The organism is Allobosea sp., assembly GCF_017308075.1.
Taxonomy (GTDB): domain Bacteria; phylum Pseudomonadota; class Alphaproteobacteria; order Rhizobiales; family Beijerinckiaceae; genus Allobosea.
In genome coordinates this window covers 54,510-109,820 of the sequence record NZ_JAFKFX010000040.1, presented here as the reverse complement: position 1 = coordinate 109,820, position 55,311 = coordinate 54,510, and the positions used below count along the sequence as shown (strand labels likewise).

Annotated in this window: 54 protein-coding genes (2 of these 54 running past the window's edge); 18 read left to right on the top strand and 36 right to left on the bottom strand. The window is 67.4% G+C overall.

What is annotated here, in order from left to right; translation table 11 throughout:
* Positions 1 to 679, top strand: partial view of an ATP-binding protein gene (locus tag J0J10_RS21250; RefSeq protein WP_465247234.1) — the 3' portion only. 191 nt of this gene lie to the left of the window's left edge; only the last 679 of its 870 coding nucleotides appear in the window; its start codon lies off the left edge, out of view; its stop codon occupies positions 677 to 679.
* Between the two features lie 239 nt (positions 680 to 918).
* Here the strand turns inward: J0J10_RS21250 and J0J10_RS21245 are convergent, their stop codons facing one another.
* The 12 genes from J0J10_RS21245 to nagZ all read right to left on the bottom strand — a co-directional run bounded on the left by J0J10_RS21245 (position 919) and on the right by nagZ (position 12,070).
* The gene (locus tag J0J10_RS21245) at positions 919 to 2,256 is read right to left on the bottom strand and encodes a LysM peptidoglycan-binding domain-containing M23 family metallopeptidase (protein ID WP_291648948.1); all 1,338 of its coding nucleotides are present in this window, start codon (positions 2,254 to 2,256) and stop codon (positions 919 to 921) included.
* A 305-nt stretch (positions 2,257 to 2,561) separates the two neighbouring features.
* Positions 2,562 to 3,221 (bottom strand): protein-L-isoaspartate O-methyltransferase family protein, encoded by a 660-nt coding sequence (locus J0J10_RS21240; RefSeq protein WP_291638724.1) that lies wholly within the window; start codon positions 3,219 to 3,221, stop codon positions 2,562 to 2,564.
* Positions 3,222 to 3,417: 196 nt separating this feature from the next.
* On the bottom strand, positions 3,418 to 4,179 hold the full coding sequence (surE, locus tag J0J10_RS21235) for a 5'/3'-nucleotidase SurE (RefSeq protein WP_291648947.1): 762 nt from the start codon (positions 4,177 to 4,179) through the stop codon (positions 3,418 to 3,420).
* A gap of 210 nt (positions 4,180 to 4,389) precedes the next feature.
* Complete coding sequence (gene serS / locus J0J10_RS21230; protein ID WP_291648946.1) at positions 4,390 to 5,691, bottom strand: serine--tRNA ligase; 1,302 nt, start codon at positions 5,689 to 5,691, stop codon at positions 4,390 to 4,392.
* A gap of 224 nt (positions 5,692 to 5,915) precedes the next feature.
* Positions 5,916 to 6,203 (bottom strand): GIY-YIG nuclease family protein, encoded by a 288-nt coding sequence (locus J0J10_RS21225; RefSeq protein WP_291638721.1) that lies wholly within the window; start codon positions 6,201 to 6,203, stop codon positions 5,916 to 5,918.
* A gap of 132 nt (positions 6,204 to 6,335) precedes the next feature.
* Positions 6,336 to 7,175: a twin-arginine translocase subunit TatC gene (gene tatC / locus J0J10_RS21220; protein WP_291648944.1), complete on the bottom strand. Its 840-nt coding sequence runs from the start codon at positions 7,173 to 7,175 to the stop codon at positions 6,336 to 6,338.
* Positions 7,172 to 7,717 (bottom strand): Sec-independent protein translocase protein TatB, encoded by a 546-nt coding sequence (gene tatB / locus J0J10_RS21215; protein WP_291648942.1) that lies wholly within the window; start codon positions 7,715 to 7,717, stop codon positions 7,172 to 7,174. Before tatB ends, tatC begins: the two co-directional genes overlap by 4 nt.
* Before the next feature lie 158 nt (positions 7,718 to 7,875).
* Positions 7,876 to 8,115, bottom strand: a complete 240-nt coding sequence (locus J0J10_RS21210) for a twin-arginine translocase TatA/TatE family subunit (RefSeq protein ID WP_291638718.1) — start codon at positions 8,113 to 8,115, stop codon at positions 7,876 to 7,878.
* A gap of 66 nt (positions 8,116 to 8,181) precedes the next feature.
* Complete coding sequence (locus J0J10_RS21205) at positions 8,182 to 9,294, bottom strand: ABC transporter ATP-binding protein (RefSeq protein ID WP_291648940.1); 1,113 nt, start codon at positions 9,292 to 9,294, stop codon at positions 8,182 to 8,184.
* A gap of 178 nt (positions 9,295 to 9,472) precedes the next feature.
* The gene (scpB, locus tag J0J10_RS21200) at positions 9,473 to 10,156 is read right to left on the bottom strand and encodes an SMC-Scp complex subunit ScpB (protein ID WP_291648939.1); all 684 of its coding nucleotides are present in this window, start codon (positions 10,154 to 10,156) and stop codon (positions 9,473 to 9,475) included.
* Between the two features lie 13 nt (positions 10,157 to 10,169).
* A complete protein-coding gene (locus J0J10_RS21195; RefSeq protein ID WP_291648938.1) occupies positions 10,170 to 10,988 on the bottom strand; it encodes a segregation and condensation protein A in 819 nt (272 codons plus the stop codon).
* 68 nt (positions 10,989 to 11,056) lie between these two features.
* Positions 11,057 to 12,070: a beta-N-acetylhexosaminidase gene (gene nagZ, locus J0J10_RS21190; RefSeq protein ID WP_291648937.1), complete on the bottom strand. Its 1,014-nt coding sequence runs from the start codon at positions 12,068 to 12,070 to the stop codon at positions 11,057 to 11,059.
* Between the two features lie 128 nt (positions 12,071 to 12,198).
* Between nagZ and J0J10_RS21185 the strand changes: the two genes are divergently transcribed.
* Complete coding sequence (locus J0J10_RS21185) at positions 12,199 to 12,888, top strand: RraA family protein (protein WP_291648936.1); 690 nt, start codon at positions 12,199 to 12,201, stop codon at positions 12,886 to 12,888.
* 169 nt (positions 12,889 to 13,057) lie between these two features.
* On the opposite strand, the gene J0J10_RS21180 is transcribed toward J0J10_RS21185, so the two are convergent.
* The 5 genes from J0J10_RS21180 to J0J10_RS21160 form a co-directional block, all read right to left on the bottom strand.
* Entirely contained in the window at positions 13,058 to 14,152 is a 1,095-nt protein-coding gene (locus tag J0J10_RS21180; protein ID WP_291648935.1) for a TRAP transporter substrate-binding protein, read from the bottom strand.
* Between the two features lie 355 nt (positions 14,153 to 14,507).
* Complete coding sequence (locus tag J0J10_RS21175; RefSeq protein ID WP_291648933.1) at positions 14,508 to 15,185, bottom strand: arginase family protein; 678 nt, start codon at positions 15,183 to 15,185, stop codon at positions 14,508 to 14,510.
* A gap of 446 nt (positions 15,186 to 15,631) precedes the next feature.
* A complete protein-coding gene (locus J0J10_RS21170) occupies positions 15,632 to 17,236 on the bottom strand; it encodes an SPOR domain-containing protein (protein WP_291648930.1) in 1,605 nt (534 codons plus the stop codon).
* Between the two features lie 187 nt (positions 17,237 to 17,423).
* Positions 17,424 to 19,190, bottom strand: a complete 1,767-nt coding sequence (gene argS / locus J0J10_RS21165) for an arginine--tRNA ligase (RefSeq protein WP_291648928.1) — start codon at positions 19,188 to 19,190, stop codon at positions 17,424 to 17,426.
* 58 nt (positions 19,191 to 19,248) lie between these two features.
* On the bottom strand, positions 19,249 to 20,487 hold the full coding sequence (locus J0J10_RS21160; protein ID WP_291648926.1) for a deoxyguanosinetriphosphate triphosphohydrolase: 1,239 nt from the start codon (positions 20,485 to 20,487) through the stop codon (positions 19,249 to 19,251).
* 115 nt (positions 20,488 to 20,602) lie between these two features.
* Here J0J10_RS21160 and J0J10_RS21155 point away from each other — a divergent pair, with 115 nt between their 5' ends.
* Complete coding sequence (locus tag J0J10_RS21155) at positions 20,603 to 20,953, top strand: HesB/IscA family protein (protein ID WP_291638707.1); 351 nt, start codon at positions 20,603 to 20,605, stop codon at positions 20,951 to 20,953.
* A 7-nt stretch (positions 20,954 to 20,960) separates the two neighbouring features.
* On the opposite strand, the gene J0J10_RS21150 is transcribed toward J0J10_RS21155, so the two are convergent.
* The 3 genes from J0J10_RS21150 to J0J10_RS21140 all read right to left on the bottom strand — a co-directional run bounded on the left by J0J10_RS21150 (position 20,961) and on the right by J0J10_RS21140 (position 23,625).
* Positions 20,961 to 21,998, bottom strand: a complete 1,038-nt coding sequence (locus J0J10_RS21150) for an HD-GYP domain-containing protein (RefSeq protein ID WP_291648924.1) — start codon at positions 21,996 to 21,998, stop codon at positions 20,961 to 20,963.
* Positions 21,999 to 22,116: 118 nt separating this feature from the next.
* The gene (locus tag J0J10_RS21145; RefSeq protein ID WP_291648922.1) at positions 22,117 to 22,794 is read right to left on the bottom strand and encodes an HPP family protein; all 678 of its coding nucleotides are present in this window, start codon (positions 22,792 to 22,794) and stop codon (positions 22,117 to 22,119) included.
* Positions 22,795 to 23,010: 216 nt separating this feature from the next.
* Positions 23,011 to 23,625, bottom strand: a complete 615-nt coding sequence (locus J0J10_RS21140; protein ID WP_291638704.1) for a cold-shock protein — start codon at positions 23,623 to 23,625, stop codon at positions 23,011 to 23,013.
* A 370-nt stretch (positions 23,626 to 23,995) separates the two neighbouring features.
* On the opposite strand from J0J10_RS21140, the gene J0J10_RS21135 reads away from it, so the two are divergent.
* Positions 23,996 to 25,387 (top strand): oxygenase MpaB family protein, encoded by a 1,392-nt coding sequence (locus J0J10_RS21135; RefSeq protein WP_291648920.1) that lies wholly within the window; start codon positions 23,996 to 23,998, stop codon positions 25,385 to 25,387.
* Between the two features lie 40 nt (positions 25,388 to 25,427).
* Here the strand turns inward: J0J10_RS21135 and J0J10_RS21130 are convergent, their stop codons facing one another.
* Entirely contained in the window at positions 25,428 to 26,183 is a 756-nt protein-coding gene (locus J0J10_RS21130; RefSeq protein ID WP_291648918.1) for an SIR2 family NAD-dependent protein deacylase, read from the bottom strand.
* A 118-nt stretch (positions 26,184 to 26,301) separates the two neighbouring features.
* Here J0J10_RS21130 and J0J10_RS21125 point away from each other — a divergent pair, with 118 nt between their 5' ends.
* Positions 26,302 to 27,486, top strand: coding sequence for an aminotransferase (locus J0J10_RS21125; protein ID WP_291648917.1), 1,185 nt, complete (start codon positions 26,302 to 26,304; stop codon positions 27,484 to 27,486).
* Positions 27,487 to 27,503: 17 nt separating this feature from the next.
* Positions 27,504 to 27,923 (top strand): lysozyme inhibitor LprI family protein, encoded by a 420-nt coding sequence (locus J0J10_RS21120; RefSeq protein ID WP_291648915.1) that lies wholly within the window; start codon positions 27,504 to 27,506, stop codon positions 27,921 to 27,923.
* 4 nt (positions 27,924 to 27,927) lie between these two features.
* Here J0J10_RS21120 and J0J10_RS21115 read toward each other — a convergent pair whose 3' ends face one another.
* Both J0J10_RS21115 and J0J10_RS21110 read right to left on the bottom strand, forming a co-directional pair.
* Positions 27,928 to 29,130 carry an ABC transporter substrate-binding protein gene (locus tag J0J10_RS21115; protein ID WP_291648913.1) on the bottom strand — a complete coding sequence of 401 codons (1,203 nt, stop codon included), beginning with the start codon at positions 29,128 to 29,130 and terminating at the stop codon, positions 27,928 to 27,930.
* Between the two features lie 58 nt (positions 29,131 to 29,188).
* On the bottom strand, positions 29,189 to 30,127 hold the full coding sequence (locus J0J10_RS21110) for an alpha/beta fold hydrolase (RefSeq protein WP_291648911.1): 939 nt from the start codon (positions 30,125 to 30,127) through the stop codon (positions 29,189 to 29,191).
* A gap of 87 nt (positions 30,128 to 30,214) precedes the next feature.
* Here J0J10_RS21110 and J0J10_RS21105 point away from each other — a divergent pair, with 87 nt between their 5' ends.
* Positions 30,215 to 30,724 (top strand): MarR family winged helix-turn-helix transcriptional regulator, encoded by a 510-nt coding sequence (locus tag J0J10_RS21105; protein ID WP_291648909.1) that lies wholly within the window; start codon positions 30,215 to 30,217, stop codon positions 30,722 to 30,724.
* Positions 30,725 to 30,749: 25 nt separating this feature from the next.
* Here J0J10_RS21105 and J0J10_RS21100 read toward each other — a convergent pair whose 3' ends face one another.
* The gene (locus J0J10_RS21100) at positions 30,750 to 31,142 is read right to left on the bottom strand and encodes a hypothetical protein (protein WP_291648908.1); all 393 of its coding nucleotides are present in this window, start codon (positions 31,140 to 31,142) and stop codon (positions 30,750 to 30,752) included.
* 168 nt (positions 31,143 to 31,310) lie between these two features.
* Between J0J10_RS21100 and J0J10_RS21095 the strand changes: the two genes are divergently transcribed.
* Positions 31,311 to 32,300 (top strand): VOC family protein, encoded by a 990-nt coding sequence (locus J0J10_RS21095; RefSeq protein WP_291648907.1) that lies wholly within the window; start codon positions 31,311 to 31,313, stop codon positions 32,298 to 32,300.
* Positions 32,301 to 32,429: 129 nt separating this feature from the next.
* Here the strand turns inward: J0J10_RS21095 and J0J10_RS21090 are convergent, their stop codons facing one another.
* Positions 32,430 to 33,959, bottom strand: a complete 1,530-nt coding sequence (locus J0J10_RS21090) for a UxaA family hydrolase (RefSeq protein ID WP_291648905.1) — start codon at positions 33,957 to 33,959, stop codon at positions 32,430 to 32,432.
* A gap of 166 nt (positions 33,960 to 34,125) precedes the next feature.
* Here J0J10_RS21090 and J0J10_RS21085 point away from each other — a divergent pair, with 166 nt between their 5' ends.
* Positions 34,126 to 34,284 carry a hypothetical protein gene (locus tag J0J10_RS21085; protein WP_291638693.1) on the top strand — a complete coding sequence of 53 codons (159 nt, stop codon included), beginning with the start codon at positions 34,126 to 34,128 and terminating at the stop codon, positions 34,282 to 34,284.
* Between the two features lie 19 nt (positions 34,285 to 34,303).
* Here the strand turns inward: J0J10_RS21085 and J0J10_RS21080 are convergent, their stop codons facing one another.
* Together J0J10_RS21080 and gnd are read right to left on the bottom strand one after the other, a co-directional pair.
* On the bottom strand, positions 34,304 to 34,831 hold the full coding sequence (locus tag J0J10_RS21080) for a gluconokinase (protein WP_291638692.1): 528 nt from the start codon (positions 34,829 to 34,831) through the stop codon (positions 34,304 to 34,306).
* A gap of 4 nt (positions 34,832 to 34,835) precedes the next feature.
* On the bottom strand, positions 34,836 to 35,822 hold the full coding sequence (gnd, locus tag J0J10_RS21075; RefSeq protein WP_291648903.1) for a phosphogluconate dehydrogenase (NAD(+)-dependent, decarboxylating): 987 nt from the start codon (positions 35,820 to 35,822) through the stop codon (positions 34,836 to 34,838).
* 254 nt (positions 35,823 to 36,076) lie between these two features.
* Between gnd and J0J10_RS21070 the strand changes: the two genes are divergently transcribed.
* Positions 36,077 to 37,912, top strand: coding sequence for a monovalent cation:proton antiporter-2 (CPA2) family protein (locus J0J10_RS21070; RefSeq protein WP_291648901.1), 1,836 nt, complete (start codon positions 36,077 to 36,079; stop codon positions 37,910 to 37,912).
* A gap of 263 nt (positions 37,913 to 38,175) precedes the next feature.
* Here J0J10_RS21070 and J0J10_RS21065 read toward each other — a convergent pair whose 3' ends face one another.
* Together J0J10_RS21065 and J0J10_RS21060 are read right to left on the bottom strand one after the other, a co-directional pair.
* On the bottom strand, positions 38,176 to 38,466 hold the full coding sequence (locus tag J0J10_RS21065) for a hypothetical protein (protein WP_291648900.1): 291 nt from the start codon (positions 38,464 to 38,466) through the stop codon (positions 38,176 to 38,178).
* 5 nt (positions 38,467 to 38,471) lie between these two features.
* Entirely contained in the window at positions 38,472 to 39,482 is a 1,011-nt protein-coding gene (locus tag J0J10_RS21060) for a 1-aminocyclopropane-1-carboxylate deaminase (protein ID WP_291648898.1), read from the bottom strand.
* 156 nt (positions 39,483 to 39,638) lie between these two features.
* On the opposite strand from J0J10_RS21060, the gene J0J10_RS21055 reads away from it, so the two are divergent.
* Complete coding sequence (locus J0J10_RS21055; protein WP_291639360.1) at positions 39,639 to 40,103, top strand: Lrp/AsnC family transcriptional regulator; 465 nt, start codon at positions 39,639 to 39,641, stop codon at positions 40,101 to 40,103.
* A gap of 249 nt (positions 40,104 to 40,352) precedes the next feature.
* On the opposite strand, the gene urtE is transcribed toward J0J10_RS21055, so the two are convergent.
* The 5 genes from urtE to urtA all read right to left on the bottom strand — a co-directional run bounded on the left by urtE (position 40,353) and on the right by urtA (position 46,214).
* Entirely contained in the window at positions 40,353 to 41,048 is a 696-nt protein-coding gene (gene urtE, locus J0J10_RS21050; RefSeq protein ID WP_291648896.1) for an urea ABC transporter ATP-binding subunit UrtE, read from the bottom strand.
* Between the two features lie 61 nt (positions 41,049 to 41,109).
* On the bottom strand, positions 41,110 to 41,874 hold the full coding sequence (gene urtD, locus J0J10_RS21045) for an urea ABC transporter ATP-binding protein UrtD (RefSeq protein WP_291648894.1): 765 nt from the start codon (positions 41,872 to 41,874) through the stop codon (positions 41,110 to 41,112).
* 5 nt (positions 41,875 to 41,879) lie between these two features.
* Positions 41,880 to 43,019: an urea ABC transporter permease subunit UrtC gene (gene urtC / locus J0J10_RS21040; protein ID WP_291639354.1), complete on the bottom strand. Its 1,140-nt coding sequence runs from the start codon at positions 43,017 to 43,019 to the stop codon at positions 41,880 to 41,882.
* A complete protein-coding gene (gene urtB / locus J0J10_RS21035) occupies positions 43,016 to 44,617 on the bottom strand; it encodes an urea ABC transporter permease subunit UrtB (RefSeq protein WP_291648891.1) in 1,602 nt (533 codons plus the stop codon). The genes urtC and urtB overlap by 4 nt, the downstream gene beginning before the upstream one ends.
* A 310-nt stretch (positions 44,618 to 44,927) precedes the next feature.
* Positions 44,928 to 46,214: an urea ABC transporter substrate-binding protein gene (gene urtA, locus J0J10_RS21030; protein ID WP_291648890.1), complete on the bottom strand. Its 1,287-nt coding sequence runs from the start codon at positions 46,212 to 46,214 to the stop codon at positions 44,928 to 44,930.
* 645 nt (positions 46,215 to 46,859) lie between these two features.
* On the opposite strand from urtA, the gene rnr reads away from it, so the two are divergent.
* The 6 genes from rnr (at position 46,860) to J0J10_RS21000 (ending at position 52,519) form a co-directional block, all read left to right on the top strand.
* The gene (gene rnr, locus J0J10_RS21025; RefSeq protein WP_291648888.1) at positions 46,860 to 49,166 is read left to right on the top strand and encodes a ribonuclease R; all 2,307 of its coding nucleotides are present in this window, start codon (positions 46,860 to 46,862) and stop codon (positions 49,164 to 49,166) included.
* Positions 49,167 to 49,194: 28 nt separating this feature from the next.
* Positions 49,195 to 49,641, top strand: coding sequence for a DUF983 domain-containing protein (locus tag J0J10_RS21020; RefSeq protein WP_291648887.1), 447 nt, complete (start codon positions 49,195 to 49,197; stop codon positions 49,639 to 49,641).
* On the top strand, positions 49,638 to 50,372 hold the full coding sequence (locus J0J10_RS21015) for an NUDIX hydrolase (protein ID WP_291648885.1): 735 nt from the start codon (positions 49,638 to 49,640) through the stop codon (positions 50,370 to 50,372). Before J0J10_RS21020 ends, J0J10_RS21015 begins: the two co-directional genes overlap by 4 nt.
* Positions 50,373 to 50,547: 175 nt before the next feature.
* Positions 50,548 to 50,715: a 50S ribosomal protein L33 gene (gene rpmG, locus J0J10_RS21010; RefSeq protein ID WP_291639343.1), complete on the top strand. Its 168-nt coding sequence runs from the start codon at positions 50,548 to 50,550 to the stop codon at positions 50,713 to 50,715.
* 364 nt (positions 50,716 to 51,079) lie between these two features.
* Positions 51,080 to 51,949 carry a hypothetical protein gene (locus J0J10_RS21005; RefSeq protein ID WP_291648883.1) on the top strand — a complete coding sequence of 290 codons (870 nt, stop codon included), beginning with the start codon at positions 51,080 to 51,082 and terminating at the stop codon, positions 51,947 to 51,949.
* A 369-nt stretch (positions 51,950 to 52,318) separates the two neighbouring features.
* A complete protein-coding gene (locus tag J0J10_RS21000; RefSeq protein WP_291648882.1) occupies positions 52,319 to 52,519 on the top strand; it encodes a hypothetical protein in 201 nt (66 codons plus the stop codon).
* A gap of 630 nt (positions 52,520 to 53,149) precedes the next feature.
* On the opposite strand, the gene J0J10_RS20995 is transcribed toward J0J10_RS21000, so the two are convergent.
* Together J0J10_RS20995 and J0J10_RS20990 are read right to left on the bottom strand one after the other, a co-directional pair.
* Entirely contained in the window at positions 53,150 to 54,526 is a 1,377-nt protein-coding gene (locus tag J0J10_RS20995) for a PleD family two-component system response regulator (RefSeq protein ID WP_291639335.1), read from the bottom strand.
* Positions 54,527 to 54,543: 17 nt separating this feature from the next.
* On the bottom strand, positions 54,544 to 54,915 hold the full coding sequence (locus tag J0J10_RS20990) for a response regulator (RefSeq protein ID WP_291648881.1): 372 nt from the start codon (positions 54,913 to 54,915) through the stop codon (positions 54,544 to 54,546).
* 68 nt (positions 54,916 to 54,983) lie between these two features.
* Between J0J10_RS20990 and J0J10_RS20985 the strand changes: the two genes are divergently transcribed.
* Positions 54,984 to 55,311: the 5' portion of a DUF3572 domain-containing protein gene (locus tag J0J10_RS20985; RefSeq protein ID WP_291648880.1), read on the top strand. 32 nt of this gene lie beyond the right edge of the window; 328 of the gene's 360 nt are visible here — the first part of the coding sequence; its start codon is at positions 54,984 to 54,986; its stop codon lies off the right edge, out of view.

Below are 55,311 nucleotides of genomic sequence, written 5' to 3'. Positions count from 1 at the left end.
GGTGCGCGACACGCTGGCCGAGAACACCGAGCGCTTCGCCCGCGGCCTGCCCGCCAACAATGTCCTGCTCTGGGGCGCCCGCGGCATGGGCAAGTCCTCGCTGGTCAAGGCGGTGCACGCCGACACCAATGAGCGCCTGCCGCCCGGCGCCCTCCCGCTCAAGCTGATCGAGATTCATCGCGAGGACATCGAGAGCCTGCCGGTGCTGATGGGGCTGCTCAAGGCCGATCCGCATCCGGCCATCGTCTTCTGCGACGATCTCTCCTTCGACGGGCAGGACACCTCCTACAAATCGCTGAAGGCGGCGCTGGACGGCGGTGTCGAAGGCCGGCCGGCCAATGTCGTGTTCTATGCGACCTCGAACCGCCGGCACCTGCTGGCGCGCGAGATGGTCGAGAACGAGCGCTCGACCTCGATCAATCCCGGTGAGGCCGTCGAGGAAAAGGTTTCGCTGTCCGACCGATTCGGCCTCTGGCTCGGCTTCCACAAATGCAGCCAGGACGAGTATCTCGCCATGATCGACGGCTATGTCAGCCATTTCGGCCTGGCGATCGAGCCCGAGCAGTTGCGCCGCGAAGCACTGGAATGGGCGACGACGCGCGGCTCGCGCTCCGGCCGCACCGCCTGGCAGTACATTCAGGACCTGGCCGGGCGGCTGGAGAAGAAGCTCGAGGGGTGAGTTCCTTCTCCTCTCTGGGAGAGAAGGTGGCAGCGCGAAGCGCTGACGGATGAGGGAAGAACGATCGCCAAGCGATCTCCGGCTCATCTGGGGCGCGGCCCTCATCCGTCGCCTTTGGCGACACCTTCTCCCCCGAGGGGAGAAGGAAAAATAGAAAACGGGGCGGCCTTTCCTGGGACCGCCCCGTCTCGTGTCGACCGGCAGGGTCTCGCGAATCCGGTCGAATGGTGAAATTCGGCTCAGTTGTTGAGGTACGGGACGGGGTCGACCGGCGTCGAACCCTTGCGCAGCTCGAAATGCAGCTGCGGCGAGTTGACGTTGCCGGACTGGCCGGATTTGGCGACGACCTGGCCGCGCTTGACCTGGTCGCCGCGCTTGACGTTGAGCTCGCCATTATGAGCGTAGGCCGAGACGTAGCCGTTCGGGTGGCGGATCAGCACGAGATTGCCGTAGCCCTTGAGCTCGTTGCCGGCATAGGCGACGACGCCGCCCTCGGCCGCCTTGACCGGCGTGCCTTCCGGCACCGCGATGTTGATGCCCTCGTTGCCGCCCTTGCCATTGTAGCCGGCGATGACGCGGCCGCGGGCCGGCCAGCGGAAATCGGCACTCGGGCCGGCAGGCTGCTCTTCCGCCTTGGACGGCAGGCTGGCGGTGGTCTGCGGCTCGGCGACCGGCTTCGGCTCCGGCCGGGACTGGACCACCGGCTTTTGCTCGGCCGGCAGGCTGGCGACCTGGGTCGCGGCCTTCGGCTTGGCGGCAGCGACTGGAGCCGGCGTCGCGGGCTTGGCCTCGGCCACCGGCTTCGCAGCCGCCTTGGCCTTGGCCTCGGCAGCGAAGCGGGCCCGCGATTCGTTCATCGCCTTGGCGTCGGCGGCGGCCTTGGCCCTGGCTTCGGCAGCGGCCTGCGCCTTCGCCTCGGCAGCACTGACCGCCTTCGGGGCGGCGGCGACGGGACGCGCGGCGGGGATGGCGGCGACCGGACGCGCCGCCGGCGACGAAGCGGGCGGCGGCGCCAACCGGTTGGCGTCGTTGCGGCTCTCGTTCGGCAAGGGCTGGCGCGAGGCGGTCTGGCTACCGCTGGCATTGTAGACGGGGACGACGATGCGCGTGCCAGGCGTGACCTCGGCACTCGACAGGCCGTTGACCGACATCAGCGCCGAACGCGGCACACCGTAGCGGCCCGAGATCGTATCGAGCGTCTCGCCATGAGCCAGGACGATCGGCGTCCCGCCCTGGGCGCTCCAGCCCGCCGCAGAACCGACGACAGCGGGAGAGGAGGACGGCAAGGCCGCAGGAGCCGAGCGCAAGGTGACGGCCGAGCTGGGCGGCGGCAGCGGCTGGCTGCGAACACCTCCGGCAGGGGCGACCGAAGCGGATTCGTAGGAACGCGACGGGGCCGGCTGCGGAGACGACCGCCCGATCGAACCGGTCGTGGCCGGATCGTAGCCGGACGGGGCCTGAGCGGTCCTGAAGGGATTGCTGAACGGCGCCTCGGTGAAGCGCGTAGCCTCCGAGCAGGCCCCGAGAGCGACCGTGAGGGCGCAGACCGACACGAGGCGGACCAGGGGCTTCGGCATTGCCAACTCAACTTGCTTACGCATGGACTCAGCACTCGCGAACGACGCAACTCTATGGTCCGCATTAAAGCGGCGGTTAGGTTACGAAACCGTTTCGCGAGGAGGAGCCGGCGTAAATTTTGAAGCCGGCGAACTCTGCCTCGGCGCCTGTTCGAGTTTCCCGCAGCCCTGATCCTGAGGAGCCGTTCCGCATGGATGGAGTGGCGAAGAACGCCTCGGCAGGTTCAGAAAAACCATCCGGAGCATCCTTGCGAGACGCTGCCGCACGGCTCCTCAGGCTGAGGGCTTCCTTTCCCGACCGGCCTTCAGAGCGCCAGCGCCAGGCCGGGCGCCAGCGGCGGCAGGCGGATCGCCGGGCCGAGCGCATGCTCGAAACCATTCTCACCGCTCGTCACCACGACGCGCCGGGTGCCCCCCTCGCCCGGCAGCGCCGCGACGAGGCGCCCGCCCTGCCCGAGCCGGGCCAATAGCGCCTCAGGCAACACCTGCATCACGCCATTGACGAGGATGCGATCGAAGCGGCCGAGCGCGCGATCGGGCTGGAAGCCGTCGGCATGGTGCAGCTCGACCGATCCGGAAAAGCCGCCTCCGGCCAGCCGCTCATGGGCGGCGAGAGCGAGCGTGCGGTAGCGCTCGAGCGAGACGACCTGCGCGCCCATCGTCCCCATCAGCGCCGCGACATAGCCGGAGCCGGAGCCGATCTCGAGCACCCGGCAGCCGGGCTTGAGCTCGAGTGCGCCGAGCAGGGCCGCGACCGTGTGCGGCGCCGTCATGGTCTGGCCGCAGGGCAAGGGCACGGAGACGTCCTGGCGCGCGAGATCGGCGAAGCGCGACGGCGCGAAATGCTCGCGCGACACCTTTTCCATCGCGCGCAGCAGAGCGAGGTCGCGCACGCCGCGCGCGCGAAGCGAGAGGAGAAAGGCGACGGTGCGCTCGCTCTCGCTGCTGGCCCCCTCCTCGGTCATCGCATTCCCGTCCCGAACCGGAGTGGTCGCTCGCCGAGCAGAAACCGAACGCCGTCATTCCCGCCGCAGCGCAGCGGAGCGCGTGAAATCATCGCAGGGCGCAGAGCCCTCCGATAATTTCCGGAGCTGGGCGGCTTCTCCGCTTGCCCGGCATGACGGGCTCATCAGCCAAGCACCGCCGAGCCGGCGCCCTCCGTCACGCGAAGACCTGTGCGAAGCGGGTCAGTGTCGGCTCGTGGGTCAGGTCGAGTTCCAGGGGCGTCAGCGAGATCTTGCCCTCGGCCAGCGCCCGCAGATCCGTGCCGTTCGCCGGATCGCGCTTCGAGCGCTGGAAGGCGATCCAGAAATACGGGTTGCCGCGGCCATCCTGGCGCGGCTCGAGCTTGACCAGTTCCTGGTCGCGCCGGCCCTGCACCGTCACCGCCACGCCCTTGACCTCGGCCGGCGGGAGATTCGGGAAGTTGAGGTTGAACAGGATGTCCTTGGGAATCCCCTCCTCCAGCAGACGCCGGATGATCGGCGGCGCGTGCTGCTCGGCGCAGTCCCAGCTGATCTTGTTGCGGTCGCCCGGCGTGTAGGCCTGGCTCACCGCGATCGAGGGGATGCCGAGCAGCGTGCCCTCCATCGCCGCGGCGATGGTGCCGGAATAGGTCACGTCCTCCGCGACGTTCTGGCCGCGATTGACGCCGGAGAGCACGAGGTCGGGCTTGGCTTCGGCGAGGATCGAGCGCACCGCCATGATCACGCAATCGGTCGGCGTGCCCTGCACGGCGAAGCGCTTCTCCTCGATCTGGCGTAGGCGCAGCGGGTTCGACAGCGACAGCGAATGCGCGACGCCCGACTGGTCGGTCTCGGGCGCGACCACCCAGACATCGTCGGAGAGCTGGGCGGCGATGCGCTCCAGCACGGCCAGCCCCTCGGCATGGATGCCGTCGTCATTGGTCACTAGGATGCGCATGTCGAACGGTCTCTCAGCTAGGCAATGAAGGGGCGGCGAACCGCGACGGACGCCCTCTCCCCCTGCGGGAGAGGGTTGGGGTGAGGGGTCGCGCGGCGTTGCCGGCCATCTCTCTCCCGATACCCAAGCACGAGCGGTGGCGCGACCCCTCATCCGGCCCTTCGGGCCACCTTCTCCCGCAAGGGGAGAAGGGTGAGGCGGCGCCCGCCGTCACGCCTTCTCGATGCGGGTCACCCCGCGCATATAGGGAACCAGCGCCTCCGGCACGGTGATCGAGCCGTCGGCGTTCTGGTAGTTCTCCATCACGGCGATCAGCGCGCGGCCGACCGCCGTGCCCGAGCCGTTGAGGGTGTGGACGAAGAACGGGCCCTTGCCGTCCTTGGTCTTGTAGCGGGCGTTCATCCGCCGCGCCTGGAAATCGCCGCAGACCGAGCAGGACGAGATCTCGCGATAGGTCTTCTGGCCCGGCAGCCAGACCTCGATGTCGTAGGTCTTCTGCGAGGCAAAACCCATGTCGCCGGTGCACAAAGTCATCACGCGATAATGCAGGTCGAGCTTCTTCAGCACGGCCTCGGCGCAGGCGAGCATGCGCTCATGCTCCTCGCGCGACTTTTCCGGCGCGGTGATCGAGACCAGCTCGACCTTCTCGAACTGGTGCTGGCGCAGCATGCCGCGGGTGTCGCGGCCGGCCGAGCCGGCCTCGGCCCGGAAGCACGGCGTCAGCGCGGTGAAGCGGCGCGGCAGCTCCTCCTCGGAGAGAATCGATTCGCGCACCAGATTGGTCAGCGGCACCTCGGCGGTGGGGATGAGCCAATGATCCTCGCCGGCGCGAAACTGGTCGTCGCGGAACTTCGGCAACTGCGCCGTGCCGAACATCGCGTCGTCCCGCACCATCAGCGGCGGATTGACCTCGGTGTAGCCGTGCTCCTCGACATGGGTGTCGAGCATGAACTGGCCGATGGCGCGGTTCAGCCTGGCGATCTGCCGGTCGAGCACGACGAAACGCGAGCCCGAGAGCTTGGCCGCCTTCTCGAAATCCATCTGGCCGAGCGCCTCGCCGAGCTCGTAATGCTCCTTCGGCTGGTTGACACCGATCAGGCGCTTGCCGCCCTGCTCCGGCTTCTCGCCATGGCGGCTGTGCTCGACATTGCCGTGCTCATCGGCGCCTTCCGGCACATCCTCATGCGGCTGGTTCGGGATCGCCGCGAGCTGCTCGCTGAGCGCCTCGACCGCGGCCCGCTCCTCCGCCTCGAGCGCAGGACCGGCATCCTTCAGTGCCGCGACCTCGGCCTTGAGCTTCTCGGCGAGGGCGAGGTCCTTCGCCCCCATCGCCTTGCCGATCTCCTTGGAGAGGGCGTTGCGGCGCTCCTGCGCGGCTTGCGCCTTGGCGATGGCCGCACGGCGGGTGTCGTCGAGCGCGAGCAGCGAGGAGGACAGGGGCTCCAGCCCGCGCCGCTTCAGCCCCCGGTCGAACGCTTCCGCATTCTCGCGAATCCATTTGATGTCGTACATCGCCAGTCACGCCGTTAATCGAAAGAGCGTGATGCTGTAGACCGGGACGGCGCGCGAGGGAACTGCCATCCTTGGCAGCTGCCTATCCACCGCCCTCCCCGTCATCCTGGACAAGCCGCGCCAGCGGCGCAGCTCCGGGATCCATCACGGAACTCCGGAGTTCTACGATGGATCCCGGGACTTCGCTGCGCGAAGCCCAGGATGACGGAAAGGGAGCACCCCGATCAATCCAAATGGATGGTGTCGTAGAGGTCCCGCCAAGTTGGGTTGCTGGCATTGATCAGCGCGACCTTCCGCTCGCGCCGCCAGCGCTTCATCAACTTCTCTTGCGCGATGGCTTCGGCGGCGCGCGCGAAACGCTCGGCATAGACGAGATGGACGACCCCATATTTCCGGGCGAACTCAGAGCCCCTGCCCTCTCGGTGCTCGGCCATGCGCCGGCTCAGGCTGTTGGTAACGCCGACATAGAGCGTCCCGTTCCAGCCGCTGGCCATGATGTAGACCCACACCATCACCTCCGTCATTCCGGTCGCAGCGAAGCGAAGCACCGGAACCCATCGTAGTGCACATCGCTCTAGGATGGATTCTGGATCTGCGCCGCTTTCCGGCCGGAATGACGAGTTCAGCCGAAGCCGTTCAGCGACCTACTCGCCGGCCTTCTCTGCCGCCTCTTCCGCCGCCTTCTTCTCGTCGCGCTTCTTCTCGACATGGCGCACCGCGAACACCGAGAGCTCGTAGAGCAACAGCATCGGCACGGCGAGCATCAGCTGCGAGATCACGTCCGGCGGCGTCAGCACGGCTGCGACCACGAAGACGAAGACGATGGCGTAGCGGCGCTTCTCCTTCAGGAACTGCGAGGAGACGATCCCGGCCTGACCGAGCAGGGTCAGGATCACCGGCAGCTGGAAAGAGACGCCGAAGGCGAAGATCAGCGTCATGATCAGCGAGAGATATTCGCTGACCTTGGGCAGGAGCTGGATGCCGGCCTGTCCCTCGGTCGCCGCCTGCTGCATGCCGATCGAGAACTTCATCAGCACCGGCATGGCGAAGAAATAGACCATGGCCGCGCCGAGCACGAAGAAGATCGGCGTCGCCGCGAGATAGGGCGCGAAGGCCTGGCGCTCGTTCTTGTAGAGCCCCGGCGCGACGAATTTGTAGATCTGCGTCGCGATCACCGGGAAGGCGAAGAAGCCCGCGCCGAACGCCGCGATCTTGATCTGCGTGAAGAGATATTCCAGCGGCGCCGTGTAGATCAGCTGGACATTGGCGCCCGGCCCCGCCGCCCAGACATAGGGCTGGACCAGGAGATTGTAGATCTGCGTCGCGAAGGCGAAGCAGACGAAGAACATGATCAGGAAGGCGACCAGCGACTTGATAAGCCGCGAGCGCAGCTCGATCAGATGGTCGATCAGCGGAGCGCGCGAAGCCTCGATGTCATCTTCGCCCTCGCGATCCGAAGGCGTCTTCACCTCGGCGAGGCTCATGCCGGGCTCCCGTCTTCATTCTGGGCGGCCTTGGGCTTGCGCTTGCGGGCGGGCTTGGCGACCGGCTCCGGCGACGCGGCTTCAGCCTCCGGGATCACGGGCTCCTCGGTGGCGACCGTCTTGCGCCGGCGCTTCGGCTTGGCCGGCTCCTGGGCGGCCGCAACCGGTGCCGGATCGATCACGATTTCGGGCAAGGGCTCCGGCCCGGGAATCGCCGCGAGCTTGGCTTCCGCCTCCTTGACCGCCGCCTCGTCGGGCTTCGGCGCGGCCGGCGTGCCGAAATCCTTCATCGGCTCGATCGGGTCGAAATTGGTCGAGGCCTGCACCGAGGTGCCGATGTCCTCGACCTGCTTCTTCAGGTCGTGAAGCTCCGCCTCGCGCATCGCATCGTTGAACTGCCCCTGGAATTCCGCGGCCATGCGCCTGACCTTGCCGACCATCTGTCCGGCAGTGCGCAGCGCGCCCGGCAATTCCTTGGGGCCGATCACGATGAGCGCGACGCCCCCGACCAGCAATAATTCGCTCCAGGCGATGTCGAACATCGACGGCTAGTCCTCTCGCCACCCACGCCGCTCTAGAGCATGCGCGGCCGCAAGTGGAAACCACTTTTGCGGGCCGGCCTGCTCGAGATATCGATCCAGCGCATTCCTCTGCGTCCGGCCGCGCGCGACCGATCGGGACGCGCGCTGGCGGCGCGCCATCAGGCCTTGGTTTCGGCCTTGGCAGGGGCGGGATTGGCCGTCTGCGCGTTGTGGTCGATCACCTTGGGATCGGCCGGCTGCGCGGCGGTCTCCGGCGGATCATCCTCCGCCATGCCCTTCTTGAACGACTTGATGCCCTTCGCGACGTCGCCCATCAGCTCCGAGACCTTGCCGCGGCCGAAGAGCAGCATGACGATGACACCGACGACGACCCAGTGCCAGATACTGACGCCACCCATCGCAAATTCCTCCGAATTGAACCCAGCCTCCGACCTCCCAGCCGGGCCAGTCGCTTGTGCCGGAAACTAGGTGTCCCCAGCAGGGAACACAAGGACTTCGTCGGTCGAGATGTCGAGACCGACATCCTCGCCCTCGCGAACCGACCCCGGTTGCGCGAAGCGCGCCGTGAGCGGCTTATCGAGCCCGTCGACCGCGATCTGAAGCTCGTCCACCTCGCCAAGGAAGCGCCGCATCACCACCCTGCCGGGCAGGCAGAAGCCCCTAGGCACGAGCCGGACGCCTTGCGGGCGTACGCAGACCACCGCCGCCGCGCCTTCGGCCAGTCCATTCGCGGGAAAGCGGCCGATCGGCGTATCGACGGCGCCGCGCACGACCGTCCCGTCGATTTCGGTAAGATCGCAGAAAAATCGGGCGGCAAAGAGGCTGATGGGCTTGCGATAGAGCTCCTCGCCCGTACCGATCTGCACGATCCGACCCTGGCGCATCAGCACGATCCGGTCGGCGATCCGCATCGCATCCTCGGGATCATGGGTGACGATGATCGAGGTCGCGCCGATTTCGTCGAGCAGCGCCATGGTCTCGTCGCGCACCGTGTCGCGCAGGCGCCGGTCGAGATTGGAGAAGGGCTCGTCCATCAGGAGCACGCCGGGCCGCGGCGCCACCGCCCGCGCCAGCGCGACGCGCTGCTGCTCACCGCCCGAAAGCATGTGTGGATAAGCCTCGGCGAGATCGGCGAGGCCGACGCGCGCGATCGCCCGCAGGGCCGTGGCATCCGCCTGCGCATCGCCATAGCCACGCAGGCCGAAGCGGACATTCTCGCGCACGCTGAGATGCGGGAACAACGCATAGTCCTGGAAGACCAGCCCGACGCCGCGCTCCTCCGGCTCGACGAAGGCGTCGGCCGAGGCGACATCCCTCCCCTCGAGCAGAACCCGGCCGGCGCTCGGCCGCTCGACGCCGGCTGCGAGCCGCAGCAGCGTCGTCTTGCCGCAGCCGGAATGACCGAGCAGCGCAATGACCTCGCCCGGAGCGACCGTCAGCGAGACTGCGTCCAGCGCGGTCACGCCGCCGAATCGCTGCGTCACCTCGTCGAAGCCGAGCGAGACCGGGATGGCGGCGCCGGCGGTGCCGCGCCGTCCCCAGCCCAGCCGGCGCATCATGCTTTCGCTACGGGCCAAAGGATGCTCCAGGACTGATGAAATCACCGTCATCCCGGGCTTCGCGCCGGAAGTCCAGGGATCCATCGTAATGCGCAGAGACCTGCGACGGACCCCGGACTGCGCCGCAGAAGCGGCTCGTCCAGGATGACGGGGCGGGCATGGGATCGCGCCCCTACTCCCCCGCGCTGTGCGGCGGCTAGCCGCCTTCGTCAAGCGGGCTGAACAGGTCGCCGAGCGGATCCTCGTCGGCGCGCAGGTCCGGATCGTCGTCCGGAACCGGCACCGAGAGGTCCTTGGAGAGCCGGCCTTCGATGAAGCCGGCGCCCTTCAATTCGTCGAGCCCGGGCAGGTCGTCGATGCGGTCGAGCCCGAAATGGTCGAGGAAGCCCTTCGTGGTGCCAAAGGTCACCGGCCGCCCGGGCGAGCGGCGGCGGCCGCGCAGCCGCACCCAGCCGGCCTCGAGCAGGATGTCGAGCGTGCCCTTGGCCGTGGCGACCCCGCGGATCTCCTCGATCTCGGCCCGCGTCACCGGCTGGTGGTAGGCGATGATCGACAGGATCTCGAGCGCGGCGCGCGAGAGCCTGCGCGGCGCCTCGGCCTCCGGCGCCAGCAGATAGGCAAGATCGGGCGCGGTGCGGAAGGCGAAGCCGCCGGCGACGCGCTTCAGCGTCACGCCGCGCATCGCATAGCTTTGCTCCAGCGCCGCCAGCACCTTCTCGATCGGCACATTGGCCGGCACCGACTTGGCGAGCTCCTCAGCCGAAAGCGGCGCGGTCGAAGCGAAGAGCAGCGCCTCCGCGATGCGGCAGGCGCGAGCCAGCGCCTCGGCGCCGTCCCAGCGCTCGTCGTCCTCGTCCCTCTGGGCTTCGGCCGGGGCCATGCGGATCAGATCCTCACAATCCCAGAGACGGCGGCCGGGACGAGCGCCGACGGACATAGAGCGGCGCGAAGGCGCCGTCCTGGCGCAGGTCGAGCACACCTTCCCGCACCATTTCGAGCATGGCCGAGAGCGAGGAAGCCTTCACCGTCGCCGTCATCGTCTCGGCCGGCATGCCATGGCTCTGCATGTACTGCGCGAGATAGCCGTCGATCGCCGTCCACTCACCGGCTTCGCCGACCAGCCGCGACAGCGCCTCGCGCGCCTCGACCAGCGAGAGCACCTGGCGGTGGCCGACACTCATCGGCGTGCGCATATGGCGCTGGCGCTGCTGCGCATAGGCGGCGAGCAGGTCGTAGAGCTCGGCCTCCCAGACCGGGCGCACCCCGGCGACCACCGCCTCCGGCGCCCCGCGCGCGAAGACGTCGCGGCCGAGCCGCTCGCGCACTGCCAGGCGCTGCGCCGCCGCCCGGATCGCTTCCAGCCGCTTCAGCCGCAAGGCGAGCGCGGTCGCAAGCTCGGCCGCACTCGGCTCCTCGCCCTTGGGAGGCTCCGGCAGGAGCAGGCGCGATTTCAGATAGGCGAGCCAGGCCGCCATCACGAGATAGTCGGCGGCGAGCTCGAGGCGCAGTTCCCGCGCCCGCTCGACGAAGGACAGATACTGCTCGGCCAGCGCCAGGATCGAGATCCGCGCCAGATCGACCTTCTGGCGCCGGGCGAGGTCGAGCAGCAAGTCGAGCGGCCCTTCATAGCCGTCGACGTCGATCAGGAACGCCGGCTCGTCCACCGCACGCTCGGGCGCGGCGCTCTCCTCGAAAGGCAGTTCAGCGGCCATCGGTGGCCCATCCCCATATCCGGCGAACGGCCTATCGCCGCGCCACAGCCCCGTGGGACAGGTTCGGCCTAACTTCCGCCCAAGGCAAGGGCGCTGGCGAGCTGGGCGCGTGCCGCGTCGACGTCGATCGGCTCCGGCTCATGGCGGATTCGCGCCAGCGCCATCGCCGCCCGCCGCGCCCGCTGTCCGGTCATCGCCGGCACCGCCCCGGCGACGGCGACCATCTCGTCCATGATGCCATGGCAATGCAGCACGACGTCGACACCGGCCCGGATCGCCGCCTTCGACTTCTCGGCGAAGCTGCCGGAAAGCGCCTTCATCGAGATGTCGTCGGTCATGATCAGCCCGTCGAAGCCGAGCTCGCCGCGCATCACCTCGCGGACGATCCGCCGCGAGGTCGTCGCCGGTTTGCGCGCGTCGAGGGCGGTGAACACGACATGCGCCGTCATCGCCAGCGGCATGTCGGCGAGATGGCGGAAGGGCGTAAAATCATGGGCGCGCAGCGCGTCGAGGCTGGCCTCGACCACCGGCAGGTCGTGATGGCTGTCGGCCTGCGCCCGGCCATGGCCGGGCATGTGCTTGATCACCGGCAGCACGCCGCCGGCGAGCAGGCCCTCGGCCGCCGCCCGGCCGAGCTTGGCCACCATCACGGGATCGCGCGCATAGGCGCGGTTGCCGATCACGTCATGGCTGCCGGCGACCGGCACGTCGAGTACCGGCAGGCAGTCGACATCGATGCCGACGCTTTTGAGGTCATGCGCCATCAGCCGCGCCGAGAGCCTGACGATCTCGCGCTGCTGCACGGGGTCGTTGATCGCGAGGAAGGCCAGCGCCGGCGGATAGGGCGGCCAGTGCGGCGGCCCCATGCGCTGTACCCGCCCGCCCTCCTGGTCGATCAGGATCGGCGCCTGCCAGCCGACGCATTCGCGCATCGAGGCGGTCAGCGCCGCGACCTGCGCCGGGTCCTGGGTGTTGCGTTTGAACAGGATGAAGCCCCAGGGCCGGGCGTCGCGGAAGAAGGCGCGCTCGTCTTGAGTGAGGCTCGTGCCGAGGCAGCCGGCGATGAAGGCGCGCGAGGTCATGCGACAGGCGTAGGAATGCCGGCCCTGCCGGTCAAGCGGGTGACGTCGTCGAATTGTGGGTTGGCGCTTGCGGCAGCCGCCTCCCGGCCTAGACTTTCGTCAGCCCCGTGACGCGAGACCGCATAGCCATGATCGACGAAGCCCCGCTGCTGACCATCCGCAAGACCTTCGAGCGCCCGCAGGCCAGCCTGATCGCAGCCTTGAAGGGCGCCCCGACGGCCCAGATATCCGACGCCATGCATGCCGGCGGCGCGATGGATTTCGCGATCAAGGCGCCGCCCGGACTGCCGGAATTCTTCATCGGTACCGCCCTCACCTGCGATTGCGGTCCCGGCGACAATCTCGCGGTCTGCGCGGCCGTCGCTTTGGCCGAGCCAGGCGACGTGATCGTCGCCGCGACCCACGGCTTCACCCAGGCCGGCATCATCGGCGATCTCCTGGCCGGCATGATGAAGAACCGCGAGGTCGCCGCCTTCGTCACCGACGGCGTCGTACGCGACATCGCCGATCTGCGCCGCATCGGCCTGCCGGTGTTCTCAAAGGGCGCGACGCCTTCCTCCGTGCACCGCTCGGGCCCCGGCACGGTCGGATTGCCCATCGTCTGCGGCGGCATCGCGATCGAATCGGGCGACATCCTGATCGGCGACCCCGACGGCGTCGTCGTAGTGCCGCATCGCCGCGCCGCCGAGATCGTCGAGCGGCTGAAGGTGGTGCGGACCAATGAGGGCGGGCTGCTCTCCGAGGTTACCGCCGGGCTCGACGCCCCGGGTTTCGTCATCGAATTGCTGGCGAGCAGCCGGGTACGCTATCTCGACTGAGCAGGCGCCAGCTGCGACCGGCTTGAATCAGATTGGCTGGATCCGGCCGCAAGCCATTGACCGAACAGCCGGATCAACGCGCCCGGAACGCGGGCGGCATTCGTTGGGAACCACTTCGTCATCCCGGCCGGGCCGCGCCCAGCCGGGATGACTGTATCGGGTCCGCCGCTCAGCGCAGCTGCGCCGCCGCCTGGGCGTTGAAGGCGTCGAAGGGCAGTTCGGCGACGCGGAACCAGAGCTGTTCCTTCTTCCAGTAGGGCAGGAAGGAATCCCAGAACGTCTTGAAGTTCGGGTTGCTGGCGGCAAGCTCGGCGTAGAGCGCGAAAGCCTCCTTGAAGGCCGCCTGCATCACGTCCTGCGGGAACGGGCGCAGCTCGGCGCCGGTGCCGACCAGGCGGATCAGCGCATCCGGGTTGCCATGGTCGTACTTGGCCATGCACAGCGCATTGGCCTCGGCACAGGCGGCCTCGACGATCGCGCGGTAATGCGCCGGCAGCGCGTTCCACTTGTCCATGTTGGCGATGAAGCTGACATTGGCGCAGCCTTCCCAGAAGCCCGGGTAGTAATAGTACTTCGCCACCTTCTGGAAGCCGAGCTTCTCGTCGTCATAGGGACCGGAGAACTCGGCCGCATCGAGCGTGCCACGCTCCAGCGCCGGATAGATGTCGCCGCCGCCGAGGGTCTGCGGCACCACGCCGAGCTTCGACATGATCCGGCCGCCGAGGCCGGCGATGCGGAACTTCAGGCCCTGGAGATCGGCGACCGATTTGATCTCCTTGCGGAACCAGCCGCCCATCTGCGCCCCGGTATTGCCGGAGGGGATGGTGTGGATGTTGAACTTCTTCATGAAGTCGCGGCAAAGCTCGAGCCCGCCGCCGGCATAGAGCCAGGCGTTCTGCTGGCGGGTGTTCATGCCGAAAGGCAGCGAGGTCTCGAAGGCGAAGGCGGTGTCCTTGCCGATATAGAAGCTCGCCAGGGTGTGGCTGCATTCGACCGTGCCGTTCTGCACCGCGTCGAGCGCCTGGAGCGCCGGCACGATCTCGCCGGCGGCGAAGGTCTGGATCTGGAACTGGCCATCGGTCGCCTCGGCGACGCGCTTGGCGACCTGGGTCGAGATGCCGAACAGCGTGTCGAGGCTCTTCGGATAGCTCGAGGTCAGACGCCAGCTGACCTTCGGCATCGACTGGGCCACTGCCGGAGCGGCGATGGCGGCGCTGGCGGCGGCACCCGCGCCAGCCGACTTGATGAATTTGCGGCGGTCCATGGCTTTCCTCTTGCTTGCGAGCTTTCACGCCTCTCGGGCGGCACTGCTCGTCAGGGTAGCGCGACGCTACCGCTACCGCCCTAGCGGCAAAACGGCACGGCCGGAAGGGCCGCATGCGCCGTAGACGGAGCGGAAAGCGGGATCGGTTGCGCCTGAAACCGCACGATCCACGAGAAAATTTCGAGAAAGCGCTCGCCGGATGGCAGAACGCACACGGCTTTCAAGCGATCTGCCGAATGGCCGAAGCGGTGCGCAAGCGCCGGCATGCATGGCCGCCGGCGACCGACGGAGACGGCTACGGGCTCCGATACCCGATCGTGAAGGATGCCATCCAACCAGCTGAATCGATTCGGGTTCAGCGCTCGACGCTCCTTGCGAGCAGCCCTGCCGCCAGCATGGCGAGGCGGCAGACCGCGCGCGTGCCGAGCCCGCCGACATCCTGCTGCGGCACGAACTCGACGATGTTGAAGCCGATGATCGGCGCGCGCTCGGCGACGCCGTTCAGCAGGTCGACGACATCGCCGAATCCGAGCCCGCCAGGCGCCCTGCCGAGCACGCCCGGCACCACCGAGGGATCGAAGCCGTCGACATCGAAGCAGACCACGACCGGACGATCGGCAGGCACGCATTGCACGGCGTGAGCGATGCCCCTGGCCCTGAGCGTGCGCATGTCGATCAATTGCGCCCCGGCGGCCCGCGCATCGGCAACCTCGGCCTCGCGGGCGCTGCCGATGCCATGCGCACCGACCTGGACGATCGCCTTGACGCCGGAAAGCTCGGAGGCCCGCCGCATCGTGCTCGACAGCCCGAAGCGCTCGCCCTCGACCTCCTCGCGCCAGTCGATATGCGCATCGACCTGCAGGACGCTGATCTCGCCGCGGGCGGCGAAGGCGCGCAGCGCGGGAATCTGCACACTGTCGTCGCCGCCCAGCAGCAGGGGTGCAGTCCCTCGTGCCAGCAGGCTCGTATAGACGGCCTCGATCCGCGCCGGTTCCCGGCGAGATCGGCCGGGTCGAAAGCGATGTCGCCGCAATCGACCAGCCTGTCCCGCTCCCGGAGCAGCGGGCCGCCCAGATCGAAATCATAGTGCCCGCGCCGCACCGCCTGGGGCGCGCTCGCGGCCCGAATCGCGCCCGGTGCCGCGGCGCTGTGAGGCGAGCCGGATCGGTAGGGCGTCGCCCCGGGGATGCCGATCACCGCGACAGAGCCGGGCGAGACCGCATCGTAATGAACGGCCTCGCCGCCGAGGAAGACGGCATCATCGGCGGGCCGGGAGATCGGATCGAGAGACATGACGGAAGACCGCGGAGCTGGAAGGACGAGGCCCCAGCCTGCCCCGCGGCGAACGCCGGAGGCAAGCACGCCGGGGCCCCTCGCCCTGGCCCGTCATGCATGGCGGCAAATGGAAACGCCGGCCGCGAATGTCGCGGCCGGCGCTGATAAAATGACGGCGATGCCGCCAGATCCGCTATGGCGGGCTCAGTTCTTGGCGATGAAGCACTGCCCGCCGGCGGCCTGGAGCGCGGTGCACATCGTCGCGGCATCCTCGCGCGAATAGGGACCGACGCGCAGGCGATAGACGGTCTTGCCTCCGGCGAGTTCGGTCTTGCGCACGATCGGGCTCTGGCCGCTGAGCTGGGTCGGGTATTTGCGCTGCAGAGCCGCGAAAGTCGCGCGCGCCTCGGCCTCGCTGCCCGGCGCCGCCAGCTGCACGGCGAATCCGCCATTGGCGTCGGCGCGAGGCGCGGCCGGCGCGGCGCTGGTCGGCGCAACCGGATCGAGCGCAGCCGTGCGGGTCCGCGGCGGCGGCGTGACGGCCGCCGGCGACGTCGTCGGCGCGGCGGCACGATCCTGCACCTTGGCGGCATCGACCGTCGGCGTCGCCGCCGCACGGCTGACAGGCGCGGAGCCCGTCACCATCGGCTGCGGCGCGGGGGCTGCCGCGCCATTGCCCGCCGGCGGAACCGGGGTGCCATCCGGGCGGATCGCGACGGTGCGGACCTTGCGCGGCTCGCCCAGGCCCGGCACGGGCGGAACCGCGATCAGCCCCGGCTCGCCGGAAGCGAGCGCCGCGCTGGTCGTGTCGGACGAACCCGGGCGAGAAGGCATGGAGCGCGCCGCCTGCTGGACATCGACCGGCTGCTCCTCGCGGCTGACCACCTTGGTCTCGGCCGCGGGGGTCTCGCCGGAGCGCTCATAGATCTGCTTGTTCTGATTGGGAATCTCGGCGCCGCCGGGATTGACCGGAGCGACCTTCGTCGGCGCGGCGTCGGCGCTGATCACCGGCGGCTGGCCATCGGCTCCGACCGTCGGGCGCGAGCCGCGGAAGGTCATGGCGAGGCCGACGCCGGCAACGGTGACGGCGATCACGGCAGCAGCCGCCCACAACCCCTTGCGCGAACGCGGCTGGGCATATTGGCGCGCATCCTCCTCGGCCTGCTGCGGCTGGGCATAATCCTCGGGCAACGCCCGGTCGTAACCGACCGGGTAGCCCTGCTGCACCGCCTCGTCGAGATCGCGGGGCTCCTCAGGCACATAGGCGTGCGCGCCGGCCTCCACCTGCGGCACATAGCCATGCTGCGAGGCGGCCGGCTGGTCATACTCGGCATAGCCGGCTTCAGGATACGCGGTTTCCTGGCGGTGCGCCTGCTCATGAAACTGCGCCTGCACGGGCACCATCGGGGCCGCGGGAGCCCTTCCAGGCTCAGTCCGGCGCAGCAGAGCCTCGAACTCGTCCAGGGCGCCCATCAACTCGGCCGGAGGCTGCGCGGCCTCGGCCGGAGCCTGGCTTGCGGGTGCCGGGTGGAAAGAAGGCTCGACGCGGGCCGTCGCCGGCCAATGCGCCGGAGCCTCGGCCACTGGCCGGACGGGAGCTGCCGCCGGAGCCGCGACTGGCGCGGCAACAGGCGCAGCCGGGCGGCCGCTGAACAATTCCTTGAGCGGATCGTCCTGGCCGACGAGCCTGGTCAACTCCATCAGCGGATCGTTCGCCGAGCCCGGCTTCTGCGGCTGGGCCGCGCCGCGGAGCTGGCGCTCGAGGTCATCCAGATCGAGGGCGAAACGGTTTCTAGCTGGCTCGCTCATGACGTGATCCATTCCAGCGCGCTGCCAGCGCCATCAAAGAACGGCGGCAGCGCGCGGTCAATCTGACGAAAGCCCGGCCAGCCTGCCTTCCGGCACGCCCAACCAATCCCGCTCCCGCATCGATCCCGGCAGACGCTGGCCGGATCTTCTGATCCGCAGGGCGCCCGAGGCGACGGGGACAGACCCGTCAGCGCATCTCTTCCGGCGCCGCCACACCGACGACCGCCAGACCGGAAGCAAGGACGCTGCGCACCGCATGCACGAACGCCAATCTTGCTGCGGTCGACTTTCGATCAGTTTGATTAACGAACCGTAATTGCGCCGAGTCTTTGCCCTTGTTCCAGAGCGAGTGGAAGGCGCTCGCCAGTTCGTGGACGAAAAAGGCGACACGATGAGGCTCGTGTGACGAAGCCGCGGCATCGATCATCCTCGGATAGGCGGCGATCATCTTGACGATGCCGATCTCCGACTCGTCGGTGAGCAGCCCGAGATCGGCCTGCGCCAGCGCCTGCGGCGAGAGATCGAGGTCCGGGAAGGCTTCCTTCGCCTGACGGAAGATCGAGGCGCAGCGCGCATGGGCATACTGGACGTAGAAGACCGGATTGTCCTTCGACTGCTCGACGACCTTGGCGAGGTCGAAGTCGAGCGTCGCGTCGTTCTTGCGGAAGATCATCATGAAGCGCACCGCGTCGCGGCCGACCTCGTCGATGACCTCGCGCAGGGTGACGAAGTCGCCGGAGCGCTTCGACATCCGGACCTGCTCGCCATTGCGCAGCAGCCGCACGAGCTGGCAGAGCTTGACGTCGAGCGCGCCCTCCCCGCTCGTCACCGCCTTCACCGCCGCCTGCATGCGCTTGACATAGCCGCCATGGTCGGCGCCCCAGACGTCGATCATCTCGGCGAAGCCGCGCGTGAACTTCGAGCGGTGATAGGCGATGTCGTTGGCGAAATAGGTGTAGCTGCCATCCGACTTCAGCAGCGGCCGGTCGACATCGTCGCCGAATTTGGTGGCGCGGAACAGGGTCTGCTCGCGATCCTCCCAGTCCTCGTCCTTCTGGCCTTTCGGCGGCGGCAGGCGGCCCTCATAGATCAGGTCTCGGGCCCGCAGGTCCTCGATCGTCTGGTGCACGGCATCGGCATTGCCGTCCCGGCCCTGCAGCGAGCGCTCCGAGAAGAAGACCTCGTGAACGACGCCGAGCGCGGCGAGATCGTCGCGGATCATCGCCATCATGCCGTCGATGGCCGCCTGGCGCACGGTCGGCAGCCAGTCCCATTCGGCCTTGCCGAGCAGCGCCGGCCCGTGCTCGCGCGCCAGCGCCTCGCCGACCGCGACGAGATAATCGCCGGGATAGAGCCCTTCGGGGATCGCACCGATCTCCTCGCCCAGCGCCTCGCGATAACGCAGGAAGGCCGAGCGGGCGAGAACGTCGACCTGCGCGCCGGCGTCGTTGATGTAGTATTCGCGAGTGATATCGTGACCGGCGAAAGCGAGCAATGCCGACAAGGCATCGCCGAAGACCGCGCCGCGGCCATGGCCGACATGCATCGGCCCGGTCGGATTCGCCGAGACATATTCGACGTTGATCTTCGGCTCAGGCTTCGGCCGGCCGCGACCATGCTCGGTTCCGGCGAGCACCGCCGATTTCAGAACCGCGGTGAACACGGCGGGCTGCAGCGTAATGTTGATGAAGCCCGGCCCGGCGATCTCGGCCTTGAGGACATCCGCGTCCTTGGCGAGTTCGGCGACGATCAGCTCGGCGAGCGCGCGCGGCGCCATGCCGGCCTCCTTGGCGAGCACCATGGCTGCGTTGATCGCAAGATCGCCATGGGCCGGATCCTTCGTCGGCTCGACCACGACCCGCGCCAGCGAAAGCCCGGCGGGGATGCGGCCGGCCTCCGCCATTCCGGAGAGGATGGCGGCGAGGCGCGCGGAGAAAGTCTCGAAAATATTCATGGCGACCAGCGATTTTCGACGGAGATTGATGGATTTCGAAGGATTGACCGGCCCGGCCCTATCGCAGCGACGGAGTGGCGTCAAACAGCCGGCGATGCTCGCCGAGCGCGTAGGAGTCGGTCATCCCGGCGATATAGTCGGCGATCCGGCGGGCCCGGCGGGCCTCGTCGAGCGTCGCGCAGTCCGCCGACCATTCGCCCGGCATCGCCTCCGGCGTGGCGTTGAACCTGTCGAACAGGTCGCGCACCACATCGGCCGCCTGCTGGCGGATCACCTTGATGCGCGGGTGGCGATACATGTTCGGATAGAGGAAGCCCTTGATCGCCTTGTCGGCCGCCGCGATCCGCTCGGAGAAGGCGACGACCGGCGCCCCGGCCCGGCGGATCGCATCGACATCGGCCGGAGCGAGCGCCGCGATCAGAGCCTCGGAATGGCCGATCACGTCCTCGACGAAGCGGGTGATGACACGGCGCACCAGCTCGTTGGTGGCGCGCGGCTTTTCGAGCCCTGGATGCAGCCTCTCGATCTCGTCGAGCAATCCGGCGAGGAAGGGCACCGCGCGCAGTTCCGCGAGCTCGAACATGCCGGCGCGCAGCCCGTCATCGATGTCATGGGCGTTGTAGGCGATGTCGTCGGCGAGCGCCGCCGCCTGCGCCTCGGCCGAGGCGTGCGTGGCGAGCCAGAGATCCTGCTTGGCCTGGTATTCGACGATCGCCGCCGGGATGCCCGTCGCGGCATAGCGCGGCACCGGCCGGCCATCGGCTTCGACCAGCGGGCCGTTGTGCTTGACCAGCCCCTCGAGCGTCTCCCAGGTCAGGTTCAGCCCGTCGAAGCCGGCATAGCGCCGCTCCAGCCGCGTCACGATCCGCAGGGTCTGGGCATTGTGATCGAAGCCGCCGAAATCCTTCATGCATTCGTCGAGCGCATCCTCGCCGGTATGGCCGAAGGGCGTGTGGCCGAGGTCGTGCGCCAGCGCCAGCGCCTCGGCGAGGTCCTCGTCGAGGCCGAGCGCCCGGGCGAGCGCGCGGGCGATCTGAGCCACCTCGATCGAATGGGTCAGCCGGGTGCGGAAATGATCGCCCTCATGCGAGACGAAGACCTGGGTCTTGTGCTTCAGCCGACGGAAGGCGGTGGAATGGATGATGCGGTCACGGTCGCGCTGGAAGGGGTTACGCGTCGCTGAACCCGGCTCCTCGACCAGCCGGCCACGGCTCGTGGCGGTCCGGCAGGCATAGACGGCGCGCCAGCGATCGCCCGGCTCGCGCGGCGGATGAAGCGGATCTTGTGCTGGCGCCATGTTCGCTCGCTCGATGTTCGCTCGCTGCTTGGCTGCCCACCGGTGGAGGCGGCTTGAACGGGCGCAGGCTGGCCATTACCTTTGCGGGCGAGGCAGGAGCAAGGATGTTCTGCGCATGACGACCGCAATCGAGGCCAATCCGCGCGCGATCTCGCTGACCGACAAGGCGGCGGGGCGCATTGTCGCGGTCATGGCCAAGGAGCCGCCGGGCTCGATGCTGCGTGTCAGCGTCGCCGGCGGCGGCTGCTCGGGTTTCCAATATGTCTTCGACATCGACCAGGAGAAGGCGCCGGGCGACATCGTGATCGAGCGCAGCGGCGCGACCGTGCTCATCGACGAGACCTCGGTCGACCTGCTGGAAGGCTGCACGATCGATTTCGTCGACGACCTCGTCGGCCAGTCGTTCAAGATCACCAATCCGAACGCCACCGCCTCCTGCGGTTGCGGCACGTCCTTCGCGCTCTAAAGTCCGGTCAGTTCGGCAGCACGACCTGCCGGAAGGCGCGCAGCAGATCGGAATCGAGCTTGCCGGTCATGGCCGCCAGGGTACCGTAGGCCTGCTCGGGCGCCATCGGCGCCTTGTAGGAGCGCCGCTCGATCAGCGCCGCATAGACGTCGCAAATGGTGATCATCCGCACCAGATCGGAGATCTCGTCGGCACGCAGGCCGCGCGGGTAGCCGGAACCGTCGAGATATTCGTGATGGCTATAGGCGGCGTCGACGATCTCGCGCTCGAATCCGCCCTGCCTGCGCAGCATCTCGTAGCCGACCCGCGGATGCTCGCGCACGATCCGCATCTCTTCCGCCGTCAGCGCGCCCGGCTTGTGCAGGATGGCGAGCGGGATGCGCGCTTTGCCGACATCGTGCAGAAGCGCCGCTCCGGTCACCAGCCGGCGCGCAGTTTCGGGAAAGCTGAGCCGCTCCGCGAAGGCAGCGGCGAGGCCGGCGACCAGCAGGCAATGCTGATAGGTGGCATCGTCATGGCTCCAGACCATGTCGAGCCAGGCGCCGAGATCGCGCTGGTCGGCGGCGCGATTGATCGCCTCGATGCCGCCATCGAGCGCCGCCGGGGACAGAGCATCGCCCCTCGCCGCCCGCTCCAGCATGTCGGCTACGACGACCGAGGCCGCGACGAATTGCTGCTGGACCGGCTGCGAATCCCCGGCCCCATTGAGCATCCGGCCAACCTCGCCGAGCAGAACCTTGGCCGGCGCATCGGCCGAGAGCACGGCACTGGCGCCAATCGCATTGGCCTGCACGGCCGTCCGTGGCGAGGGGTCGCGCAGCAGGCACAGGAACGGAGTTCCGGCACTTCTATGGCTGGCGAGCGTGCGCCGTACCGCCTCGACCGAGGCACGGTTGGACAGGTCGACATCGCTGATCAGCAAATGCCGCGACGCCGGCCGCACCGCCACCGGCCGGTTCAGGTCGACCACGGCGCAAGGTCCCCACAGCGACAGCAGCCGGTCGAGCTTGTGAGATTGTTCTGGGCGGTCGGTGATCAGTAGCACGGTGATCGGCATATCCTCGCAACGAGATCACCTTTGCCACGGTTCCCTGAGACCGGATGAAACGGAATCGCTCAAATTTTTCGTTTCGCCTCGAAAAATCCGAGCCGAGCGAAATCCCTCATGACCGCAGGGCCTGTCTGCGCATCGCGTTCGCCTCGGCATATTGCAGCAGCAGATCGAGATCCTCGCGGGCGATGTCGAGGGAATCGCCCATCTGCGCCAGGGCCTCATCGATGTCAGAGGGGCTGAACGTCCCCGGCGGCTCCGGCTGAGGCGGCGCATGGCCGGCCGTCATGTGACGATGCGGATAGCTGCGGCGCGTGAGGCCGTGGAAGGCTACGCCGAGCGCGACCAGCGAGAGCGAGCACAGCCCGACCGGCACGAAGGGGAATAACAGCCCCCACTCCATGACGACCGGCCCGCCGAGCACGGCGGTGAGCGCGACTGCGCCACCTGGCGGGTGCAGCGAGCGCGTCAGTGACATCGCCGCGATGGCGAGCGCGACGGCCAGCGCAGCCGCGATCGTCAGGTCAGGCACGGCCCAGCCGGCGGCGAGCCCCACGAAGGCGGAGATCACGTTGCCACCGATCACCGGCCAGGGCTGCGCAAGCGGACTCGCCGGTACCACGAAGACCAGGACCGCCGAAGCCCCGATCGGCGCCAGGACGAGCGGTGCATGGACGGGGAAGGCAAAGCCGGCCGCGGCGGTGAGCGCGATCGCGGCAAACACGCCGGCGCAGGCCGCGGTGCGCTCGGCCAATGTCGCGCCAGCCAGGATCGGGTGGAACAGCTTCACGGCCGGCTCTCCGGAGCAGCCCTCCCGACCAGCCGGTCGCGCGAGGCAGCCCCCATTTCAGTATCGGGCCGCCTCTATAATATACATTGCGCACAACTCAACGGAAATTTAGATATTTCACATAAATTTACGTCAATTAACCGGCCGTGCTGCCGTGCATGTCCGGCACGCAACAAAAAAGGCGCCCGAAGGCGCCCTTCCGAGAGATTTTTCTTCTCAATGCGAGCTGGGTGGCCCGCCCTGCTCGAGCCTGATCTCGGCGGCCATCAGCCCCTTCGGCCCCGGCCCATAGCGAACCAGAACCGTCTGGCCGGGGATCAGCTCGACGATGCCGTAGCGGCGCAGCGTCTCCATATGGACGAAGATGTCGGGCGCGCCCTCGCCGGCCGAGACGAAGCCGAAGCCGCGCAGCCGGTTGAACCATTTCACCACCATGCGCTCGAGCCCGCTGGTCGGTGTCACCGTGGCATTGGTGCGCGGCATCGGCATTTCCGCCGGATGACGCCCGGCGGAGGTGTCGATCGAGAGCACCCGGATCGCCTGGCGACCACGCGCCTTCGCGACCACTTCGAGAACGATGCGCGCGCCTTCGGCGATGGCGTTGAAGCCGTCGCGCTTCAGAATCGTGACATGGACGAGGATGTCGCTGCCGCCATCTTCCGGCACGACGAAGCCGTAGCCCTTGCTGACGTCGAACCATTTGACGTAGCCCGCCAGCTCGACGCCTGCATCGACGAAGCCAGCCTCGGGGCCGTCGAGCCGCACGACCCGGTTGAGCGATTGGATCGGTCCGAGTGGGGGCCTCCCACCATCGCCGTACTCGTCGGACATGTGCCGCTCATCTCCGATGCGAAATCTGATTCGTCTTGCGACGATAGCACCGCAGCGGACTCGCGAAACAGCGCCAACCCTTTCATCCACATGATCGAGGCCGAAAATATACTGGGATGGCCGCCCTCGGGCCGGCCTTCGCCCCTATGGTCGACGGCTCGCCCGGACTCCGCCGCGACAGGCGAAATGCCGGCGCGATGCAGGGCCAGGCTCGTGATCGCAGGCCGACAGCCACCCGCATCGTCGGGGCTGCGCGCGGGCCGTCACGACAAGAAACGTTGGGTAAGCCCAGGTTAAGCGCGGCTGCCTATGGTGTGCCCACGTGGCTCCGGGTGGCCGCTGTGAAACGGCTCCAAGCGGGATGAGCAGGATGTACAAGCAGCAGATTTGGGATCAGGTGCGGTCGCAGGCGGATGTGACGCCCTCGATCTACGGAGCCGTGGACTTCGATGCCCTGCCTGAGCGCTTCGCCGGCGCGGCCAGCGATCCCAACGAGCTGCGAACCGCCACCGAGGCCGAGCGCGCGCAGCTTCTGGCCGATGACGGCCTGATGACACTGGTCCGCGCCTACACCTTCATGGGCGACCGCGTGGCCGATCCCTATGCCGCCCTGATGCCGGAACATGGCTTCAAGCGGCTGATCGAGATGCTCGACCAGGCCTGCCGGCACGGCATCGATTCCGTCCCTGACGCCCCGCCGCAACTGCGCGACTTCATCGCGGCGATGGAGACCGTCCCCGACTGGCTCGACATGGCCCTGGTCGAGGAAGGCGCGCGCATCGAACGCGCACCCATGGCGATCATGAGCCCGATCGCCATCCGCGCCGCCTTCATCGCGACCTTCATGAACCGTTATGCGGCACTGCCGATGGCGCTGACAGGGACTCTCTCCAACGAAAGCGCCGCAAGGCGCGTCAAGGAGACGGCGACGTTCTTCGCGACCTCGGTGCTGCCCGGAGCGCTCGCCCGTGGCGGCGAGGGCTTCCGCGCGGCGGCGATGGTCCGTCTGATGCATTCGATGGTGCGCTTCAACGCCATGCGCAAGGGCCGCTGGGACGTCTCGGTCTACGGTATCCCGATCCCGCAGGTCGACCAGATGCCGGCCGGTCTCATCGGGGTCACCATGATGTCGGCCGCGATTCTGCGTGAGGGCCGCAGCGAGTTCACGCCGGAGGAACGCGCCCGCGTCGAGCTCAGCCGCTACCGCTGCTATCTGCTCGGCCTGCCCGAGGCGCTGCTGGGGACGACGCCGAAGGAGATCGTGACGCTGATGGCCGCGGGCCTTGCGACATTGCGCTCAGGCTTCGACGACGAGACCTGCGGCAGCCTGCTGCGCGCGACGATCGGCGCCTATCTCCCGGCGGACGAGTCCCTCCCGTCACGCATTTTCGACCGCGTCGAGAAAGGCTTCTCGAAGGTGTTCTTCGTCAAGAACTATGCCGGCGGGGACAAGGCGAAGGCTGCGAGCATGGGCGTGGTTCCCGACACGCTGGACAAGGCCTGCTACGGCATCGCCGCGGCGGTCGCAGGCAGCCGCATGCTGGCCTACAAGCTGGCCATGAACGTCCCGATGCTCTCGGCTGCAGTGGATCGGCGTCTCGTCGCGATCATCCGCAAGCAGCTCGCCGCCTGGGGGCATGCCCATTTCACGACGGATGCATCGGCCTATCGACCGAATGCGCCCTCCGCACCGCATCCGACGCCTGGCCAGCCGGCAAGCGACCAGCCCGCCTCCACGGCCGCGACACGCAGGTCGAGCTGAGCGGGCGGCGCCGCGGACGCCGCGTGCCGGCCGCGGCCGTTCAGTTCGCCAGCCGCGCCAGCGCCACACCGATCTCAGCCCGCACCACGAGATCGGCGATCGGGTCGAGATCGGTCGGCTCGCGGTTGAGGATCACGAGCTTGGCGCCGTTGCGCTTGGCAACGACCGGAAAGCTCGCCGCCGGGAACACGACCAGCGACGAGCCGGCGACGAGATAGAGATCGGCCGAAAGCGTCATCTCATGGGCGCGCAGCATCTGCCGCTGCGGCATCTGCTGACCGAAGGAGATCGTCGCGGCCTTCACCACGCCGCCGCACATCGTGCAGTCCGGCGGCTCGTCCGAGGCTTCGAATTCCCGCCGGATCGCCGCGAGTTCATGGCGCCAGCCGCAGCTCAGGCAGGTCGCGTAGGTACCGTTTCCGTGCAGCTCGATCACCGCCTCCTCGGCGATGCCCGAGGCCTGGTGCAGCCCGTCGATATTCTGGGTGATCACACCGGGCGAGCGCCCTTCCGCGACCAGCGTCGCCAGCGCGCGATGGCCGCGATTGGGCCTGGCGTCCGGGCAATGATCGTCCATGGCGAACTTGCGCCGCCAGGCCTCGACCCTGGCCTCGCGGCTGTGGACGAACACATCGAACGGGATCGGCTTGTTGATCATCCAGGGCGAGCCCGGCGAACGGAAATCGGGCACGCCCGATTCGGTCGAGATGCCGGCGCCGGTGAAGGGCACGATCACCCGGGCGCGGTCGAGCATCGCATGCAGTTCCCCGATCGCGTCCTGTGTCTCTTCATCCATGCCGCCGGGCTCCGGATCGTCATTGCTTTCCGACGAATATGGCGGTGTGCGTCCCGCGCTCCAAGACCGCCGGGTCGTGGGCGTTGACGGCAGGCCGTCGCCGCCGCAAAGCTCGGCCATGCCTTCGCCGTCCCCCACCCCGCTGAACCCCGATCTCATCGACACCGCGACCCCGCCGATTCCCGAGGCGCAGGGCTGGGCACGAGCCTATGACGGCCGCAGCGGCCCGCTGATCGACCTGTCGCAGGCCGTGCCGGGCTCACCACCGCCCGCGGCGCTGCTGGAGCGCCTCGCCGAGGCGGCCGGCCGGCCCGACCAGACCCGCTACGGCGCCATCACCGGCGACCTTGCCTTGCGCGAGGCCTATGCCGCCGAGACCAGCGCCTTCTATGGCGCGCCGATCTCGCCGGAGGAGATCGCGATCACGGCCGGCTGCAACCAGGCATATGTCGTGACGATGATGGCGGTGGCCCGGGCCGGCGACAATGTGCTGCTGCCGACGCCCTGGTACTTCAATCATGAGATGACGCTGAACATGCTCGGCGTCGAGCCGCGCCCGCTGCCCTGCGATCCCGCACAGGCCTTCGTGCCCGATATCGCGACCGCCGAGAGCCTGATCGACGAGCGCACCCGCGCCATCGTGCTGGTGACCCCGAACAACCCGACCGGCGCGGTCTATCCGCCTGCCACCATCGCCGCCTTCGCCGCGCTCTGCCGCCGGCGCAAGATCTGGCTCGTACTCGACGAGACCTATCGCGATTTCCTGCCGGACGGGGCTGGCCGCTCGCATGAGCTCTTCGCCGCAAGCGACTGGCGTGATTCGCTGATCGGCCTCTACAGCTTCTCCAAGGCCTATGCGGTTCCCGGCTGGCGGCTCGGCGCGATCACCGCCGGCACCGATGTGCTGGCGCAGATCGGCAAGGTGCTCGACTGCATCCAGATCAGCCCTGTCCGGGCCGGTCAGGGCGCCATCGCCTGGGGCATCGACGGCATCCGTGCCTGGCGCGAGGCCAACCGCAGCGAGATCAACGCACGCGCCGTGCTGTTCCGCAGGACGATGGCGCCGCTCAACGGCTGGAGCGTCCTCGCAGCCGGCGCCTATTTCGCCTATCTCGCCCATCCCTTCGAAGCTGTTCCCGCAGCCGAGGTCGTCCGCCGCCTGGTGCAGGAGCGCGGCGTGCTCGCTTTGCCCGGCCCTTATTTCGGCCCCGGACAGGAGCGACATCTGCGCATCGCCATCGCCAATGTCGGTGCAGACCGGCTCGGCGAGCTCGGCGACAGGCTGCAGGGCTTTTCGCTCTGACGACAGGGAGATCGTTGATGTCGTGGAAGAACCGCGGAGCCGGGCGCCTGCTCGTCGCCGCCCTGCTCTGCGCCCCCGCCGCGGCCGGCGCCCAGGGGCGAGCGTCCGAGGGCGATTCCTCGCCGGCCTACAAGGCCTGCATGGACAAATCCGGCGGCGTCACCGTCGCCATGCTCGACTGCGGCAGCGCCGAATATGTCAGGCTCGACGCGGCCCTCAACGCCGCCTATCGCGCGGCGACGAACGGGCTCGAACCGGCGCAGCGCAACCTGCTACGCGACGCCCAGCGCGCCTGGCTCGCCTATCGCGATTCCAGCTGCTCCTTCATGTCCCGGCTCGGCGACCGCGGCACCATGGCCGCGCTCGCCGATCAGAGCTGCCTGATGCAGGTCACGGCCGAACGCACGCGCTGGCTCAAGGACCTCGCCCCGCTCTGAGGGCTCAGCCCTTCACTGCCGGGCAGCGGCTTTCCGAGAGCGGCCAGGCCGTTTCGGACGGCTCGATCTTGCGAACGATCTCGAAATAGTCCCACGGCCCCTTCGAATCCGCCGGCTTCTTGACCCGCGCGAGATACATCTCGCGCAGCACACGGCCATCGGCGCGGATCGTCGCGTCCTTGGTGAAGGCGTCGTTGATCGGCATGGCCCGCATCGCGGCAGCAACCTTGTCGGGATCGTCAGTGCCGGCCTGCTTCACCGCCTTGAGATAATGCAGCACCGAGCCGTAGACGCCGGCATGCAGCATGGAAGGCATCATCCCGGCCTTTTCGAGGAACTGCTTCGACCAGGCCCGCGAGGGCTCGTCGAGATCCCAATAGGAAGCGGTCGTGAGATAGGTGCCCTGCGTCGCCTTGAGGCCAAGGCTGTGGACGTCTTGCAGGAAGAAGATCAGCGCAGCGAGGTTCTGCCCCTGCTCCGCCAGCCCGAACTCGCCGGCCTGCTTGATCGCGTTGACGGTGTCGTTGCCGGCATTGGCGATACCGACGACCTTGGCGCCGGAGGACTGCGCCCGCAGCAGGAAGGAGGAGAAATCGGCATTGTTCAGCGGGTGCCGCACCGAGCCGACGACCTTGCCGCCATTGGCCTCGACGACATCGGTCGCGTCCTTCTGCAACTGATGGCCGAAGGCATAATCGGAGGCCAGCATGAACCAGGAGGTGCCGCCGGCCTTGACCACGGCCGAGGCGGTGCCGCGCGCCACGCCATAGGTGTCGTAGGTCCAGTGGAAGCCATAGGGCGAGCACTGCTCATTGCTCAGCGCCGTCGTGCCGGCGCCGGAATACATCACGATCCGCTTATTCTCGCGGGCGAGCGACTGCAGCGCCAGCGCCACCGCCGAATTGGGAACGTCGACGACGGCGTCGACCTTGTCGACGTCGAACCATTGCCGGGCGATCGAGGTGCCGACATCGGCCTTGTGCTGATGGTCGGCGGCGACGATCTGGATCGGCTTGCCGAGCGCGGTCGCGCCGAATTCCTTCAGCGCCAGCTCGGCCGCGATCACCGAGCCCTTGCCGCCGATGTCGGCAGTGACCCCGCCCATATCGGTCAGCACGCCGATCTTCACGACATCGTCGCTGACCTGCGCCAGCGCCGACAGATTGGCGAGCGCCAGCATGGCGCCGCCCAACAGAAGCGACCGCATCACATTCCTCCCGATCTCGTTGTCCCGCCGGCTGCGACGTGCGCCGGCGCTCTTCGCGTCAAAGACCCTTGGCCTCCAGCCAGGCGACGATCAGGGCCGCGATCTCGTCGCTGTTGTCCTCGCACATCGGCATATGGCCGTTGCCGGTGATGCCGCGCTCCGGCAGCCAGACGAATTCGGCGCCGAGATAGCGGGCCGTCGCTTCGTCGACCGCGCGCGGATGGCGCGGGTCGCTGTCGCCGGTGACGATCAGGATCGGATGGGCCGAAAGCGCCGCGGGATCCCCGATCCGCAAGCCCTTGCCACCGATATTGAAGCGCTCGTTCATCAGTCGGGCGCTCTCGGGCACGATCGAGCGCCGATAGGCCTCGAAGGCCTGTTTCGGGAAGCGCTCGGAGTTGGCCCAGTAGGCCCGCATGAACTCGGGCGGGATGAAGAGCGGCCTGTCTTCCTCGACGCGGACCGGACAGCCCAGGCTCTCATCGTCCCTGAGCTTCGCCACCGCCTCGGCATCGTCGGGCAGCACAGGCAGGAGATTGGCCGGACCGCCCGGCGCGACACCGACGATTCCCGCGACCGCCCGCGGCGCCTGTTCGGCAATCCACCAGGCCATCGGCCCGCTCGCCGAATGCACCAGCAGCACCGCCGGCCCGACCTCATCGAGCAGACGCATCAACGCGGTGGCGATCTCCACTGTCGAAAGCGTCGCGAAATCCGGGCGCATCGGCGAGCGGCCATGGCCCGGCCAGTCCGGCACGAAGACCTCGCGGCCGGAGGCGGCGAAGGCATGCGCCCAGCCGGGCCGGCCGTCGGGGGTGGTCAGATAGCAGGCGCCGGTATGGCCGCCGCCATGGACGAGCACGATGGGCAGGCGCCCGGCCCCGGCCGCACCGAGCCGGTCGACATAGATCGGATGGGCATCGCTACCCGAATAGAAGCATTGCCGTTGCAGCGCGCGCGAAAGCGCCTGCCGCCCTGTGGCACCAGCCTGGTCCATCGCCTCCTCCCGGCGCGGCAAGGCCGTGCCATCTGTTGCCGAGGATGCTAGGACCGGCTCATGGCGCGCGCAACAAAAAAGTCCAATGTGAGACTAATTCAACAGGACGAGTCCGCCGGGCTGGACGCCGTGCAGCGGCGCGCCATCCTGGACGGGACCGCGATCCCGACCGCCTACAAGATCGGCTACGTCCTGAACTTCTATCGCGAGCCCTCCTTCCGCATGATCGAAACGGAGTTCGGGCTGACCCGGCCCGAGATCGTCATCCTGATCTTCCTGACCGTGCGCGACGGCGCGAGCGCGAGCGAGTTCTGCGAGTTCTCCGGCCATCTCAAGGCGAGCGTCAGCCGCGCCGTGATCCTGCTCGACAAGAAGAAGCTGATCCGCCGGGAGCCCGATCCGGCCGACAACCGCCGCCAGCTGCTCTACCTCACCCCCGAGGGCCGGGCGCTCTACGAGCGCTACATCCCGATGCTGCAGGCGCGGGAGGCGGCAATGCTCGCCTGCCTCGATCCCGGCGAACGGGCGCAGCTCGGCAAGCTGCTCGACAAGCTCGCGACCCATGTCCCTGAATGGGGCTCCGCCTCCGATCTCTGAGCGGAGGCGGCAGTCTCGGACGTCGTCAGCGCAGCAGCGCCGCATAGCGCCCGCGATAGGCGAAGACGAGCAGTGCGCCGCAGATGGCGACGATCGCCGCGACCGGAATGCCCTGCGGGTTGAGCTCGGCATGGAACAGCACGATCACCGTCATCACCGGCGCGATCAGCGCCAGCCCGAGCGCCGGCGCGATGTTGAGCAGCAGCAGGAGCCCGCCGACCAGGTTCACGCTCTTCAAGAGCGGCAGGAAGAATTTTGCCTGCTCCAGCGAGCGTTCCCAGGCGAGGCCGATTTCCGTCACCGGCGGATGGATCAGGTGGCTACCGGTCGCCAGATACCAGAAGCCGTCGGCGGCGCTGACCAGAAAGAGCAGGCCGAGGGCGGTCCGGGGCAGTGTGACCATCAGAAAATTGCGCATTGTCGGGGGTCTGTGTCCGTTGTGATGCGCCGGACCAATGCCGGCGCGGCTGCATTGCGACCGCCTGAGCGGATTTTGCCCCTCTCTCGCGCTTGTGACATGCATCCGGATGCAAAGAATGCTCTGCACTGCCGCAGCGGCAATGCGCCGCGAGCGGAATGGATGACGATGACGATTGAACTGACCCGGCGGAAATTGTTGCGACTGGCCGGAACGGCCTCGCTCGCCATGGCCGCCGTCGCGGCGGCACGGGCGGAAGGTACGCCGGCGGCCGGCACGGGCACGATCGCGGCCACCGCCCCGGGCTTTGCCGGCAGTACGCCGATCCGCTGCGGCGCCATCGGCCTGCGCGTACGCGATCTCGACCGCATGAGCCGCTACTACCAGTCCGTGCTCGGCCTCGCCGTCATCTCGGCCAACACGGATGGCGTCACGCTCGGAGCCGGAGGCGTCCCTCTCGTCTCGATGGAGGCACGGCCGCAGGCGCAGTATGAGCCGCGCAACGCCGCCGGCCTGTTCCACACTGCCTTCCTGATGCCGTCGCGCCGCGATCTCGCGCGCTGGCTCGTGCATGTCGCCCGCAACCAGACGCCTCTTACCGGTTTCGCCGACCACAGCGTCAGCGAAGCCGTCTATCTCGACGATCCCGAAGGCAACGGCATCGAAGTCTATGCCGATCGCGATCCGCGCCTCTGGCGCTGGGAGGGCGAGCGCGTCGTCATGGGCACGCACCGGCTCGACGTCGACGGCATCCTCAGCCTGACCGACACCAGCCGCAGCGACTACGAGGCAGCGCCCGCCGGGCTGCGCATCGGCCACATGCATCTGCGCGTCGGCGACATCCAGCAGTCCGAGAGCTTCTACCGCGACGCCATCGGCCTCGATTCGACATCGCGGCGCGACACGGCGAGCTTCCTCTCCTCAGGGCGCTATCACCACCATGTCGCGCTCAACACCTGGAACAGCGCAGGCGCTGGCAGCCGCGACCGGGCGACGACCGGCCTCGACTGGTTCTCGCTGGAGGTCGCCGATCCTGCTCTGCTCGCGGCGCAGCGCGAGCGCATGGCCCGCGCCGGCTTCACGCCCTCGAATATCGATCGCGGCTTCGAGAGCACCGATCCCTGGGGGACGCGGCTCAGGCTGGTGGGTTTAGCCTGAACCGTCATGCTCGCCCCTGTGGCGAGCATCCACGTCTTGAACAGGGCCTTCGACCAGCGAAGACGTGGATGGTCGGGACAAGCCCGACCACGACGAGCGAGATGTCAGGCGCGGCCGAGGGCCACCCGCTCACATCGTCGCGCCGATCTGCCAGGGCACGAATTCGGCGTCGCCATAGCCGAGCTGCTCGGATTTGGAGCGCTCGCCCGAGGCGATCTTCAGCAGCCTGTCGAAAATCTCGCGGCCCTTCTCCTCGAGCGTCACGCCGTCGAGCACGTCGCCGCAATTGATGTCCATGTCGTCGATCATCTTCTCGTAGATCGGCGTGTTGGTGGCGAGCTTCACCGAAGGCGTCGGCTTGCAGCCATAGGCCGAACCGCGGCCGGTGGTGAAGGCGAGGATATTGGCGCCGCCGGCGACCTGCCCGGTCGCCGCCACCGGGTCGTAGCCGGGCGTGTCCATGTAGACGAAGCCCTTGGTCCGGACCGGCTCGGCATAGTGGTAGACCGCCGAGAGCGTCTTGGTGCCGCCCTTGGCCGCGGCGCCCAGCGACTTCTCCAGGATGGTGGTCAAACCGCCCGCCTTGTTCCCCGGCGAGGGGTTGTTGTTCATGCTCATCCGGGCGCGCTCGGTGTAGTCCTCCCACCATTTGATGATGCCGACGAGCTTCTCGCCGACCTCGCGAGTGGCGGCGCGGCGGGTGAGCAGATGCTCGGCGCCATAGATCTCCGGCGTCTCGGAGAGGATCGCGGTGCCGCCATGCTCGACCAGGATGTCGACGGCGGCGCCCAGCGCCGGATTGGCGGTGATGCCGGAATAGCCGTCAGAGCCGCCGCATTGCAGGGCGAGCATCAGCTCGGAAGCCGGGACGGTCTCGCGCACCGCCTGGTTGGCGATCGGCAGCATGGTCTTCAGCGCCTCGACGCCGGCGGCAACCGACTTCTTCGTGCCACCGGTCTCCTGGATCGTCATGGTGCGGAAGATGTCGCTCTCTTCGACGCCATAGGCCTCCTTCATGCGCTTGATCTGGAAGCCCTCGCAGCCGAGGCCGACGACCAGAACCGCCGCCATGTTCGGGTTGCAGGCATAGCCCCAGGTGGTGCGCTTCAAGACCTCGAAGCTCTCGCCGTTATAGTCGATGCCGCAACCGGTGCCGTGGGTCAGCGCGATCACGCCGTCGACATTCGGATAATCGGCGAGGATGCCGGAGCGCTTGACCTCCTCGGCCATGAAGCGCGCGGCCGAAGCCGAGCAGTTCACCGAAGTGAGGATGCCGACATAATTGCGCGTTCCGGCGCGCCCGTCCTTGCGACGGAAGCCCTGGAAGGTCGCCTGCTGCTCGACCGGCAGCACGAATTCCTTCTTCGCCTCGGCGGCATAGGCATAGTCGCGCTCGAAGGCATGGAAGCCGGTATTGTGCTCGTGCACCCATTCGCCCGGCGGAATGTCGAGCGTGGCGAAACCGATGATCTGCCCGAACTTGCGGATCGGCTCGTCCTTGGCGATCGGCGCCAGCGCGATCTTGTGGCCGCGCGGGATGCGTTTCAGCGCCGTGACCCCGGCGGCGCTGACGCCCGCATCGATCGGATCGACGGCGACCGCGACATTGTCGGCGGCGTTGAGCTTGAGCGTGCGCGGCGGAATGGCTTTGTCGAGCATGATCTTTTGAACCTTGGGCTGACGGCTTTTTATCTTGCCCAAGCATCGCGCCGAAGGCATCAGTTTTCAATCGGTTGAAACTAGGAGCCGCCTTGCAGCGCGCGCCGGACGAGCGCAAGCTGCCCTTCGGGCGGGATATGCCCGTCCGATGGTGGCGGAGGCTTCCGTGCACAGCATCGATCGTTCGCCGGCGCCGCTGCTGGCGCTGATCCTGGCCTATCTCCGGCACAGGCTCGCGCTGCTCGCCGCCTCGCTCAGGCCGCGCCACCGCGCCAGGGACATAGCGGCGCTGACCGCGCTGGACAGCGCGCCGCCGGGCGGCTAGCCGGACCCCGGGGCAAGCGTCACCCGAGCCTCAACTCCCGCACCACCTGCGCGACGATCGCCTCCTTGCTGGCCTCGACCTGAACCACGAGCGGCTTCTCGTCCGCGCCCGGCTCCTCCAGCGTCGCGAACTGGCTGTCGAGCAGGGCCGGCGGCATGAAATGGTGCTGCCGCGCCGCCATGCGCTGGCCGATCAGCTCGCGCGAGCCCCTGAGATAGACCAGCGTGACGTCGGGCCGGTCGCCGACGATCACCTCGCGATAGGCTCTCTTCAGCGCCGAGCAGGTGACGATGCCGTTGCCGCCGTTGGTCCGCAGATCGTCGATCCAGGCCGCGATCGCCGCCAGCCAGGGCTTGCGGTCCTCGTCGGTCAGCGGCGTGCCGCTCGACATCTTGGCGACGTTCTCCGGCGGATGGAACGAATCGGCGTCGCGGAAGGGCCAGCCGAGCCGCTCCGCCAGGCGCTCGCCGAGCGAGGTCTTGCCGGAGCTCGCGACACCCATGACGACGATGACGGCAGGCTTGCCGGCGCTGTCCGAGACGCTCATTCGCTCAGCCCTGCTTCTTCGGCTCGACATGGCCGCCGAAGCCAGCCCGCATGGCGGAGAGGATCTTCTCGGCGAAGGTATGGTCCTTGCGCGAGCGGAAGCGGGTGTAGAGCGAGGAGGTCAGCACCTCGGCCGGGGTCGCGGTCTCGACCGCCGCCTGCACCGTCCAGCGCCCCTCGCCGGAATCCGAGACATGGCCGGAATAGGCACCGAGCTCTTCATCCGCCGCCAGCGCCTCGGCGGTCAGGTCGAGCAGCCAGGAGGTCACGACCGAACCGCGCCGCCAGACCTCGGCGATCTCCGCGACATCGAAATCGAAGCCGTATTCCTCGGGCAGGCCCTCCTTGGCGGAGGCGTTGCGCATGAGGTCGAAACCCTCGGCGAAGGCCTGCATCATCCCGTACTCGATGCCGTTATGGACCATCTTGACGAAATGGCCGGCCCCGGCCGGGCCGCAATGCAGATAGCCCTGCTCGGCCGTCGGATTGCGGCCTTCGCGATGGCGGGTCGGCTCGATCTCGCCCTTGCCCGGCGCCAGCGCCTGGAAGATCGGCTCCAGCCGGTCGAACACGCCCTTGTCGCCGCCGATCATCAGGCAGTAGCCGCGCTCGAGCCCGTGCACGCCGCCGGAGGTACCGATGTCGAGATAGTGCAGCCCCTTGGCCGCGAGCTCGCGCCCGCGCCGGACATCGTCCTTCCAGAAGGCGTTGCCGCCATCGATCAGCGTATCGCCCGGCTCCAGCATGCCGGCGAGTTCGGCGAGCGTGCCCTCGGTGATCTCGCCGGCCGGCAGCATCACCCAGATCGCCCGCGGCGCCTGAAGCTTGCCCACCATCTCCCTGAGATCGCCGACATTGACGGCGCCGTCCTTGGCAAGCGCCGCGCCCGGCTTCGGATCGCGGTCATAGACGACGCAATCATGCCCGGCGCGGTGCAGCCGCCGGACGATATTGGCTCCCATCCGGCCGAGGCCGACCACTCCAAGCTGCATCGCAAGCGCTCCTGCTGCCGGAACGAGCCGGCTTGGGGACGCTTCATGCCCCGATGCAGGGCTGCGGGCAAGCCGGGCGAGATCGCTGCGACGCCGGCCAATGACGCCGCAAGACGCCGCCCCGGCGGCGCGACGACATGCGTTCACCAGCTTTTGAGCGATCCGACGCGCCATCGCGCGCTTGCCTAAACACCCAAGGCGCCTGCATTTTCGAGCAGGCGCACCTCCGCGTCGGCAGCGACAGCAGGAGCTTCATGGCAGCGCAGGGCTTTTCTCCGGAGCTGGTCCAGGCCGTCGGGCTTCTCGGCGCGGGCGTCATCGCGGTCCCGATCTTCCGACGGCTCAGGCTCGGTTCGGTCCTCGGCTATTTCGCCGGCGGCGTCCTGATCGGCCCCTCCGGGATCGGGCTGTTCCCGCATCCGGAAAGCGTGCTGCACCTCGCCGAGTTCGGCGTCGTGATGTTCCTCTTCATCATCGGGCTGGAGATGCAGCCGGCGCGGCTCTGGAATCTGCGCGGCGAGATCTTCGGCCTCGGTGTCGCGCAGGTCGGGCTCTGCGGCGCGCTGCTGACCGGCGTCGGAATTCTCGCCGGCCTTGCGCCGGTGGCGGCCTTCATCGCCGGCATGGGCTTCGTGCTCTCCTCCACCGCCGTCGTGATGCAGATGCTGAACGAGCGCGGCGAAGCCTCGACGCCGCATGGCCAGCAGGCCGTCTCGATCCTGCTGCTCGAGGACCTCGCCATCGTGCCGCTGCTCGCCATCGTCGCGGTGCTGGCGCCGGCCAAGGCGGCCGGCAGCGGCGGGCTGATGCCTCTTCTGATCGGCGCCGGCTCGCTCGTCGGCCTCGTCCTCGCCGGCAAATACCTGCTCAACCCGATGTTCCGCCTGCTCGCCAATGCCCAGGCCCGCGAGGTCATGACCGGTGCGGCGCTGCTTGTCGTGCTCGGCTCGGCGCTCGCCATGCAGCTCGGCGGGCTGTCCATGGCGATGGGCGCCTTCCTCGCCGGCGTCCTGCTCTCGGAATCGACCTTCCGCCACCAGCTCGAGGCCGATATCGAGCCGTTCCGAGGCCTGCTGCTCGGCATGTTCTTCCTGGCGGTCGGCATGTCGCTCGATCTCAAGCTGATCGCCCAGGAATGGCGGGTCGTCGCGCTCGGCGTCGCCTCCTTCATGCTGGTCAAGGCGGCCGGCATCTTCATCGTCGCCAAGCTGTTCCGCACCCGCACGCGCGATGCGATCACCCGCGTCGCCTTGTTCTCGCAGGGCGGCGAGTTCGCCTTCGTGCTCTACAGCGCCGCGACCGCAGCGGGCATCTTCGATGCGAAGGTCAACGCCATCACCAGCGCCGTCGTGATCCTGTCCATGGCGCTCACCCCGCTGGTCGTGCTGCTGATCGACCGCTTCATGCCGGCCGAGCGGGAATCGCTCGACGGCATCGACCACGCCGAGGGGCTGGAAGGGCGCGTGCTCGTCGTCGGCTTCGGCCGCTTCGGACAGGTGGCGAGCCAGGGCCTGCTCGCGCGCGGCTTCAGCGTCTCGCTGATCGAGACCGATGTCGAGATGATCCAGGCCGCGGCGAGCTTCGGCTTCAAGGTCTATTATGGCGACGGCCGGCGCGCCGACATCCTGCACGCCTCGGGCGCCCACCATGCCGAGGCGATCCTGGTCTGCGTCGAGAACCGCGACACGGCCAACGCGATCGTGCGGGTGGCGCAGGCCGAGTTCCCGCATGCGAAGCTCTTCGTCCGCTCCTTCGACCGCGGCCATTCCATGGACCTGATCCGCGCCGGGGTGGAGTACCAGATCCGCGAGACCTTCGAATCCGCCATGGTCTTCGGCGGCGAGGTGTTGCGCGCGCTCGGCGTGCCGGAGGACGAGGTCGTCGAGATCGTAGAGGATGTCCGCCGCCGCGACGCCGAGCGGCTCGACCTCCAGGTCGCGAGCGACATCCATGCCGGCCAGGACCTGCTCCACGGTAACCAGCCGACCCCCACCCCGCTCACCAAGCCGAAGACGGTCGGCACGGTCATCGGCGACCTGCCGGACGTGGCCATCGCCGGCATCGCCGCCGCGCGGCCGCCGTCCTCGTGATGGAGCAAGGCGCTGGCGGCTGAGGCGGTGATACCGGGCAGCTGACTCTTAATCAGCGGATCACACCGTCATGCTCGCCCTTGTGGCGAGCATCCACGTCTCGAACACCGTGCCTCGCAAAGGCAGACGTGGATGGTCGGGACAAGCCCGATCATGACGGCGACGTTCGCCGAGAAAAACCGATTCCACCTCAACATCTTGGCAGCAAAGCCTGAATCAAGCTCTGAATCGGCACCGGATCACAGGCCCCGGCACCGATCCGGTCACGGAAACATCAGCGGCAGCGGGTCGGCCTGCCAGGTCGCGTCGAGCGCCAGCAGCCTTATGGCGGTTGAAGAGATCTCCTCGCCAACAGCTTCGGCGGCGAAGCGCTCCGCCTCGGCCGCATCGGGGAAGCCGACCGCCAGGACGACGCTGCCGGGCGCTGCCCGGTCGCGGGCGACGAAGCTGAGCTTCGCTCGCTCGCGAAGCCCGAGCCGACCGATGCGCGCCAGCAGCGCCTCGCGCAGGTCGTCGCGCCCTGCCGCGATCTCACAGAGGACGAGCGCCTCCATGACGCTCAACCATTGCGGAAGGTGTAGCTGTAACCATTGATCGCCGGCACGCCGCCGAGATGGGCGTAGAGCACCTTCGATCCCGCCGGGAAGAAACCCTTCTTCACCAGATCGATCATGCCCTGCATCGATTTCCCCTCATAGACGGGGTCGGTCATCATGCCTTCGAGCCGGGCCGAGAGGCGGATCGCTTGAAGCGTCTCCTGCGAGGGTACGCCATAGACCGGATAGGCGTAGTCCTCGTTCAGCACGATATCGTCGGCCGTGATCTGCTTGCCGCCGACGAGCTCGGAGGTCTTCTGTGCGATGTCGAGCACCTGCGTCCTGGTCTTCGCCGGTGTCGCCGATGCGTCGATGCCGATGACCTTGCGCTGGCGGCCATCCCTCGCGAAACCGACGACCATGCCGGCATGGGTCGAGCCGGTGACGGTGCAGACGACGATATAGTCGAACTTGAAGCCGAGTTCGGCCTCCTGCGCCCTCACCTCCTCGGCGAAGCCGACATAGCCGAGCCCGCCGAGCTTGTGCACGGAGGCGCCGGCCGGGATCGCATAGGGCTTGCCGCCCTTGGCCTTCACATCCTCGAGCGCGTTTTCCCAGCTCGCCCGGATGCCGATGTCGAAGCCCTCGTCGACCAGCTCGACATGGGCGCCCATCACCCGCGACATCAGGATGTTGCCGACCCGGTCATAGACCGCATCCTCATGCGGCACCCAGCTTTCCTGCACCAGCCGGCATTTCATGCCGATCTTGGCCGCGGTCGCCGCGACCATGCGGGTATGGTTCGACTGCACGCCGCCGATCGAGACCAGCGTATCGGCACCGGACGCGATCGCATCGGGGACGATGTATTCGAGCTTGCGCAATTTGTTACCGCCGAAGGCGAGGCCGGAATTGCAGTCCTCGCGCTTGGCATAGAGCTCGACCCCGCCGCCGAGATGCGCGGAGAGCCGCGACAGCTTCTCGATCGGCGACGGCCCGAAGGTCAGGGGATAGCGTTCGAATTTGGCGAGCATGGCGGGTTTCCCTTCTGAAATGGCCCGCAAACGCTAGCAAAACGCCCCTGAAAGGTGCTCCCGAACTTCGTGCCTGATTTTTCTTCTACTTTCATCGTATCGATAAACTGATAGTCTTGAACGCCATCAATAGCAGCAAAAACGGAAGAATCGTTCATGGAGGCCGAACTTGACAAAACCGACCTCAGAATCCTGCGGCTGCTGCAGGCCGACGGACGCATGGGCAATGCCGAGATCGCCAAGCGCGTGAACACCAGCGCAGCCACCTGCCATCGCCGCATCCAGCGCCTGTTCGCGGAAGGATACGTCACCGGCGTCAGGGCGCAGATCGATCCGCACAAGGTCGAAAAGGGCACGCTCGCCATTGTCGGCGTGGTGCTCGACCGCTCGACGCCGGAAAGCTTCGGCCTGTTCGAGGAGGCGGTGAAGCAGCTCCCCGTCGTGCTCGACTGCCACATCGTCGCCGGCGATTTCGACTATTTCCTCAAGATCCGCGTGCGCGACCTCGCCGACTTCAACAAGCTGCACGCGAAGACGCTGCTGGCGCTGCCCGGCGTGCGCCAAACCCGCACCTTCTTCGTGATGAAGGAAGTGGTCGACAACGCGCCGCTGGAATTTTGAGGGGCTGATAGCAAGCGCAACCTGCCCCCTCTCCCCTTGCGGGAGAGGGGTAGGGTGAGGGGTCGCGCGACGCTTCATCGTCATGGTCGGGCTTATCCCGACCATCCACGTCTTCGCTGGTCGCGTGTGCTGCCCAAGACCTGGATGCTCGCCACAAGGGCGAGCATGACGGGGAGGCCTGCGCGACCCCTCATCCGGCCCTTCGGGCCACCTTCTCCGGCAAGGGGAGAAGGAAGAAGCGGCGCGGCCTCACACCTGAATCAACCGCTGAACCTGCGCGCCATCCAGCTCCGCCATCGGTCCGGCCAGCACGACCTCGCCGCGGTCCATCACGAACATCGTGTCGGCAAGGTCGCGGGCGAAGTCGAAATACTGCTCGACCAGCACGATCGCCATATCGCCTTTGCTCCGCAGATAATCGATGGCACGGCCGATATCCTTGATGATCGAGGGCTGGATGCCCTCGGTCGGCTCGTCCAGCACCAGCAGCCTGGGTCGGGTGACCAGCGCCCGCGCAATCGCGAGCTGCTGCTGCTGGCCACCCGAGAGGTCTCCGCCGCGCCGGCCGAGCATCGACTTCAGCACGGGGAATAGGTCGAACAGCTCGTTCGGGATGTAGCGTTCCTTGCGAGGCAAGGGCGCAAAGCCGGTTTCGAGGTTCTCCTTCACCGTCAGGAGCGGGAAGACCTCACGGCCCTGCGGCACGAAAGCGATGCCGGCGCGTGCCCTCGCCTCGCTGCGCAGGCTCGAGATATCCTGGCCGTCGAGCCGGACATGGCCACCGGAGATCGGCTGCTGGCCGACGATGGCGCGCATCAGCGAGGTCTTGCCGACGCCGTTGCGGCCCATCACGCAGGTCACCTTGCCGATCTCGGCCGTGAGCGAGACGCGGCGCAGCGCCCGGGCGGCACCGTAATGGAGATCGATGGCTTCGACGCTCAGCATCAGCCGTTTTCCTGTCGCATAATCTGATCGGAAAACCGGTGCCCACTTTTCCGGATCATGCTCACCGCCCCAGATAGACTTCGACGACGCGCTCATTGGCGCTGACCTGGTCGAGCGGTCCCTCGGCCAGCACCGAGCCCTCGTGCAGCACCGTCACCTTCACGCCGAGCTCGCGGATGAAGCCCATGTCGTGCTCGACCACGATCACCGAATGATCCCTGGCGATCTCCTTGAGCAGCTCCGCGGTCTGCGCCGTCTCGCCGTCGGTCATGCCGGCGGCCGGCTCGTCGACGAGCAGGAGTTTTGGATCCTGCGCCAGCAGCATGCCGATCTCGAGCCACTGCTTCTGGCCATGCGAGAGCGAGCCCGCGAGCCGCTCGCGCTTGTCGGCGAGCTTGACGATGCCGAGGATCTGATCGATCCGCTTCTGCTGGGCGGCTCCCGTCTGCCAGAACAGCGTCTTCAGCACGGTGCGCTGCGATTTCAGCGCCAGCAGGATGTTGTCCTCGATGGTGTGGAAGTCGAACACGGTCGGTTTCTGGAATTTCCGGCCGATGCCGAGATTGGCGATCGCCGCCTCGTCGAGGCGGGTCAGGTCGACCGAGCCGCCGAACATCACCGTGCCTTCGTCGGGCCGGGTCTTACCGGTGATGATGTCCATCATCGTCGTCTTGCCGGCCCCGTTCGGGCCGATGATGGCGCGCATCTCGCCGGGCGCGATGGTCAGCGACAGGCCGCGGATCGCCTTGAAGCCGTCGAAGGAGACGCTGACGCCGTCGAGATAGAGCAAGGAAGAGGTGAGAGCGCCGGGTGTGGGAGCGTTCATCGATCTCACTCCGCCGGAGCCGGCTCGGCCGCCGGCATGCTTTCGGGCCTGCGCCGCTTCTCCCACCAGCCCTGAGCGGTGCCCAGAATGCCCTTCGGCATGAACAGGGTGACGAAGACGAAGAGCGCGCCGAGCGCGAACAGCCAGTACGGCGCCATGAAGCCGGAGGTGAACATCGTCTTCGCCCAGTTGACGACGACGGCGCCGAGCGCCGCGCCGACCAGCGTGCCGCGCCCGCCGACCGCGACCCAGATCACGGTCTCGATCGAGTTGGCCGGGGCGAACTCGCCGGGATTGATGATGCCGACCTGCGGCACGTAGAGCGCGCCCGCGACACCGGCCATGCAGGCCGAGACGGTGAAGACGAAGAGCTTGAAGCGATCGACCCGGTAACCGAGGAAGCGCGTGCGGGACTCGGCGTCGCGGATCGCGATCACCACCTTGCCGAGCTTCGACGAGACGATGCCGCGGGCGATCAGGAAGCCGGCGGCGAGCATCGTGCAGGTCATCGCAAAGAGCGCGGCGCGCGTCGTCTGGGCCTGGACGCTGAAGCCGAGAATGTCCTTGAAATCGGTCAGCCCGTTATTGCCGCCAAAACCCATGTCGTTGCGGAAAAAGGCGAGCAGCAGCGCATAGGTCAGCGCCTGGGTGATGATCGAGAGATAGACGCCGGTGACGCGGGAGCGGAAGGCGAACCAGCCGAAGACGAAGGCGAGCAGGCCGGGAACGGCCAGCACCATCAGCATGGCGAACGGAAAGGAAGAGAAGCCCCACCAGTACCAGGGCAATTCCTGCCAGTTCAGGAAGACCATGAAATCGGGCAGCACCGGGTTGCCGTAGACGCCGCGCGAGCCGATCTGGCGCATCAGGTACATGCCCATCGCATAGCCGCCGAGCGCGAAGAAGGCGCCGTGGCCGAGCGAGAGGATGCCGCAATAGCCCCAGACCAGATCGAGCGAGAGCGCGAGCAGCGCGTAGCAGAGATACTTGCCCCAGAGCGACATGGTCGCGGTCGAGACATGGAAGGGTGAGCCGGCCGGCACCAGCAGGTTCGCCAGCGGCACGAGCAGGCCGATGGCGGCGACGAGCGCAAGGAAGACGTAGCCTCGCGTATCCATGTTCGAGAGCAGGAAGCGGCTGATCATGCTTCCACCGCCCTGCCCTTCAGCGCGAACAGGCCGCGCGGGCGCTTCTGGATGAACAGGATGATGAAGACGAGCAGCGCGATCTTGCCGAGCACGGCCCCTGCGTAAGGCTCCAGGAGCTTGTTGGCGACGCCGAGCGTCATGGCGCTGATCAGCGTGCCCCAGAGATTGCCGACCCCGCCGAAGACCACGACCATGAAGCTGTCGATGATGTAGCTCTGGCCGAGGTTGGGGCTGACATTGTCGATCTGCGAGAGCGCGACGCCGGCAAGCCCGGCGACGCCCGAGCCGAGCCCGAAGGTCAGCGCGTCGATCCGCCCGGTGCGGATGCCCATCGCCGCAGCCATGCGCCGGTTCTGCGTCACGGCACGCATCTGCAGGCCCATCGGCGTCAGTTTCAGGATGGCGAGCAAAGCGAGGAAGACCAGCGCGGCGAAGACGATGATCCAGAGCCGGTTCCAGGTGATGGCGAGGCCGCCGAGTTCGAAGGCCCCCGACATGAAGCTGGGCGCGCCGACCTCGCGATTGGTCGGCCCGAAGGCGGTCCGCACCGCCTGCTGCAGGATCAGGCTGATACCCCAGGTCGCGAGCAGGGTCTCCAGCGGCCTTCCATAGAGGAAGCGGATCACACCGCGCTCGATCGCGATGCCGACCGTGCCAGCGACGATGAAGGCGGCAGGCAAGGCGAAAGCCAGAGACCAGTCGAACAGATAGGGCGCATTGGTGCGGATCAGCTCCTGCACCACGAAGGTGGTGTAGGCGCCGAGCATCACCATCTCGCCATGGGCCATGTTGATCACGCCCATCACGCCGAAGGTGATGGCAAGGCCGATCGCGGCGAGCAGCAGCACCGAGCCGAGCGAGAGCCCGTACCAGAGGTTCTGCCCGGCCTGCCACAGAGCGAGCTTGCCCTCGATCTCGGAGACGGCGCGGGCCTGCACCTCCTTCAGCGCCGGCGAGGCATCGCCCGGCAGGGCCCGCAGCGTCGCCAGCGCATCCTGGTCGCCGCGCTCGCGCAGCACGTCGACGGCGGCGATCCGGTCGAAAGGCGGCGCATCGGTCTTGACGATCAGGATCGCGGCCTGGGCCTCGCGCAGAGCGCGGCGGGCCCGCTCATTCGTCTCCTTGGCGATCGCGGCTTCGAGCACCGGCAGTGCCGAGACGTCGCGCGCCCGGAACACCGCCTCGGCGGCAGCGACACGCTTGGCAGGGTCGGGATTGATCAGGCCGAGACTGCCGAGCGCGCCCTGGATCGCACGCCGGACATTGTTGTTCAGCCTGACGGCGCTGACACCGGCCGGCTCGGCGGAAAGCGCCTGCCCGGTACGCGCGTCGAGGAGGCCGCCATCCTTGGTCTTCACCGCGACGACGCCACCGCCGGCGAGCAAGCGCCCATCGGCCAGCGCCTCGATGATGACGCCCGCATTCGGATGCGCGCTCTGGACGAGGCCGTCGATGGCGCGCGCCGTGTCCGAGAAGCTGTGGGCGTTGAAGCGCGCGAAGGCTTCTTCTGCAGTCTGTCCGAAGGCGACGGCCGGCGCGGCGAGAAGCGCCAGGGCTAACGTCAGGGCTCGCAGGAGGCGGATGAGAAAGGGCATCGGCTCGCTTCTGTCTGGATGCTCAAGCGTGACGGCAGGGCGCGGGATCACCTTCTCCCCTTGCGGGAGAAGGTGGCAGCGCGAAGCGCTGACGGATGAGGGGTCGCGCGACGATCGCCATGGCGGCGCTTGGTCCCGAATATCGGTAAGGTCAGCGCGACCCCTCATCCGGCGCTACGCGCCACCTTCTCCCGCAAGGGGAGAAGGGAAGACCCGCGCTTGTCCCTCCGGTCGATCGTCTTGTGAGCAGCGGTAGATTTGCGAGGGGCGGCCGGGCTTTCCGACCGTGCCGCCCCTCCCCCTCGTTAACTCACGCGCCGCCGCCGCATTTACCGGTCTTGACGTTGAAGTTGCCGCACTTCTTCTCGACCCAGTCGCCGACCAGATCCTTCGAGCCGTCGAGCTCCTTCGACCAGGCGTCGCCGGCGACGAGCCCGGTCTTCGAGACCACGTCGAACTGGCCGTCGGCCTTGATCTCGCCGATCAGCACCGGTTTGGTGATGTGGTGGTTCGGCAGCATCTTCGAGATGCCGCCGGTCAGGTTCGGCGCCTCGATGCCGGGCAGCGCGTCGATCACCTTGTCCGGATCGATAGAGCCGGCCTTCTCGACCGCCTTCACCCACATGGCGAAGCCGATGACATGGGCTTCCATCGGGTCGTTGGTGACGGCCTTGTCGTTCTTCTTGAAGGCCTTCCACTGCTTGATGAAGGCCTCGTTCTCCGACGTCTTGACCGACTGGAAGTAGTTCCAGGCGGCGAGATGGCCGACCAGCGGCTTGGTGTCGATGCCGGCGAGCTCCTCCTCGCCGACAGAGAAGGCCACGACCGGGATGTCGGTCGCCTTGATGCCCTGATTGCCGAGCTCCTTGTAGAACGGCACGTTGGCGTCGCCATTGATGGTCGAGACCACGGCGGTCTTCTTGCCGGCCGAGCCGAACTTCTTGATGTCTGAGACGATGGTCTGCCAGTCGGAATGACCGAAGGGCGTGTAGTTGATCAGGATGTCCTCCTTCTTCACGCCCTTGGCGAGAAGGTAGGCCTCCAGGATCTTGTTGGTGGTGCGCGGGTAGACATAGTCGGTACCGGCCAGCACCCAGCGCTCAACCTTCTCTTCCTTGGCGAGGTAGTCGACGGCCGGGATCGCCTGCTGGTTCGGTGCGGCGCCGGTGTAGAAGACGTTGCGTTCGCTCTCCTCGCCCTCGTACTGCACGGGGTAGAACAGGATCGAGTTCAGCTCCTTGAACACCGGCAGCACCGATTTGCGCGAGACCGAGGTCCAGCAGCCGAACACGGCCGCGACCTTGTCCTTGACGATCAGCTCGCGCGCCTTCTCGGCGAAGAGCGGCCAGTTCGAGGCGGGATCGACGACGACGGCCTCGAGCTTCTTGCCGAGCACGCCGCCCTTCTTGTTCTGCTCCTCGATGAGCATGAGCATGACGTCCTTCAACGTCGTCTCCGAGATCGCCATCGTGCCGGAGAGCGAGTGCAGGATGCCGATCTTGATGGTCTCCTGCTGTGCGGCTGCGGGAATCACCGTGGAGAGAGCCGTGGCACTGAGGAAGGCGGCACCCAATACAACGCGACGTGTGAGCTTCATCGAGATGTCCCCCGATATTCTGTTGACCGCGCCCCTGCCGGGCACGGCGCAGCCTTGCTGGCTGGCGACAGGGGGATCGCAAGCGACGTGCCAACCGCCCCGGCCGCGTTCGCAAGCGCAGCAAATGCGGGAAACTGCGCGGTTCCGGTGACATTCCGGGCAGATTTCTCCGAAACAGTGGACCCGGGGCGACAATGCGAGCGCATCTGCATAAGGCGCGGGCAGATCGGCCGGTGAATATTTGGGCAGCGCCTGTGCAGCGCAACAAAAGCGCCGTCGAATTCGGCAGTGGACAGCAAAATCGGCGCTGAATCTTTGTCGTTTACGGGCGCGCTGGAATCACCCTAGCCTCACCTTGTCGGTAACAACTGAAAGGAGGTGATCCAGTGTCTCATTGTCATCAACCGCTGTCGCGGGGACTGCATGGCCTGGACTCGTCCCATGAGGGGTTCGGTTCCGTTTGAGTTTTCGCGACGTCAGGCCCGGTTACCGGGGCTGCGGTTCGGCAATGGAAGGGCTGCCCGCAAGGGCGGCCCTTCTCTTTTGCGCGATCGGCCCTGCGCAGCCGCTTCTGGCGCGCCGCGGCAGGACATGCCAGAGAGAGGCGTGATTTATTGCAGCGCCATATCCTGATGAGGCCGCCGCTTGCCAGCGCCAGCCCCTGACCTTCCCCGCCAGGCCATCCTCGCCTTCATCGAGGAGGAGCGGGCCGCCGGCCGTGAGCCTGGCCGGCGCGACATCGCCAAGGCCTTCGGCCTCGATGCCGGCGGCAAGATCTGGCTGAAGCGGCTGCTGCGCGAGCTCGAGGACGAAGCGCATGTCGATGCGGCCGAGGATGGGTCGCCGGTGCGCAAGCACAGCGCGCTGCCCGCCGTGCTGCTCTGCGAGATCAAGAGCCGTGACCGCGAGGGCGACCTCGTCGCGGTGCCGCTCGAATGGAACGAGACCGACCAGGGCGAGGCGCCGAAGATCCTGATCGAGACCGGCCGCCCGTCGCGCTCGCGCCGAGCCGGCCCCGCGGTCGCCGCGCCCGGCATCGGCGACCAGGTCCTGCTCAAGCTCTCGCGCCTGCGTGGCACGACCGGCATTTCCTGGTCCGGCCGCGTCCTGAAGATCATGGGCAAAGGCAAGGCGCAGGTGCTCGGCATCTTCCGCGCCCTGCCCGACGGCTCCGGCCGGCTCATCCCTGTCGACAAGAAGGCGCAGGGCCGCGAGGCGCTGATCCCGAAGGGCCAGACCGGCGACGCCCAGGACGGCGACCTCGTTTCGGTCTCGCTCCGGCGCGAGGGTCGCTTCGGCCCGCCGGAGGCGCGGGTGCGCGAGCGGCTCGGCTCGCTGAAGTCGGAACGGGCCGTGTCGCTGATCGCGATCCACGCCCATGGCATCCCCAACGAATTCTCGCCGGCAGCGCTCGCCGAGGCCGAGGCTGCGCCGAAGGCGACGCTGGCCGGTCGCGAGGACTGGCGCGACCTGCCGCTGATCACCATCGACCCGGCCGACGCCAAGGACCATGACGATGCGGTCCACGCCGCGCCGGACGAGGACTCCGACAATCCCGGCGGTTATGTCGTCACCGTCGCCATCGCCGATGTCGCTTCCTATGTCCGGCCGGGCTCGGCGCTCGACCGCGAGGCGCTGGAGCGCGGAAATTCGGTCTATTTCCCCGACCGCGTCGTGCCGATGCTGCCGGAGCGGATCTCGAACGACCTCTGCTCGCTGCGCGGCGGCGAGGACCGGCCGGCGCTCGCCGTCCGCCTAGTGCTCAAGGCCGACGGCTCGAAGAAGGGCCATTCCTTCCACCGCATCCTGATGCGCTCGGCCGCAAAACTCTCCTACCAGCAGGCGCAAGCCGCGATCGACGGCCAGCCGGACGAGGCGACCGCCGCGATCCGCGAGAGCATCCTGATGCCGCTCTGGGCCGCCTATGGCGTCGCGGCACGGGCGCGCGACGCGCGCCAGCCGCTCGATCTCGACCTGCCCGAGCGCAAGCTGATCCTGAAGGCGGACGGCTCGGTCGACCGCGTCATCGTCCCCGACCGGCTGGCGACCCACAAGCTGATCGAGGAGTTCATGATCCTCGCCAACGTCGCCGCGGCGGAGACGCTGGAGAAGGCCGGTAGCCTGCTGATCTATCGCTGCCATGACGAGCCCTCGCTCGAGAAGATGCGCGCGCTCGGCGAGGTCCTAGCCTCGATCGGCATCAAGCTGCCCAAGGACGCCGCGCTGCGGCCGGTGCTGTTCAACCGCATCCTCAAGATGATCAAGGGTTCGGAGAACGAGCTCTTCATCAACGAGGTGGTGCTGCGCACCCAGGCCCAGGCCGAATATATCGCCGAGAACTACGGGCATTTCGGCCTCAACCTGCGCCGCTACGCGCATTTCACCTCGCCGATCCGGCGCTATGCCGACCTCGTCGTCCATCGCGCCCTGATCGCGACGATGAAGCGCGGCGATGACGGGCTGCCCAAGGCGACGACGCTCGCCGAATTGCGCGAGGTCGCGACCCGGATCTCGGCGGCCGAGCGCCGCGCCATGGCGGCCGAGCGCGAGACCACCGACCGGCTGATCGCGCATTTCCTCGCCGACCAGATCGGCGCGAGCTTCGATGGCCGCATCGCCGGTCTCAATCGCGCCGGGCTCTTCGTCAAGCTCGACGGCACCGGCGCCGACGGCTTCGTGCCGGCCTCGACGCTCGGCGCGGATTATTACCGCCATGACGAAGCCGCCCATGCGCTGATCGGCGAGCGCAGCGGTGAAAGCTGGCGTCTCGGCGACCGTGTCCATGTCCGCCTGGTCGAGGCGGCCCCCGTCGCGGGCGCCCTGCGCTTCGAGCTCCTGAGCGAGGGACGGACTGTGACATCGAACCGCTCTTTCAAAAAAGCCGCGCGTCCCCTAGCTGCAAGGCGCAGTATGGCCCGGCCCGGCCGAGCCAAGCCCGGCCGGAAGCGCTGAGGCCAGCGCCTCGGGGGTGATGAGAGCCATGTCCGTCCACTATCACGAGCTGGCGGCCCCGCCCGCGGAGCGCAATTGGCGCCAGGCCATCGGACGCGGCTTGAGGGGGCGCTGCCCGAGTTGCGGCGAGGGCCGGCTGTTCCGCGCCTTCCTGAAGCCGGTCGCCAGCTGCGAAATCTGCGGCGAGGAACTGCATCACCAGCGTGCCGACGATCTGCCGCCCTATATCGTGATCACGATCGTCGGCCATATCGTCGTCGGCGGTCTCGTTCTGGTCGAGAAATTCGGCGACTGGTCGATGCAGATGCATATGTGGGTCTGGCCGCTGCTGACGGTGGTGCTGTGCCTCGGTCTGATGCAGCCGACGAAGGGCGCAGTGGTCGGCCTGCAATGGGCGCTACGCATGCATGGCTTCGGTGGTGCCGCGCCGGAGCCCGAACGTCAACCGGCATCGAACGAGATGGGCCGCCGATGAGCGATCACACCGTCACCCTGACCCAGGCCGAGCGCGTCCGCACGGCCACGAATCTGCGCCCGGCCGACGCCGCGACCATGCTGATTCTCGATCATTCCGGGCGCAAGCCGCGCGTGCTGATGGGCAAGCGCCATCCGAGCCACAAGTTCATGCCCGGGAAATACGTCTTCCCCGGCGGGCGGATCGATCCCGAGGATCGCCGCATGATCGCGGCCGGCGCCCTTCCCGGCCCCTGCGAGCAGCGCCTCGCGGCGCGCTGCGTGCGCCCGAGCGCCCAGCGCGGCCGGGCGCTGGCGCTGGCGGCGATCCGCGAGACCTTCGAGGAGACCGGGCTGCTCTTCGGCAGCGCCGAATACGGCGCGCCCGAGAATCCGCCGCCCGGCGTCTGGTCGGAATTCGCGTCGAAGGGCATCTTCCCCGATCTCGGCGCCGTGACATTCGTCGCCCGGGCAATCACGCCGCCGCGCCGGCCGAAGCGTTTCGACACCCGCTTCTTCACCGTCGACGCCAGCGCCGTTGCCGGCAAGGTCGAAGGCATCATCGGCCCCGATTCCGAGCTGGTCGACCTCGTCTCGGTGACCTTCGACGAGGCCCGCGAGCTCGACCTGCCGACCATCACCAAGGTGATCATCGCCGAGGTCGAGGAGCGGCTGAAGGCGGGATTCGGCGCGCATCTGCCGGTACCGTTCTATTGGGAGAAGCGCGGCAGCTTCGTGCGCGAGCAAATCTGAGCCGCAGGAGCGGAAAACGCCGGCCATTTCGCAGGCGAGCAGATACACGCCCGATATTCCTTGACTTGCAGGCGCCGATACGGCATTCCGGCGCCATCGGATTGCCGGGCTCGCCCGGCCCTTTTCTTTTTCATGCGCGGGTCGAGGACGGCCCCATCAGTTCGAGGGCTTCGCCATGGCCAAGGCCGTGACCATCAAGATCAAGCTCGTCTCGACGGCCGACACCGGGTTCTTCTATGTGACCAAGAAGAACTCGCGCACGATGACCGAAAAGATGTCGAAGAAGAAGTACGACCCCGTCGCGCGCAAGCACGTCGAGTTCAAGGAAACCAAGATCAAGTGATGCCATTAGGCATGACACATCGATCTTAGCCATAAAAACCGCCCTGATTTGGGGCGGTTTTTTCGTTTGGGGGCATCGTCACGGGTCGCGCCGGAACGCTCCCCGCCCCGCGCTATAACTTCCTTCTTCCAGGCCGCTTCATTTCCAGCTCCACTGCTGCAAGGATTTTCCACCTGTGCTTCCGCACGGCCATGCAGCCCCTCGGAGCGCGCAAAGCCCCCTACGGACAAGGTCAAACCGCTGGAAGCGCTCGTGGCGTTTTCGCCACTGCGAAAGAGACGGCTTCATCGTCAGGACGAGCCCGCGACGGGCGCGCGCCTGTAGACGATCGGGTTCCCGGCGGGCAATGTTCCGTCGCCTAGCGATGGAGGTCACGATTCGTCTCCGGCCGTTCCATGCCCTCCTGACCATGGCCTTGCTGGTCGCTTCGCCTGCCGCTGCTCAACAGACGCTACCGGCTGTGGACGGGCTCAGCGGCAAGGTGATGTTCATCCATGGCGGCACAGGCGGCGACAACTGGACCGGCCTGGAAGGCGCCGTAACCCTGCCGCTCGGACAGCGTTTCGGCCTGCAGCTGGATGGCGCGGCCGGTGGCCTGGACGGCTCTCTGGGGAAATCGGCGTTCTATGGCACGGGGGCGCATCTGTTCTGGCGCGATCCGTCGACGGGAATGGTTGGCGTCGAAGCCGGCTATGCGCGCCTCGACGCGGGCGGTGGGATCAACACTTATTCCCTCGGCATCGAGGCTGAGCGCTACTGGAACTCGATCACGCTGGCAGGCCTGGTCGGCCTCACCGATGCCAGTGGCGCGACCTATGCCACAGCGCTGCGCCATGATCTCGGCACGCATTTCGTGGCAGGCGCCAGCTTCACCTGGTATCCCGACGACAACTTGGCGTTGACGGCATCAGGAGCAGTCTCGGGTGGGCATGTGGTGGCAGGTCTTGGCATCGAATGGGCGCTCACGAGCACCAGATCGGCCCAGCCCAGCCTTTTTGCACGGGCCGCCCTGCATCAGGGCGGTGACGTGACCGCTCTGGCAGGCCTCAGCATCTATTTCGGAGGGCAGCCGAAGCCATTGATCCGGCGCCATCGGGAAGACGATCCGACCATCGGCAACGTCATGGGCGCCGGCATCAAGGGCGGCATTGGCTTCACCATCGGAGCGATCTGCAAGTTCCGGGCGCATGGTGACGACCCCTGCCATCGGCGTAACCATCCGCCGCGTCTCTAGCCGCGGCGCCTCGGACCAAAAGGTGGAATCCACCTTTCCGGACGAATCCGATGCGTAAGCAATGCGCCGGAGCGCAGCTTGGCAGGCCCGCATCATCCGAATGGCTGCGACCGTGATCCATCGCCAAAGCGGCCGATCACAGACTATGCCCTAGAGGAATTCTTCGCTTCCAGTTTTCGACGGTAGACTCTAGACTTGCCTGCTCCTGCAAGCCCCCTCGAAACGGGCGGCTTTTTGCATTTACGGCAGGCGTTTCTGCGAAAAGAACTCAGCTATTCGCAAGCGTGACATGTCCTCTGGCGCATCCGCGGCATCTTTCCTAATGTCGCGGCGCGTCCATCGCCCTGCTCTCTCGCCTGGAGCCCCGCCTTGCACGGCCCGCCCCCCGCCAAGACACGCCAGCCGGCCACCGGGCCACTGCGCCGCGTCCTACGCCTGATCGTCGAGGTCGATGAATCGCCCACCCGGCTGAACCGCATCCGGGCGGCGCTACTGCTGATCGGGCTGCTGACCGCCTTCGGCCTGCTCGGATACTGGCTGCCGACCCTGCTCGAGCGCGCCTGGCGCTGACTGCTGGCTGGAGGCCGCGCCTCCGTTCGGACGCGATTACGATGACCCATCTCATTGTTATCGCATCGGAGAGTTCCGAAGGACGGAGTCCACTTTTCGGTCCGATGCTATGGCGGTGCCGATAGTGGCCGGCCGGCGGCGGATCTGATGAGGCCAGATATCCCGCTACCGACCGGCCGAGCCCACCGGTTCCTCAGGAGATGCGGCGGAACCCGAGGTCCCGGGGGGCATTTCGCGGCGACAGCCTGTGGCTGGCGCCTGTCTGGAAACGACCCTACGCCGAAGCGACCGCGGATCAATCGTTTAGGGTTGATTCACCATTCTTCAGTATTTTTTAACCTTACCGGATAACCCTCGATATTTACCGTAAAAACTATAGTAAATACAAAACACTCAATACGTTCATGGATTTACCTGAGTCGACCGCAAGAAATCTTGCCGCAGGCTGGCGGCCGCCTCCGCACTTGCGATGTCCGCAATCGGTTCGTCGTCGACCATCCATCCGGCAATGAGGCGCCCGCCCGATCGGCACGGCTGCGGCGCAATGAGGCGATTTCGGTCGAGCCGATGATCAGCGTCGTCGGGCAGCGGCGGTTCACGCCGGCCCCGAGCTTCCCATGTCTCTCGGGTTCAGGCAGCCGCGGCGACGATCACGCGATTGCGGCCCGCGGCCTTGGCGAGATAGACCGCCTCGTCGGCTCGCTTCACCATTTCATTGGCGGATGGGTCGCCGGCGCGCCGGCAGGCGACGCCTATCGACACGGTGACCGGGATTTTGCGCGCACCGCCCTGGATCTCGAAGGCTTCGCCCTCGACCCGCTCGCGGATACGCTCGGCGACGGCACGCGCCGCCTCGAGCGTCGTGTCGGGCAGGACGACCACGATCTCCTCTCCGCCCATCCGCGCCACCAGATCGATACCGCGCGTGCAGGCGCGCACCCGGTCGGCGAACTCGCGCAGAACCTCGTCGCCGGCGTCGTGTCCCCAGCTGTCATTGATCGATTTGAAGCGGTCGACATCGAGCATGAGGACCGAGAGCGAGCGCGCCCGCAGCAGGGACTCGTCGAAGAGAACCGCGATCCGGCCGTCGAGATAGCGCCGGTTGTAGAGGCCGGTGAGCTGATCCATCACCGCCATTTCCATCGAGGACTGGACGCTGTCGCGCAAACGCTCGGCGAAGCGCTTGCGGCGGACCAGGGTGCGCGCGCGGGCCAGCAACTCGTTCCGGTCGATCGGCCTGACCAGGAAATCATGGGCGCCGATCTCGAGGCCGCGCAGGACGCGGCGGCGATCATCCGCCTCCCCGAGCACCAGAACCGAGAGATTGCGGGTGCTCTCGAGCGAGCGCAATTGGCTGCACAGGCGCAGCCCGTCATAGGATTGCAGGTCGAGGCTGACGAGCACGATCTCGAAATCGCCTTCGGCCGCGCGCGCCAGGGCGGCGTGCGCATCGGGTTCGGTCTCGATCGAATGAAAGGTCGAAAGCGCCTGCGTCAGCCGCTCGGCGATCAGCGGCCGATCCTCGATCAGGAGGATGCGGCCGTTGAGCCCGGTTTCCGCCGCCGCAGCGGCCAGCGGGTCGGCGATGCCGAGCCGGCGCGAGGCCAGCGCGCGCTGCCGCAACTCGTCGGTCACCGACTTCAGCCGGACCAGGCTGCGCACGCGCGCGAACAGGGCGGTGTCGTCGATCGGCTTGGTCAGGAAGTCGTCGGCGCCGGCATCGAGCCCCTTGAGCCGATCGCTCGGCTGGTCGAGCGCGGTCACCATCACCACCGGGATATGGGCGGTGGTCGGCCCGGTCTTCAGGCGCCGGCAGACCTCGAATCCGTTCATGCCCGGCATCATCACGTCGAGCAGCACGATGTCGGCTTCGCCGCGCTCGCAGATCGCCAGAGCGTCGATGCCGTTCGTCGCGGTCACCACGTCGAAATACTCGGCCGACAGCTTGGCGTCGAGCAGCTTCACATTGGCTGCGACGTCGTCGACGACCAGGACCCGGGCGGACATCGGCAGTGCCTTCCCGCTCAGGCCGCGCCGAGATAGGCGCGAACGGTCTCCAGGAACTTGCCCACCGAGATCGGCTTGGAGATGTAGGCCTCGCAGCCGCCATCGCGAATCCGCTCCTCGTCGCCCTTCATCGCAAAGGCCGTGACGGCGATCACCGGGATGCTCTTCAGGGTATCATCCTCCTTGATCCATTTCGTCACCTCCAGCCCCGAAACCTCCGGCAGCTGGATGTCCATCAGGATCAGATCGGGATGATGCGCCCGGGCGAGTTCGATCGCCTCGATGCCGTCGGCCGTCTTGAGCGTCGCATAGCCATGCGCCTCCAACAGGTCGTTGAAGAGCTTCATGTTGAGCTCATTGTCCTCGACGATCAGTACCGTCTTTGTCATTCCGCCCCCAGTCCGCCGCAGCACGGGTATCCGATGTTCCGGACTTCCCAAGTCGGCAGCCCCGTTCGATGATGAAGCTAGCACGCGAGCCGTTGACGAAACGCAAACCCATTAGCAGACACACCGAGCAAAACATCATGCCCCGCCCCATCACATTGCCGGAAGCCGAGACGCTCGCATTGCGCGCCCTCACCTTCCTGGCCGGCGAACCGGAGCGCCTGGAGCCTTTTCTCGCAGCGACCGGCCTCGGCCCGGCGACCCTGCGCTCTGCAGCGCAAGAACCCGGCTTCCTCCTCGGCGTCATCGACCATCTCTGTGCCAGCGAATCGCTGCTGCTCGAGTTTGCCGCCAATTTAGGCCTGAATCCGGACATTGTCGGCCAGGCGCGTGAGATTC

What these genes read in the sequence shown, in the direction of transcription:
- J0J10_RS21245 (WP_291648948.1), bottom strand. Translation starts at nt 2,256, where the DNA reads ATGCCGAAGCCCCTGGTCCGCCTCGTGTCGGTCTGCGCCCTCACGGTC.
- J0J10_RS21240 (WP_291638724.1), bottom strand. Translation starts at nt 3,221, where the DNA reads ATGACCGAGGAGGGGGCCAGCAGCGAGAGCGAGCGCACCGTCGCCTTT.
- surE (WP_291648947.1), bottom strand. Translation starts at nt 4,179, where the DNA reads ATGCGCATCCTAGTGACCAATGACGACGGCATCCATGCCGAGGGGCTG.
- serS (WP_291648946.1), bottom strand. Translation starts at nt 5,691, where the DNA reads ATGTACGACATCAAATGGATTCGCGAGAATGCGGAAGCGTTCGACCGG.
- J0J10_RS21225 (WP_291638721.1), bottom strand. Translation starts at nt 6,203, where the DNA reads ATGGTGTGGGTCTACATCATGGCCAGCGGCTGGAACGGGACGCTCTAT.
- tatC (WP_291648944.1), bottom strand. Translation starts at nt 7,175, where the DNA reads ATGAGCCTCGCCGAGGTGAAGACGCCTTCGGATCGCGAGGGCGAAGAT.
- tatB (WP_291648942.1), bottom strand. Translation starts at nt 7,717, where the DNA reads ATGTTCGACATCGCCTGGAGCGAATTATTGCTGGTCGGGGGCGTCGCG.
- J0J10_RS21210 (WP_291638718.1), bottom strand. Translation starts at nt 8,115, where the DNA reads ATGGGTGGCGTCAGTATCTGGCACTGGGTCGTCGTCGGTGTCATCGTC.
- scpB (WP_291648939.1), bottom strand. Translation starts at nt 10,156, where the DNA reads ATGGCCCCGGCCGAAGCCCAGAGGGACGAGGACGACGAGCGCTGGGAC.
- J0J10_RS21195 (WP_291648938.1), bottom strand. Translation starts at nt 10,988, where the DNA reads ATGGCCGCTGAACTGCCTTTCGAGGAGAGCGCCGCGCCCGAGCGTGCG.
- nagZ (WP_291648937.1), bottom strand. Translation starts at nt 12,070, where the DNA reads ATGACCTCGCGCGCCTTCATCGCCGGCTGCCTCGGCACGAGCCTCACT.
- J0J10_RS21185 (WP_291648936.1), top strand. Translation starts at nt 12,199, where the DNA reads ATGATCGACGAAGCCCCGCTGCTGACCATCCGCAAGACCTTCGAGCGC.
- J0J10_RS21180 (WP_291648935.1), bottom strand. Translation starts at nt 14,152, where the DNA reads ATGGACCGCCGCAAATTCATCAAGTCGGCTGGCGCGGGTGCCGCCGCC.
- J0J10_RS21170 (WP_291648930.1), bottom strand. Translation starts at nt 17,236, where the DNA reads ATGAGCGAGCCAGCTAGAAACCGTTTCGCCCTCGATCTGGATGACCTC.
- argS (WP_291648928.1), bottom strand. Translation starts at nt 19,190, where the DNA reads ATGAATATTTTCGAGACTTTCTCCGCGCGCCTCGCCGCCATCCTCTCC.
- J0J10_RS21160 (WP_291648926.1), bottom strand. Translation starts at nt 20,487, where the DNA reads ATGGCGCCAGCACAAGATCCGCTTCATCCGCCGCGCGAGCCGGGCGAT.
- J0J10_RS21155 (WP_291638707.1), top strand. Translation starts at nt 20,603, where the DNA reads ATGACGACCGCAATCGAGGCCAATCCGCGCGCGATCTCGCTGACCGAC.
- J0J10_RS21140 (WP_291638704.1), bottom strand. Translation starts at nt 23,625, where the DNA reads ATGTCCGACGAGTACGGCGATGGTGGGAGGCCCCCACTCGGACCGATC.
- J0J10_RS21135 (WP_291648920.1), top strand. Translation starts at nt 23,996, where the DNA reads ATGTACAAGCAGCAGATTTGGGATCAGGTGCGGTCGCAGGCGGATGTG.
- J0J10_RS21130 (WP_291648918.1), bottom strand. Translation starts at nt 26,183, where the DNA reads ATGGATGAAGAGACACAGGACGCGATCGGGGAACTGCATGCGATGCTC.
- J0J10_RS21125 (WP_291648917.1), top strand. Translation starts at nt 26,302, where the DNA reads ATGCCTTCGCCGTCCCCCACCCCGCTGAACCCCGATCTCATCGACACC.
- J0J10_RS21120 (WP_291648915.1), top strand. Translation starts at nt 27,504, where the DNA reads ATGTCGTGGAAGAACCGCGGAGCCGGGCGCCTGCTCGTCGCCGCCCTG.
- J0J10_RS21115 (WP_291648913.1), bottom strand. Translation starts at nt 29,130, where the DNA reads ATGCGGTCGCTTCTGTTGGGCGGCGCCATGCTGGCGCTCGCCAATCTG.
- J0J10_RS21110 (WP_291648911.1), bottom strand. Translation starts at nt 30,127, where the DNA reads ATGGACCAGGCTGGTGCCACAGGGCGGCAGGCGCTTTCGCGCGCGCTG.
- J0J10_RS21100 (WP_291648908.1), bottom strand. Translation starts at nt 31,142, where the DNA reads ATGCGCAATTTTCTGATGGTCACACTGCCCCGGACCGCCCTCGGCCTG.
- J0J10_RS21095 (WP_291648907.1), top strand. Translation starts at nt 31,311, where the DNA reads ATGACGATTGAACTGACCCGGCGGAAATTGTTGCGACTGGCCGGAACG.
- J0J10_RS21090 (WP_291648905.1), bottom strand. Translation starts at nt 33,959, where the DNA reads ATGCTCGACAAAGCCATTCCGCCGCGCACGCTCAAGCTCAACGCCGCC.
- J0J10_RS21080 (WP_291638692.1), bottom strand. Translation starts at nt 34,831, where the DNA reads ATGAGCGTCTCGGACAGCGCCGGCAAGCCTGCCGTCATCGTCGTCATG.
- gnd (WP_291648903.1), bottom strand. Translation starts at nt 35,822, where the DNA reads ATGCAGCTTGGAGTGGTCGGCCTCGGCCGGATGGGAGCCAATATCGTC.
- J0J10_RS21070 (WP_291648901.1), top strand. Translation starts at nt 36,077, where the DNA reads ATGGCAGCGCAGGGCTTTTCTCCGGAGCTGGTCCAGGCCGTCGGGCTT.
- J0J10_RS21065 (WP_291648900.1), bottom strand. Translation starts at nt 38,466, where the DNA reads ATGGAGGCGCTCGTCCTCTGTGAGATCGCGGCAGGGCGCGACGACCTG.
- J0J10_RS21060 (WP_291648898.1), bottom strand. Translation starts at nt 39,482, where the DNA reads ATGCTCGCCAAATTCGAACGCTATCCCCTGACCTTCGGGCCGTCGCCG.
- J0J10_RS21055 (WP_291639360.1), top strand. Translation starts at nt 39,639, where the DNA reads ATGGAGGCCGAACTTGACAAAACCGACCTCAGAATCCTGCGGCTGCTG.
- urtE (WP_291648896.1), bottom strand. Translation starts at nt 41,048, where the DNA reads ATGCTGAGCGTCGAAGCCATCGATCTCCATTACGGTGCCGCCCGGGCG.
- urtD (WP_291648894.1), bottom strand. Translation starts at nt 41,874, where the DNA reads ATGAACGCTCCCACACCCGGCGCTCTCACCTCTTCCTTGCTCTATCTC.
- urtC (WP_291639354.1), bottom strand. Translation starts at nt 43,019, where the DNA reads ATGATCAGCCGCTTCCTGCTCTCGAACATGGATACGCGAGGCTACGTC.
- urtB (WP_291648891.1), bottom strand. Translation starts at nt 44,617, where the DNA reads ATGCCCTTTCTCATCCGCCTCCTGCGAGCCCTGACGTTAGCCCTGGCG.
- urtA (WP_291648890.1), bottom strand. Translation starts at nt 46,214, where the DNA reads ATGAAGCTCACACGTCGCGTTGTATTGGGTGCCGCCTTCCTCAGTGCC.
- J0J10_RS21020 (WP_291648887.1), top strand. Translation starts at nt 49,195, where the DNA reads ATGTCCGTCCACTATCACGAGCTGGCGGCCCCGCCCGCGGAGCGCAAT.
- J0J10_RS21015 (WP_291648885.1), top strand. Translation starts at nt 49,638, where the DNA reads ATGAGCGATCACACCGTCACCCTGACCCAGGCCGAGCGCGTCCGCACG.
- rpmG (WP_291639343.1), top strand. Translation starts at nt 50,548, where the DNA reads ATGGCCAAGGCCGTGACCATCAAGATCAAGCTCGTCTCGACGGCCGAC.
- J0J10_RS21005 (WP_291648883.1), top strand. Translation starts at nt 51,080, where the DNA reads ATGGAGGTCACGATTCGTCTCCGGCCGTTCCATGCCCTCCTGACCATG.
- J0J10_RS20995 (WP_291639335.1), bottom strand. Translation starts at nt 54,526, where the DNA reads ATGTCCGCCCGGGTCCTGGTCGTCGACGACGTCGCAGCCAATGTGAAG.
- J0J10_RS20990 (WP_291648881.1), bottom strand. Translation starts at nt 54,915, where the DNA reads ATGACAAAGACGGTACTGATCGTCGAGGACAATGAGCTCAACATGAAG.